Here is a 47318-nt window from a genome sequence, read left to right on the forward strand (position 1 = left end):
TGTACTCGTCCGTCACCTCCGTTACACCGTCTCCGTTGAGTTGCGGGCGAGCCAGTCTTGGAGGAACTGCTCGGGGGTCAGGTAGCCGAGAGCCTGGTGAGGGCGGACCCGGTTGTAGGTGTCCTCCCAGCGGCGCAGCTCTACGGCCAGGGCGGTGACATTAGGCTCAGCCAGGGTGCATTCGTAAAACTCCTCGGTGTGGGTGCGCTGGGCGCGCTCGACGCAGCCGTTCAGCTTGGGGCTGCGGGGCGGCAGATTGAAGAGCCGGACGCCGAGCTCAGCGCAGGTGTCCTCGAACTCGGCCATGAACTCCGAACCGTTGTCGACCTGGATCGCCTTGACCGCGAAAGGCATCCGCTCGAGGACAGCCTGCAGGGCTTGGCGGGCGTTGCCGGCGGTGGCGCTGGAGTGGAGGTCCAAGACGTCCCAGCGGCTGACCACGTCACGGGCGGTGAACTGCTTATAGACCTTCCCCGGCAGCGGCCGCACATCGAGGCTGTCCAGCTGCACGAGGTCGCCGGGAGCCCTGATCTGGTAGTCCTTGGGCTTGCGCATGGCGTGCCGACGAGGTGAGCTCCGCTTGCGGGCCGAGATCCGGCCCAGGGGTTCTGGAAGCAGGCCTCGGCGGCGGTAGTCGCTCAGGATGCGACCGACCATGGAGACCGACAGCTGCAGGCCCTGACGGCGGAGCAGGATGCGTAGCTTGTCCTTGCCCCAGCGGGGATAGCGCTCACGGAGCTCAAGCACGACCTGGGCCTGGGCGGCGGTCCAAGTCGGCCGGCGCCGCCGCCGGGGCCGACAGCAGCGGTCCTCCAGCTGTTGGAGGTGGTGGGGGTCGTAGCGATTCCACCAGCGGATGCTCTTATGGATTGTCAAGCCACGACTGTCGGCAAGGCCCGATACACCTCACGGGCTACGTAGCGCTTCAGACACCGAATGATTTCGGCCTTGCTAAGAGCCTCGTTCGACCTCCTGGCGGCGTAGCGGCGTGTGCGGTCGTCGTATCTTAACCTCGTCATAACGACCGTCCAGAGCGCCCTATTGGCCTGTCGGTTGCCCCCACGGTTGAGGCGGTGACGTTGAGTCTTGCCGGATGACGCTGGGAGCGGCGAGACGCCACAGAGGGCAGCGAAGGCACTTTCGCTGGTTAACCGTTCGGGGTTGTCGCCAGCAGCCACGAGCAGCGTGGCGGCCACCTCAGCACCGACCCCTACCAACGACACAAGAGCCGGTGCCGCCTTCGGCACGACGCGGGCGAGACTGGCATCGAGCTCCGCTATCTCGCGCCCGAGCTGCTTCCATCGTCGCGCAAGTGCCCCGAGCGCCTGCTTGTACGCCGCCTCGGGCGAGATGAGAGGCCCCCGCCTGAAGCCAGCTGCCTTGGTCGCAAGCTTGAATATGGACAGCCCGCGAAGCCCTTCTCGCAGCTGATCGGGAGCGGTCACCACCAAAGCCTGAAGTTGGTTGCCAGCCTGAGTACGCGCCTTGACGGCGGAGTAGCGCGTCGCACGCAAAACTCGGATCATCTCGACCTGACCTGTGCCAGCCTTTGGCTTGCCAACAGCCGTTCCAGCTAAAGTTGCTCGAGCTGCCGCCTCCGCGTCGAGCACATCACTTTTGCCCTTCAAGCGCCGCTTCCGACGGTCGGGACGCGATACCTCAATCACCTCGATGCCGGAGCCAACCATGAAGCGGGCGAGGCCGGCTCCGTACGAGCCCGTGCCTTCAACCCCGACCCTGTCCAGCCGCCCATGGCCGCGAAGCCAATCGAGCATTTGCTGGTGGCCTGCCCCGTCGGTCGAGAACTCCGACGTGGCTAAGGTACGCCCCAACCCATCGACCGCAGCTGCCACATGGATGTCGAGGTGCGTATCGACTCCCCCAGTGACGATCGGTTGTTCCTGTGCAATCGTGGTATTTGCCATCTCGCCTCCGACAGTCATGAGGTGGTGGCCGCACCAGCCGGGACGGGCGGACAGTACTGCGAAGGGGCCTCCAACCAGGCTCTTATCAGGTCACGTCCAACCCGGCCTGGTCGCGGCCGGACAGTCCCTCAGGGGCAGCCGACAGGTCCGATGCAAGGCACCAAGGGCCGGTAGAAGGTCGGGTCAGACCACCCCCTCAGGACGGCTTTCAATACTCGCAGTAGAAGGTCGGCCGCGAGATTCCGAAGCGGCGGCAGGTGCGGCTGACGTTGCCACCCTGGCGGCGGTGCCAATCGATGAAGGCAAGCCGCGCTTTGGCGCGCCGGCTCAAAAAGAGCCCCGAGTCGGGCGAGTCCTGCTGGAGCAGCATGCCACTGCTGCCGGCGCGGATCACACGCATGGTGACGACTCTGGGCCTGGTGGGATTAGGGTTGTCCATGCAGAGCCTCTTGGTGGTGTGGGTGTGTGGAAGCTCCTGCACCTTAGCCGGAGGCTCTGTGCTTCTCTATGCTGCTTTTCTCGTCGTCTCATCCACCTCCGGTGTCACGAGGGTGTCCGGACGTGCTCATCGGATCGTGTTGCCTGTCGGGGCGTCAGCGCTGCCGGCGAGCGATAATCTTCAGGTGAGCGAGGGCGCAGTCGGCTTCTGCATCAACTGCGGAGCCACTCTTGACGGGGGTCATCGCTACTGCGCCCGTTGCGGCACCCAGCGCTGGGTGCCCGAGCCTGACTCAGCCAGCCAGGCGCCGACCGTTCCTGGCCGGGCGGACCTGCCTGCGCCAGCCCGTTCGGCGCTGGCCCCCGCCGAGCAGAGGCCGCCGCCGCCGGTTCCCGGGACACCGCCGCTGGTCGGCAGGGATGCCGTGGGGACGCGCCTGGGCCTGCTGCCCTGGATCTATGCGGCGGGAGCGATCTTCCTGTTGGTGCAGGCTAGCCAGTTCCTCGCCTACTGTCTCTCGCCCACTTGGCGCGGCCAGCAGCTGGCTCTCCTCGCCGCGCGTGGGGTGCCACCGGGGCAGCGGCTGGGCTGGTTCCTGGTAGAGGCGGTGGTCCCGCTCACGCTGCTTCTGGCGGGGGCTGTCCTGCACGCGCTGGGCTTCTACGGCCTGCGCCGGGGACGGCGCTGGGGCTGGCTGTCAGCGGTGATAGTCGCCGCCTTCTGGTGCCTGGGGGTGTTCGGGATCCCTGTGCTCTGGCTGCTCAGCCGGCCCAACGTGCGCAGGTCCTACGGCGTTGACTGAGATTGGGCCCCCGGCGGTTGGCGATCACACCCGCGCGGGCAGCGTCGGCCGACGCACGCTGGAGGTAATCGGCGAGTGACGACAACCGGTGACGACGGGGAGCTGCGACTTGGGGCTGGGGTCTATGCCAGCGACGGCAGCCACGTGGGCTCCCTGCACCGAGCGCTGGTGGATCAGAACGACTTTCGCCTCCGAGCGCTGGTGGTGAAGGAGAGCCGCTCCTTCAGCGGCCACCTGCTGTCACCGGGCTCAAGTCTGCTGGTCGACGACGTGCTGATCCCGGTGGAGGCTTTGGCCAGTAAGAGCGACGATCGGATCGAGCTCAACCTTGACGCGGCGGCGATTCGGCAACTGCCGCCCTATCTCCACTACCGCTACACCACTCCGAGCGGTTCGGAGGACCTGGAGCACGTCAGCGAGGCTCTGGCTGGCTGGCCCGGTGTCCCCTCAATGGCGCAGGAGGCTGACAAGCGCGCCGACGAGATCGAAATCGAGGCAGGTGAGAAGGTGATGGCGCGCACGCCTGGTCAGGTTCTGGGCGAGGTGGAGTCGGTCCTGTTCGAGCACGGCGCTCTGGTCGGCGTGGCCCTAAAACCTGCCGGTTGGTTCAAGGCGCCTGTGATCCTGCCGCGCCGGCTGTTGGAGCGGGGCGACGACCTCGCCCTGTTTGCCCGCCTGGAGAAGGATGACCTGGAGCAGCTGCAACCGTTCGAGCCTGAGCCGGAGGGCTGACGCCACGGACGGGCATAGCTCTATGCCGTCCGGCGTGCCCCCCGTTCTGTCAGCGGCTGCGCTGCCAGTAGAAATAGCCGCCGGCCACGAGAGCGAGCAGCACGACGAGCGCAATGATCTTGTTGGGCGTGATGGCAGCCGTGATCAGGTAGGTCGAAAGTTCCACTGGATTCTCCTCGATTTTGGGGCGTGCGCTGATGAAGCGAACGCAGAATCGGCAATTGGGGCCGCGGCGGCGCAGTCTACCGAAGCCAGGCCCTCCACGCGGACGGCCTGCACTTGGTCCTCAGTTGCGCGCGGCAGATCCTAGTTGCTAGCCGCAGACACAGGCGGCTCGGGGTGACGCAGCAGCCGGAGTGCCAGGCCTGCCGCGAGCAATTCCAGGCCTGCCGCAATCGCCAGCGTCCCTGGCACCGACCAGCCGAGAAGCGGTCCGGCCAGCGCTGACCCGAGCGGGAGGCCCATCACGCTGAGACTGATCGAGATCGCCAGGGACCGTCCGAACCAGGCCGGGTTCATCACGCGCTGGCGGAAGGAGAACAGGGCCACGCTCGCGCCGCCGTCGGCGACTCCCGCGATCACCATTCCGGCCGCGGCCAGGAGAAGCGTGGCGGGACCCAGCGCCGAACCCGCAACCACCACCAGACCGACAGCCGAAACCAGGCCGAGGCCGCCGATCAGCCTGGCTTCGCGGCCCGAGGTCCTGACCCGGCCGAAAAGCAGGCTGCCGACGAGCGCAGTCAGACCGAACAGCGACCAGAGCAGACCGACTTCAAGGCTGCCGCCGTGGGGCAGGCCGAGGACCAGTACGGGCAGAGCGATGGTCAGCATGCCCCAGCCCGCGTTTGAGATCGGCAGTATCACTGCCAATGCGCGCAGCGAGGGCTTGGCGAGCGTGTAGCGCAATCCGGCCAGCGTCTCGCGGAAGAGCGAGCCGGCACCACGAGTGGTGGGCGCATCGCGCAGTAGGGCGGTCAAGAAGAGCGCTGCCAGCCAGACAGCCGCCACGACCAGCAGCGTGCCCAGGCCGCCCACCGACGCGAAGAGCAGGCCGGCCACGACCGGGCCGAGCAGCTCGGTGACGTTCAGCGAGGCGCTGTCGAGCGCGTTCATGCGGTCCCAGAGCGGTTGTGGCGTCAGGAGCGGCATGAGCGACCTGGTGCCGGTCATGGTGAGCGGCAGTGTGATGGAGCCAAGGCCGACGATGAGCACAAGTACCTCGGGGGCGAGTCTCCCGCTCCGGTCAAGCGCCACGATGCTGATCAACATGCTCACGCCCACAGCCAGATCGAGGGCGATGAGTCCCTTGCGGCCGTGGCGGTCGAGAAGGGCGCCGGCGATCGGGCTGCAGATCAGGCCGGGCAGCCAGCTGGCCGCCGCGGTCAGCCCGGCCAGGGTGGGGGAATGAAAACGTTGGAGCACGAAGAGCACGAGGCCGAGGCTCCAGACGGAGCCGCCCACCCGGGCCAGCAGCGTGAGCAGGACCAGCGCCGGCAGCCCTGACACCCGCCAGAGCGCTCGGTAGCTGACGGTGGCAGCGGCCTCCCCGCTTGGCTCGGGCATCAGGATGAGGCTAACCAAGCCGCCTTGGACTAGGACTCGTGGCGGTAGCGCGCTTGCCAAGCTGTCAGGCCGAGCAGAACTCCGCCCAATAACCACCAGGGGTCGAAAAGCCAGAGATGCCAGCGCGCGGACTCCCCGCCCAATCCGGCCGGGATGGGCACCACTCCCGCCACCATCAGCGCGTGCTGGATCAGGCTCGCGAGTCCCTCGTAGCCTGCGATCAGCACAGATCCGAGCCAGGCGACCCCAAGAAGCAGCCGTCGCGCCAGCCAGCCACGCGGTCCAGCGATCAGGGCCAGCGCCAGCAGGCCGACCAGAACCTTGAGCGCACCAGTTCCCCACATGAGCGCCACGGCGGCCGGCTGCCGCTCCATGACAGGCTGCACGAGCGCGGGTGGAAACGCGCTGCTCCCAACTGAGCCGCCGGCGGCGAAGTAGAAGCTCTGCAGGGAGAAGATCCACGCCCAGGCGCAGGTGGCCCAGCCGAGCCAGACCAGGCGCCGCCGGCTCCGCGCGGGCGTTGGGCGGAGGTCTGCGGGCGGGCGCTGGCTCAGCGGCCGACGCGGAAGAACATCACATCGCCGTCCTGCACGCGGTAGTCCTTGCCTTCCAGGCGCAGCTTGCCCTGGCTGCGCAGAACGTCCATCGAGCCCGCCGCCACGAGGTCGTCGACCGAGGTGACCTCCGCCTTGATGAAGGCCTTCTCGAAGTCGGAGTGGATCACCCCGGCGGCGACCGGAGCGGCGGCCTCCCGGGCGCAGGGCCAGGCTCGCACCTCGGGCTCACCAGCCGTGAAGTAGGTGATCAGACCGCCCGCCGCCCAAACCGCGCGGGTCACCTCGGCCAGACCAGACTCCTTCAGCCCGTAGCTATCGCGCATCTCGACCTGCTCGTCCGGCGCCAGCTCGCTCAGCTCGTACTCGAGCGCGGCGGCCACCACCAGGGCTGCCGCGCCGCGCTCGCGGGCCACCTCCTTGACGCGCGCCGCCAAGCGTTCGTCCGCCAACCCCACCTCGTCCACGTTGGCCACCACGACTGACGGCTTGAGCGAGACCGCGTAGACCGGTTCCAGCGCCTCCGCCTCGTCGCCCGCCAGGTGCAGGCTGCCCAGCCCACGGCCTTCATCCAGATGCGCCTTCGCGCGTTCCAGCACCGCCAGCTCGCCGGCGACCTGCTTGCGGCCCGAGCGCGCCTCCCGGCCGACGACGTCCAGCCGCCGCTCGACAGTCGCCAGATCGGTCAGAGCGAGGTCCAACTCGATGCCCTCCAGATCGCCGGCGGGGTCAGGTTCGCCGCCGAAGCCTCGCACCACCTTGACCACCACGTCAGCCTCGCGCGCGGCGGCGATCCGCTGCGCGCGGCTTCCCGGCGGCGCGTCTATGAGCCTCACCTGCGCGGCCACTATGCGCTTGGGACCGACGGCAGCGGCCAGCCGCCCGAGTCTTGAGTCAGGGACGTCCAGCATGCCCACGCCATCGGCCCCGCGACCGGCCGTCAGAGCATTGAACAGGGTGGTCTTGCCGGCGCCCGGCGGCCCGACGAGAGCAACGCTAACTGGCACCGTGTCCTTATCAGACCGGGACCTGGTCCAATTCGTAGGCCGCGTGCAGAGCCCGCACCGCGCGCTCCGCGTCGGCGCGATCGATGAGGCAGGTGATGCGGATCTCGGAGGTGGAGATCATCTCGATGTTGATCCGCTCTTGGGCCAGCGTCCTGAACATGCGGGCTGCCACGCCTGGCGTGCCCAGCATCCCGGTCCCCACAATCGACACCTTGGCCAGCCCACCCGCCTGGTTCACTCCCTTGGCTCCGACCTCCTTCGACACCTGCTCCACCAAGTGCAATGCCTGGCGAAGATCGCGCTCAGCGACTGTGAAGGTGAGGTCGGTCCTGCCGTGCGAGGAGACGTTCTGAACTATGACGTCGACCGAGACCGCATGTTCACTGAGCGGCTCGAAGACGGCGGCCGCCACGCCCGGCTTGTCAGGCACGTCCAGCACAGTGATCTTGGCCACCTCGGTCTCGTGTGCCACTCCCCTGACACGCTTGCGATCCTCCATCGGTACCTGATCGACGATCATCGTACCTGGGGCTTTCCTGAAGCTCGATCGGACGTGGATGGGCACCCCGTACAGCTCGCCGATCTCCACCGCCCGCGGATGCATCACCCTGACGCCGACCGCCGCCAGCTCCAGGATCTCGTCGTAGGCGATGTGGCGCAGCAGGCGCGCCCGGGCGACCACGCGAGGATCGGCTGTCAGGATGCCGGCGACGTCGGTCAGAATCTCGCACATCTCGGCGCCGAGCGCCGCGGCCAGTGCCACGGCGGTCGTGTCGGAGCCGCCCCGTCCCAAAGTGGCGATGTCGGCATCTTCAGTGGCGCCCTGAAACCCGGCCACGACAGGCACCTGACCCCGCTCCAGCGCTTCCAGGATGCGCTTGGGCCGGATGTCCTTGATTCGCGCCCGCGAATGGTGGCGGCTGGTGGTGATGCCGGCCTGGGGTCCGGAGAGCGAGACCGCCGGCACGCCCAGCCCCTGCAGGCACATGGCCACCAGGGGCGCCGTGATCGTCTCCCCGTTGGCGACCAGCATGTCAAGCTCTCGCGCCGGCGGTTCGCAGTTGACCTCTCTCGCCAGTCGTATCAGACGGTCGGTGGTCTGCCCCATCGCGGAGACCACCGCAACCACCTGCTGGCCTGAGCTGACGGTCTTGGCGATCCGCTCACTGACCCGTTTGATCCGCTGGGCTGTACTGAGTGAGGTGCCGCCGTACTTCTGAACTATCAATCGTCGACCTCGTAGCCCGCCTTCGAGATCTTGGTAAGCATCGCGTAGCCGGTTTCCGGGCCGGCGTCGGCCATTGCGTCCATGACAGCGTCGGCGCTGTTCCGCTCGCAGAGCGCGAATACGCTCGGCCCCGCCCCCGCGATGGCTGCGCCGTGGGCGCCCGCCTCGCGCGCGGCCTGCATGACGTCGGCGGCCCAGGGGTAGAGCGGCAGCCGCTGCGGCTGGTGCAGCCTGTCGTCCAGGGCGACGCCGAGGCGCTCCCAGTCCCGCGTATAGAGCGTGTGCACCAACGAGGCCATGCGGCCCAGGTTGAAGACGGCGTCTGCTCGTTCGACCTGGGCCGGCAGCACTGCGCGCGCTGCCTCGGTCGAGACCGGGTTCGGGGCCACGAAGAGGGCGATCTCAAGTCCCGGCGGAGGTAGGGACTGGACCTCGTCCTCGATCACCGCCACCAGGCCGCCGAGAACGGCGGCGGCGACGTTGTCGTAGTGACCCTCCTCCCGGCCCGCGGCGCCGATGGGGTCGTCGGCACCCTGCAGGACAGCCGCCGCCACGCGGGCTGCGGCGCTGGAGCCGAGGCCCACGCCGACTGGAATCTCGCTGCTCACCCAGCCCCTAAAGCGCAGGACCGAGAGTGGGTTATCGGCTCCATTCAACAACTCTGCCCCCTCGCCCTCGAACTCCCAGTCCGGCTCGTCGGCCGGCTCGGCCTCCACCTCCAGCCAGAGGTCCAGGGCCAGCGCGAGGACGTCAAAGCCCGGTCCGAGGTTGGCAATCGACGCCGGTACCCGAATCCTCACAGCTTCAGCACCTTGGCCAGCGCCCTGGCGTCGCCGTCGATGGTGACCGGCGGTTCGACGTTGCCCAAAGCGGCGTCGGGATCCTTCAGGCCGTTCCCTGTGAGCACTATGACGCTGGTCGAGTCGCGCTCGATCCGCCCCTCTCGCACCAGTCTGACGAGCAATGCCAGCGGGGCACAGGAGGCCGGCTCGGCGAAGAGGCCCTCGGCGGCGGCCAGCTGGAGCTGGGCTTGCAGGATCTCAGTGTCGCTCACGGCGTCGATGAGCCCGCCCGACTCATCCCGCGCCAGTGTCGCGCTCTCCCAGCTGGCCGGGTTGCCGATCTTGATCGCGGAGGCGACGGTCTTGGGCTCGGCCACCGGTGCGCCCTTGACGATCGGGGCCGCGCCCTCGGCCTGGGCGCCGACCAGGCGCGGCAGGAGGGTGCTCCGGCCGGCCGCATGGTACTCCTTGAAGCCCTTCCAGTAGGCGGTGATGTTGCCTGCGTTGCCGACCGGCAGGAGCAGGTAATCGGGCGCATCGCCCAGTGCGTCGACGATCTCGAAAGCGGCTGTCTTCTGACCCTGGATGCGGTAGGGGTTGACTGAGTTGACAAGCGCCACTGGATAGTGCTCAGCCAGATCGCGGACAGTGCTGAGGGCGGCGTCGAAGTTGCCGGGGATCTGGACCACCTTGGCGCCGTAGACGAGCGCCTGGGAGAGCTTGTTGAGGCTGATCTGGCCGGCCGGAATGATCACGATGGCCCGCATCCCCTGGCTGGCGGCGTAGGCCGCAGCCGAAGCCGAGGTGTTGCCGGTGGAGGCGCAGACGAGCACCTGGGCGCCCTCCTCGATCGCCTTGGCGACAGCCACCACCATGCCGCGGTCCTTGAAGGAGCCTGTGGGGTTCAGGCCTTCGTACTTGAAGTAGAGCGCACCGAGCCCCAGGGCGGGGCCGATGTTTCGACTGCGCACGAGCGGCGTGGAGCCCTCCTGGAGGTCTACCTTGGGCGTGCGGTCGCCGACCGGCAGCCACTCCCGGTAGCGGTCGATAACCCCGATCCTCTTCCCGCTGGTCATTAGATGATGCGGATGAACGACCTGACAGCGATGTCCGGCTCCTCGGCGGCGATGCGCTCGCGCACTCGCCGAAGCGCCACATCCGAGGCAGTGTGGGTGGTGACCACGAACTCGGCGGTGTCGCCTTCACTCTCCTTCTGGATCGCCCCCGCGATGTTCACTCCCTCCTGCCCAAAGACTGTGAACATGGCGCCGAGCATGCCCGGTCGGTCAGCCAGGACGCAGCGGAAGTAGGCGCGCGTCTCGACCAGATCCATCGGCAGCATGACCAGTTCCGAGCGGAACTCGATGGCAGGTCGCCGCTGCACCTGCCGGTGACAGGACCGAGCCAGATCGACCAGGTCGCCGACCACGCTGGAGGCCGTCGGCCGGCCGCCGGCGCCCTCGCCCTGCAGCAGGACGGGGCCCACCAGGTCGCCCTCCACGTAGACGGCATTGGCGGCGCCCTCCAGGTTCCCCAGCAGGTGGCCCAGCGGCAGCAGCACGGGGTGCACTCGCGCCTCGACCCGACCCTGCTCGTCCTGCGCTGCGTAGGCCAGCAATTTCAGCTCGTAGCCCAGCTCCCTCGCGTAGGGGAAGTCGACAGGATCCACCCGGCCGATGCCCTCGCGATAGATCGCCTCCGGCCGCACGTGCGCGCCGAAGCCGATCGACGCCATGATGGCCAGCTTGTAGACGGCGTCATGAGCGTCCAGGTCTTCGGTCGGGTCCGCCTCGGCAAAGCCGGCCGCCTGGGCTTCCTTCACAGCGTCTGCCAGTGTCCGACCGCGCGCCATCTGGCCCAGCACGAAGTTGGTGGTCCCGTTGATGACAGCCATGATGCGGCCCAGGTAGTTCGCGGCGAGATCCACCCTGAACGTGCTGATGAGCGGGATGCCGCCGCCCACCGCGGCTTCGAAGTAGACATCGACGTTGCGCCGCCCGGCCAGCTCCAGCAGCTGGGGGCCGTGCTTGGCCATCACCAGCTTGTTGGCGGTGACCACGTGCTTGCCGTTGCAGATGGCCCGCTCCAGGTAGCTTCGGGCCGGCTCTTCGCCTCCGGCGACCTCCACCACCACGTCGATGGCAGGATCGTCGAGGACCTCGGCAGGGTTGGTGGTGAGCAGGCCTTCGGCGACTGTTATCGCGCGGGGCCGATTCAGATCCCTGACCAGCACTCGGGCGAGGCTCAACTCCAGGCCGGCGCGGCGGCTCAGCTCAGCTCGCCGCTCCAGCAGCCGCGCTGCCACTTGCGTGCCGACGGTGCCGAGACCGATCATGCCTACCCGGAGGCGGCCGGAGGGAGTCACTCGCCTATTCTCACCAACCGTGGCTCTCTTACTGCGTGAAGCTGACGTCGAAGCGCTGGCCGACCTGGACGCGATCATCTCCGCGGTGGCGGCAGCCACGCGAGATCTCGGCCGAGGCGAGGCGCAGAATCAGCCGCGGCGCCGGGTTTTTCCGCCTGGCGGCGTGCTCAACGTCATGTTTGCCAGCTGGCCTGGTGGCAGGGTCACGGGTCTGAAGGCCTACACCATCGGCGGCGGCCAGGTTCGCTTCCTGGTCACTCTCTTCGACCTGGACGGAGCGCCGATCGCCATGATCGAAGCCAACCGCCTGGGCGCTCTGCGCACCGGAGCGGCGACGGCCGTCGCAGCCCGAGCGCTCGCCGGCCGGGGGCCGAAGATCGTGGCAGTAATTGGCACTGGGTGGCAGGCCAAAACCCAGGTGGCGGCGCTCCGCGCCTGCCTGGAGGTGAGCGAGCTGCGCGTCTACGGCCGCGACGAAGGGCGGCGCGCGCGGTTCGCTCAGACCGTCGGCGGCCGAGCGGCAGGCTCGGCCGAGGAGTGCGTGCGAGGAGCCGATGTGGTGGTGACCATCACCACCAGCGCCGTCCCGGTCCTGCAGGCAGCCTGGGTCAAACCGGAAGCGCTCGTCGTGGGCGCCGGCTGCAACATTCCCAGTCGCAGTGAGCTGCCGGCTGACCTGGTCACCAACTGCCGCGCGGTGGTGGTGGACCAGCGCGAGACAGCCGAGCTGGAGAGCGGCGACCTGCTCAGCGCCGGCTACGACTTCGCCGGCTGCGTTGAGCTGGGTGCGGTGCTGGCCGGCACCGTCGAGCTGCCGGCAAGCGGCGGTCCGCTGCTCTTCGAGTCGCACGGGCTCGCGCTGTGGGATCTGGCGGCCGCGACGACTCTTCTGAAGAGCGCTCGCACCGCGGGCCGGGGTGAGGAGGTTGGCCTCTTCCGGTCGGCCGGAGAGCGGCGGTGAACGCTGTCTTCCTGATCGCCCAGCAAGTGCTGCGCCTCTCCTTCCTGTGCGCACTGATCCTGGGCTTGGTCTTCTGGACGGTAAAGACCGAATCGGTGGTGGGCCTGCACATGCTGTTCGGCATCCTGCTGGTCGCGTCCCTCTGGACAATGGGAGCGGTGACACTCGCCTCCGGCGGGAGCCTGCCGCTCAGCTTAGGCGCCATCGGCCTGGGCTTTCTCGTGCTGCTGCTCGGGCTGACCCAGACGTCGCTCTTGCCCGGCTCCGGCCACTTCCTGATTGAGGTTCTCCACCTGCTGCTGGGACTGGCCGCAGTTGGCTTCGGAGAGATGCTGGGCGCCCGCCGGCGCCGCGCTCGGAGCGAGCGGCCGGCCCGCTAGGTTTTCCAGGCCGCATTCACCGCACGGTCAAAGCTCCTTTCATGCCCAGGCTCTCATGGCCGGGCTCCTGGCAGTAGTCCACGTAGCTTCCGGGGGGCAGGTCGAGCTTGAGGGTGGTCTGGTCGCCCGGCTTGAGGTTGGGCGTCTTGACCAGCACATGGCCTGAGGCATCGCGCAGCCAAAGGTTGTGCGGACTCTTACCAGCGTTTACGACCAGGATCGAGTCGCCCTGTTTGACGCTCACTGACATGGGATCCAGAGAGAAGTCGGCCAGGCGCACTGTGGCGGCGGCGGGTGGTCCCGAGGGCGAGATGCTGGGCGCCGAACTGGTGCTGCCTGCCTGGCTGTTGCCGCTGCCGCCGCAGGCGGCCAGCGCAATGGCGGCAAGCAGGCCGGCTATGCCAATACGAGTCATGGAAAAGGACCTCCTGTAATTGGTAAAGGGGGCGCCACGGCGGCGCCCCCTTGGCGGAACAAACCGTCAGACTGGTTGCTCTACTCGAATTTCTGGGGCAGCTTCTTGACGATCGCGGTGGCCAGCGGGTCTGCGATCATCTCCATGTGCTGCGCGGCGGCGCGGTCCTTCGTGGCCGAGCCCTTGTAGTCCTTCGCGCCCTGGGCGTCGACGATGTCTTTAGTGGTGAGAACATGCGTCTTGGTCAGGTCGGCGACAGCCGCATTGGGCAGGCCGGTGGCGCCAGCGATGAAGTCGCTGAACTGCGGAATGTAGACGGTGGTCAGATTCTGGACCGCCTTGTCCTTCGCGGCCTGGTCGCTCTTGGCGACACCGGTCGTGTAGTCGACGAAGAACCCGTTGTGCGCGCTCCAGATGCCGTTGAACTTGGCCTGGGCGTCAGCCCCGTAAAGGCTGCCGATGGCGGCACCGAGGTCGGTGCCGTTGTCGTTCAGGGCCTTGCCGGCGGCCGCAAACTCGTCCTGACGGCCGCCGAGCGCGGCGGACGTGGCTGAGCTGGCCAGATAAAGGTGCTCCTGCAGCAGAAGGTTGAGCGACACCCGGAGACCCACTCCCTTGTTGGTCGCGTCACCCGGGAATTTATCAGACTGCTTCTTGGCGATCGCCTCGGATAGCGGATCGCCGATCATCTGCATATGGGCGTATGCCTTGCGAACGTCGGTGGAGACCGCCGGCCAGTTCTTCGCGGCCTGATCGTCGACGATCTGCTTGGTCGTCAGCACGTGGGTCTTGGTCAGTTCCGCCACGGTGTCCTTGGGGAGGCCGGTGGCCCCGGCGATGAACTCGCTGAACTGTGGGATGTAGACGGTCGTCAGGTTGTCGACGGCCTTCTGCTGCATGGCAGCATCGTTCTTAGCCTTGCCGACTGTGTAATCGACGAAGAACCCGTTGTGGGCGCTCCAGATCTGGTTGAACTTCATCTCCGCATCCGGGCCGTAGGCCGCGCCAACCATGGCGCCGATGTCGGTGCCGTTCTGGTTGAGCAGGGCGCCGTAGGCTTGGTATTCGTCGGTCCGCCCGCCGAGCGCCGCGCCGGTCGCCTTGGACGCGAGAATGAGGTGCTCTCCGAGCAGAATGTTGAGCTTTGTCCGGAGATCCGCCGCCTTACTGGAAGTTGCCGCAGCAGCTGCCGAAGAGGTGGCGGACGGCGAACTCGTACTCGATGTGGATGAGCCGCCGCTGGAGCATGCCGCTGCAAAGAACGCAGCGGTGACTCCGACGGCGACGAGACGGATAAGGGCCTTCAAGGGAAATCCTCCAGATTGGTGAGTGGTGCCGGTGGGAGCGGCGAATTACGGGGGTAGCTACGTTCCCTCTACGGCTTCCTGCCCACCTGGATCACGACGGCGCCCGGAGCCGGCTGGACGTGACTGAGTGGCTCGTCAGTTCAGAAAACCGAACCCGCCCCACCCCGTTTCCGGCTGCCGGGTGGTCCGCGACCGCTCTATCGGCGCCTGAGCAACTGCGCCGTGGGCCAAGACTGGTCGAGGATCACCTAGCGCAACTCCTCGCTCACGCCTTCCTGAGCCAAGCCGCCCATCAGCGGCGACGCGATGTCTGCCTTGTCAGCTCGGAGCACATTCTCGACAGCCTCGAGAATCAGCTCAGCAAGAGCCGGTCCTTCAGCCCAAGCGTGCGCTCTGACCCCTGGCGCGCCCAGGGTACGGTCGCATGCTGTCAGTGCTCGTCATCGTTGTTCTCCAGGAGCCCAAGGTCGCGTAGGCTCTCGGCCGTTTCCACGATCGTCGTCTCCGCCGGGCGTGGGCGCCAGCCGAGCTCGGTCTTCGCCCGGTCGTTGTGGATGATCAGGCGGGGGGGATCCTCTCCGGGCGCTTCTTCGGTGGGCACTCGTTCGCCCAGCGGGCCGAGCCGCTCGCGCAGGAGCTGGGCCGTCTCCAGGAAGCTGATCGTCGGCCCGTCAGCCAGGACCAAGAAGCGCTTCCCGGCGGCCTCGGGGGCGGCCATCGCGCGGATGTGCACATCGGCGACGTCGCGCACGTCCGCGACGCCGAAGCGCTGGCGCCGCACGACGGGCATGTGTCCGTCGAGCATCGCCTTGATCAGCTGCAACGACGAACGCGCCTGTGTCGTCAGCGTCGGGCCGAGGATGAAGGTGGGGTTGACCGTGACCAGCTCGGTGTCGCCTCCCTCGCGTTCGATGAAATCCCACGCGGTCCGCTCGGCGATCACCTTCGACAGGGGATATGCCGCCAGACCCGGCGTGTCCGGGTCGGTCCAGTCCGCCTCGGTGTACTCGAAACCGGGCTTGGGTGTGTAACCGACCGCCACGAACGACGAGGTCAGCACAACCCGCCTCGCCCCTGCGTCCCGCGCGGCCCGCAGGGCGTGGATGGTGCCCTCGCGGGCGGGAACGATCACCTCGTTTGGATCGTCGGTCTGGATCATTGGCGAGGCGACGTGATGAACCTCCTCGCAGCCAGCCGCCGCCGCAGCCCACCCGTCGTCGGCAGTTAGTTCAGCGGCGACGACCTCCAGGCCGCTGTCGTCCGCGTTACCGCGACGCATCGCGGTACGCACATCGCCCTCGCTCTCCAGAGAGCGAACCGTCGCCCGCACCTCACGACCGTCGCGCAGCAGCGCAGCGATCAGCTGGGTGCCCACATAGCCGGACCCACCGGTAACCAATACCTTGCTCATCGCAGCACCATCTCTTCAAGTCGGGGAAACATGGCCTGGACCCGCCGGCCCGCGTCGGCCTCCGCGCCCACATCACCGCGGTCGCGGGCGTCCCACAACGCCGCCTTCGCGCGCAGATAGTCAAGGTGAGTGCGCAGCGTCTCGATCTCAGCCTCGATCCGCTCCACGTGACGCAACAGCAGATCGCGCTGTTCACCCGCCGCCTCATGTCCACGCCCGCGGTTGGCCTGATAGGTGCGCATGTCCTCGATCCCGACGCCTATGGCGCGCAGACAGGCCAGCGCCTGCAACGTATCGAGATCTTCCTCGGGGTAGCGGCGGTGCCGGCTACTCGGGTCGCGCTCGATCGGGCCGATCAGCCCGACCTCCTCGTAGTAGCGCAGCGTCGGTTCGCTCAGCCCGCTGCGCCGGGACATATCCCGGATTGTGAGAGCTGTCATGTAGGCAGCTTCACACACCTCAAGCGCTTGAAGTCAAGGGCGGCAGGAAAACTTTTCGCGACCCGAGCGGGACCCAAGGCGAGCGACGCTCGCGTCGCGGGGGAAACAGGACCGCCGGAGGCAAGGACGACGTCCCGGCTCGTCGCCACGAGCAGGACTGCAGGCTCCGCGGAGGCGAGCGCCGCACCGTTGCTGCTGGGATCCGAGCTGCGACGGATGCTCGCATCCTGTCGAGGACTGTTGTCAAACGGGAGGCGAGGGCGGTCTCGTTTGGCGCTAGAGCCCGGAGACCAGGTGCGAGCGAAGTTCGGCGCCATCCGGCACGGCGGGGCCGAACATCACTACCAGCATCGCCAGGGCGAAGAGCAGAGCCAGGATCGCTGTCGAGACGCCTGACGCTTTGGCGATGGGCTGGCGCCAGGGGGCATGGGCGCGGTGAACGAGATGCCTGAAGTCGGGGCCGTGCGCGGGGTGCCAGGCTCCGATGGCCCCGCTCAGCGCTTGGCGCAGCTCGTCGTGCTCGTCAGCCATGTCTGCTCAGAGAACTTACTACCAGCGGGATCTGTTCGGGAGAAGTCATCTTCACCCGCATCAGCGCCATCGCCTTGGCAGTGCGGGACGCCACAGTTCCGCTCGGGATGCCAAGGATCCTCGCGGTTTCCTCGCGCGAGTAGTCGTGAAAGTACTGCAGCACGACTGCGGCGCGCAGCTGAGGGCTGAGTTCGGCCAGCGCCACCTCGCAGGCATCGCGGGCTTCGCTTCGCAAGTAGTCGCGGTCATCCGCTGGTTGGAAGAGCCGGGCCGGCAGCAGCCGCGCCAGCCGCCGCCGGCGCAGGTGCGACAGCGCCGTGTTGACGGCTATGCGGTGCAGCCACGCCCCGACCGGGGCCGTCGGGCGGTAGCGGGCACGAGCCCGGTAGGCCTTGGCAAAGCTGTCCTGCGTCACATCTTCGGCCTCGGAGGCGTCCAGCACTATCGCTCTGACAGTTCGATAGACGGCTGAATACTCGCGCTGATAGAGCAGTGGGAACTGGCTGACCGGATCAAGCTCGTTTGGCGACGCCGTTGACTCGGCCATGCAGTGTGAGTGTGCCCCTTGCCGACCTGGTCAAACGTGACCTCAGCCGCCGGCTGACGCTCGGAGGAGGACGCAGACCCACGTCCTGAACGGTCGCCACTTCTCGGCGAGCGCCTCGACTTGGGGCCGCGGCGGCGGGTCGGGAAGTTCGTAGAGCCTGGCGATGGCACCGAGCAGGCGCCTTTCGGCGCTGGGTAGAAAGTCAGGTTCACCAGCTCCCCGCAGCACGATCAGCTCAGCGCCGAATTGGCCTATACCGTTGAGCTGTTTCACCTCGGCAATTGCCTGCTCGGCAGGCAGGGAGCGCAGGCGGTCAGCGTCGAGTTTGCCGTCCAGCGCCGCCCGAGCGATGCCGAGCAGGTACTCCGGCTTGCGCCCGAACAGCCCCCGGAAAGTCGCCAGCCGCTGGCCGTTCGCCAGCAGCTTCTCGGGGCTGGGAAATATGCGCTGCTGCTCACCGTGCATCTCCACGCTGTCACCCAGTTCAGCCGCCAGCCGCTCCTTCATCCCGGCAGCCTGGACCATGGAGATGCGGGTCGAGATGACCGCCCAGCAGGCCGCCTCGTAGGGGTCGACCCAGAGCACAGGTCGCAGTCCGCGGTGTTCCCCCTGCAGGCGGCCGACCACCTTGTCGCGACTGCCGATCTCGTCGTAGCCGCTGCCGTCCAGATCGAGCGAGAGGATCCTGGCCACCTGACGGCGGGCCTGCTCACCGTCACCACCGTGAACCTCACCCTCGACGCGGCCCGCGGACTTGCGCAGGCAGACACCCATCGGACCATCAGGGCCATTAAAGGTAAGATGAAGGTGATCGGCCTCGTGGGGACCCTGGTAGGTGGCCGGCTTAAAGCCCCAGAGGAAGCGGGCGCTCGCCGCCAGGGAGTAGCTGCCCTGCGGTTCGATGACAAACGCCGGCCGGCCCGAGGTCATCGCCGGAGCTCGCCCAGGGACGTCTCGGCTCGGTTCACTCAGACCATCCTAGTGGACCGTAACAGCCGAATATGGAGCATCCGACGCCCCAGACGGGCGGGCTCGCTTCGCTCACCGATGCCGGCGCTCCATTCCCCGCAAGCGGGGCCCCCTAAGCAAGGGGGCCCGGCGCGCGTCGTCACCCGTCTTGAGATGGGCTCCTCCTTGCGCCACCCGATCCTTGGCACCGCCCGCCTGAAACGCCGGTCTCCGAGCCTGCGGCCTGCTCCACATCCGACAGTTACGGACCACTAGTTGGTACTTGTCAGGGCGCATACTCTGGCCCGATGGCCAGCGAAGTGATCGTTCGGGGCAGCGGTCTGACCGCTGCGGACGTGGTCGCGGTGGCCCGCCAGGCCGCGCCTGTCACGATCGCCGGCTCGGCGCTGGAGGCGATGCAGCGGAGCCGCGCAATCGTCGACCGACTGAGCGGTGAGCAGCTGCCGGTTTACGGCGTGTCCACAGGTTTCGGCGCCCTGGCGCAGACCAGGGTGACAGCAGAGCGCCAGTCCGAGCTGCAGCACGCGGTGATCCGCTCCCACGCCGCCGGGATGGGGCCACCGATCGAGCCAGAGGTCGTGCGAGGCATGATGCTGCTCCGGCTCCGCACGCTGGCCATGGGCTACTCGGGCGTGCGGCCGCAGGTGGCTGAGGGTCTTGCGCAGCTGTTGAACGCCGGCATCACACCGGTTGTGCCCGAGTTCGGCTCCCTCGGCGCCAGCGGCGATCTCGCGCCGCTGGCCCACTGCGCGCTCTGCCTGATCGGCGAGGGGGAGGCGTTCGACCGCTCGGGTCGCCGGGTCTCGGCCGGGGAAGCCCTCGACGCAGCCCAATTGGAGCCACTCCGCCTCGCGAGCAAGGAGGGCCTGGCGCTCATCAACGGCACCGACGGAATGCTGGCCATGCTCGTCATCGCGGCCGCCGACGCGGCCAACCTGTTCGGCGCCGCCGACATCACAGCCGCCATGAGCGTGGAGGCGCTGCTGGGCACCGATCGTGCGTTTGCCGCCGATCTGATCGAGCTGCGCCCCCAGCCCGGGCAGTCCCGCAGTGCCGCCAACTTGGTCCGACTGCTGGCCGGCTCACCGATCCTCGCGTCTCACCGCCACAGCGATCATGCCGTGCAGGACTCCTACTCACTGCGCTGCACGCCCCAGGTGAACGGTGCCGCCCGTGACACTCTGGACCACGTCAACGTGATAGCGGGCCGAGAGCTCTCGGCGGCGATCGACAACCCGACGGTGCTGCCCGAGGGTCGCGTCGAATCGAACGGCAACTTCCACGGCGCTCCGATCGGCTTTGCCTGCGATTTCCTGGCCATCGCGGCCGCCGAGGTGGGCTCGATCGCCGAGCGCCGCGTCGACCGGCTTTTGGACCCGAACCGCTCGCACGGGCTGCCAGCCTTTCTGGCCCCGGAGCCGGGCGTCAACTCCGGGCTGATGATCGCGCAGTACACCGCCGCAGCGCTGGTCGTGCGCAACCGCATGCTCGCGGTTCCTGCGAGCACCGACTCCCTCCCCACCTCCGGCATGCAGGAGGATCACGTCTCCATGGGCTGGAGCGCCGCGCGCAAGCTGCGCGAGCTGCTCCAGAACCTGAGCCGCATCCTGGCGGTCGAACTGCTCTGCTCGGCCCGCGCCCTGGATCTGCGACGGCCGCTCGAGCCCGGCCCCGCCACTTCAGCTGTGGTGCGGCTGCTACGGCAGCACGCACCCGGCCCGGGCCCTGACCGGCCGCCCGCCCCGGAGCTGGCCGCAGCCTGCGAGCTGATCGGTTCGGGAGCCGTCGTGGAAGCCGCGGCGCAGGTGATCGGCCGGCTGCAGTGACGCTGATCGTCCGCAACATCGGACGGCTGGTCACCTGCTCGCCAGCGATGGGGGAGGGCCCGCTCGGGGTAATCGCGGGCGGTGCACTCATCGCGGAGGGCGAGCGGATCACGTGGGTCGGACGGGAGCAAGAACTGGTGGCTCCGGCCGGCGCAGATGAGCTCGACGCGCGGGGCCGAGCCGTGCTGCCGGGACTGATCGACTGCCACACGCACCTGCTCTTCGCGGGCGACCGGTCGGAGGAGTTCGGCCGCCGCCTGCGCGGCGACAGCTACGAGCCGGGCGGCATCCATAGCACAGTGCGCGCCACCCGGGAGGCGGCTGGGACTGAGCTCTTGCGACTGGCCGAAGAACGGTTGAGCCGCTTTCACGAGTTCGGCGTGACGACTGTCGAGGTGAAGACCGGCTACGGCCTCGACGCCCCTTCCGAGGCACGGCTGTTGGACCTCATTCTGCGCCTGCCCGGCACAGTCCCGACGCTCCTGGCGGCACACATAGTGCCGGCCGAATTCGAGTCGGATCCCGAAGGCTACGTCGACCTGGTCTGCCGCGAGATCATCCCGCAGGCGAGGGGTCGGGCCGCCTTCTGTGATGCCTGGTGCGAGGTAGGCGGCGGTTTCACGGTCGACCAGTGTCGGCGCGTGCTGGAGGCAGGCCGGCAGGCCGGGCTGCGACTCAAGCTCCACGCCGAGCAGCTGAGTCACCTCGGGGGAGCTGCGCTGGCGGCGGAGATGGGAGCCACCACCGCCGATCACCTGGAGCACGTCACTGCCGAGGATGCGCTCGCCCTGGCCCGCTCCGGCACCGTCGCGGTTCTCATGCCGGGCGCGTCGATGATGACCCGGACGCCCTATGCGCCGGCTCGGCTGCTGGCGGAGCATGGGGTGCCCATCGCCCTCTCGACCGACTGCAACCCCGGCACCTCCTACTCGGAGAACCTCCAGCTGGCGGTGGCACTGGGCTGCGTAGTGCTCGGGCTGACGCCTGAGGAGGCCCTGCTCGGGGTCACCGCCAACGCCGCCCGGGCGGTGGGCCTGCAGGCCCAAAAAGGACGGCTCGAGCCCGGGTGGGACTGCGATCTGGTGGTGCTGGAGGGTCGGAGCGAGGTGGACCTGGCCTACCACTACGGCGTCAATCTGGCCCGCCAGGTGGTGAGCGGCGGCCGGCTGCTCGGGAGCTCCTCGAGCTAATCGACGGCGACCAACTCCCGGCCCTTGGTCTCGGGCAGGAACAGCAGCGCCACCAGGCAGAGCGCGTAAGCCCCGGCGCCGAAGGCGATCGCTCCCCCCAACCCCGCTGAGGCGGAGAGGAAGCCGATGGCTGTGGGAAAGAGTGCGCCCAACGCGCGGCCGAAGTTGTAGCAGAAGCCCTGCCCTGCGCCGCGGGAACGGGTGGGGTACAGCTCCGCCAGATAGGAGCCGAAGCCACTGAAGATGCCGCTGGCGGCAAAACCGAGCACGAAGGTCACCAACGGCAGCACTATGCGCAGGGTGTCCGCCGGCAGCTGCGTGAGCAGCAGGATCATGGCGGCGCTGACCACCGCATAGATCGCAAAGGTGCCCCGCCGGCCGATCCAGTCGTTCACATAGCCACTGACTATGTAGCCGCAGAAGGCACCCGCGATGGTGATGAAGAGATAGGCGCCGGTACCTGTCACGCTCAGGTGTCGCGAGGTCTGCAGGTAGGTCGGCAGCCAGGTCGTGAAGCTGTAGTAGCCACCCTGCGCGCCGGTCGCAAGCAGCGAGGCGAAGAGCGTGGTCTTCAGCAGGCCGGAGCTGAAGATCTCGGCCAGCGGCTGCCGGCGGGCGCGCTCCGCCCCGGCTTCCAGCTTCTCACGCGCGGCCCGCGTCTCCTGAAACACGGCAGGCTCCTTCACAGTGCGCCGGACGTAGAGAATGAGCAGCGCGGGCAGGATGCCCAGCCAGAAGAGCCAGCGCCAGGCCTGTTTGTCGTGATCCAGGCTGAAGACGATCAGGAAGGCCAGGTTGGCAAGGCCCCAGCCGATCGCCCAGGCGCTCTGGATCCAGCCCAACGCCCGACCGCGCTGAACCGGGTCGGCCAGCTCGGCCACCAGGATGGCGCCGGCCGCCCACTCGCCACCAAAGCCCAAGCCCTGCAGAGCGCGGAAGAACAGCAGCTGCTCGTACGACTGAGCGAAACCGGAGAGCAGCGTGAAGACGCTGTAGAAGGCGATGGTCACCATGAGCGTGCGGACGCGGCCGATGCGATCGGCCAGCAGCCCCGCCCCCATCCCCCCGAAGGCCGACACGACCAGCGTCACGGTGGCGATGAGCCCTGTCTGGCCGCGGGTCAGCCCGAACGTGGCCGCGATGGCTGTCACGGCAAAGCTGAAGATCATGTAGTCGTAGGCGTCGAGCGACCATCCGGCAAAGGACGACCAGAAAGCGCCTCTGGCGCTGCCGCGCATCGCCGAGTACCACTCAAATGAGATCAAGCGACCAGGCGTCTGGGTTGGGCGCCGCGCTATATCAGCCAATCTGTTCGTCCATCCCTTGAAAGTTAACGGTACGCCCGGCCACTGCCATCGCAGCCCGTCGGCGGCAAACCGCGAGCCGGCAGGCTGACTGTCGCTCAGAGTTAGCCCGGCGCGGCCTCTGGGGCCTGACGCGCCACCACCGCCTCGCCGGCACGCCGGACCATGTCCTCCGCCTTTGCCAAGCCGGCTCCGAACAGGGCACACCGGGTGGCCTCCCCTGCCAGCGGCATCAGTCCCGCCCCCAGTCCCAGGCCCAGAAAGCCGAAGCCGAGGCTCCACAGCAGGCCCATTGAAGCGGCCAGGGGCAGGACTGAGAAGATGAGCCCCCGGACCACCGGCGGGCCGGGAAGCACCCGGACCGCCAGGAGCGTATACAGCAGCGACCAGATGGCGCCGCCGACCACGAAGAGGACTAACAGCATCGCCAGGGCTGCTGACCCACTGCCGGCAAGCCGAGCGGTCAGCTCCACGAACCGAACCAGCGCCTCCTGAGGTTCGAGCAGGCCCAATGCCGTCATCGCATAGAGCAGGAGGTTGACGCCGACGCCCATCCCGAACATCGCCAGCAGGCCGGCGATCAGCGCACGCTCGAACGGGCCGGAATACCGCCCCCGAGCAAGGGGAAGGGTGCCCTGGCGCACCCTCTGGCGGCGGAGCAGCAAGATGGTGCCTGTCACGGCGAGAAGAAGCCCGAGTGTCGCCAGTGCGCGAACTGAGAGGCCCACTTGTACCAGCCGTCCTACGACTGCGGGGCCAGCCCAGAACCCTGCCAGGACCAGGACGGCGATGTTGATGGCCGAGCCGGCAGCGACGGCGGGGAGGAAGCGTCGATAGGGCATCCCGAGGGCACCGGCGGCGAGGGGCGTGACCATTGACAGGCCCGGCACGAGTCGGCCCACGATCACGGCTCGCGTGCCGCGCTCCCGGAATTGCTGCTCGCTGCGTTCAATGCGGTCCGCTTTGAGTCGGACGTAGCGACCGTACGTATGGAGGAACGGTCGGCCGCCCTTCAGGCCGAACCAGTACTTTACTGAGGTTCCCAGGACACTGGCCACCTCCAGCAGAAGTGTGGTGATGCCGAGGACCAGCAATGGATGCGAACCTTCCTGGTAGCCGATCAGCAGCAACACGGCGCTGATCGGCAGCGGCAGCGGGATGCCTGCCTCCTGCACGAAAACTCCGAGGATGGCGGGCAGGCTAATGTCGCCCGCCGAGCCCCCGACGCCATGGAGCACGTTTCCAAGATCCACCATCGCCTCGCACTGACGGGTCAGTCGTCCGGCCGATGTCAGCTTCAGGCGAGTATAGGTGGGAGGCTCGAAACGGCTGCAGGGCGGACAACCACCGGCCGTCAGCAGCCCCACCTGGAGCGCCAACCTCTCGGTCGAGGACGCCGACACAGCCTCCCAGGGTTGCGCTCCGCCGCTAGGTGGCGGAGTCCGGCTGCCGCTCGGACCGGCCTCTGTTCAGGCTCGCCGACCTGGCTAGCTGATGCGCTCGCCCTTCACGATGAGCCGGTTGCTGTAGCTCTGACTGGAGCGGCTGAAGTTGCCGCTGCAGGTGATCAGCGTCACAGTGTCCTTTGGCGTCCTGCCGATGATCTGCGCCACCGGTGCTGTGGCGTTTGCATAGTCGTGGGTCTCGGTCACCCTGTACGTCACGGTGGCCCCGATGGGGTCTTTGACCTGTACCTCGTCACCGGGTTTCAGGTTCTTCAGGTTCTGGAAGACCGCCGGTCCGGTGGTCCAATCGAGGTGACCTGCGAACACGGCGTTGCTGCCGCCCCCGGGTAATGAGGTGAAGGTGTACCAGGCGACGTCGGCGGGGCTGTCAGGCACCTCCATCTGGTTGTGCTTGTCGATGCCCTTGTTCTCGATCTTGGCGTCAACCGCGATCTTGGGGATGACGAGGCGGGCGGGTTGGACCCCGTTCGCCGGCACCGCCGAGGCGGTGGTGCTCGAGGTGGCGATGGGGGTGGGGACCGCACTCGGCGAGGTGGTGGCGGAGGGCTTCGGCAGCGAAGCCACGGGACCGGGCTTGCCCGGCGCGCGATGCAGGTAGACCCAGGAGCCGGCGCCAGCCCCGGCCAGCAGCACCAAGGCCGCCAGCAGCGCCACGATCGCGCGCCCACCCACGCGCCAGGGCCCTATAGCAAACAATTACCAATCACCTGGCGGCAAAGATACCGTGCCATTTCAACCATCGCGCAACCCGAACGGCCGCCCTTCCTGACTAGGCCACAGGTCAAGCGTGAGTGCCACAGTCATCCCATGTCCGAGGCCCTGGCCATCGAGTGCGGGTCTCGCGCTCAGGCCGCGACTTCGACCCGCTGCGAGGCCCCAAGAGTTGTTGACAATTGCCTAGGGTTGTTGCTCGGGCTGCTGAGACCGTGCTGGGGTGGTGTTCCACCCGGCTTTCTGAAGCGGAGGTCTCCCCGGGCTCTTACGCCGTGCCGCCTCCGCCGGTGCTGGGCAGTGTCGGCAGCGTTGCCGGCGCCGCCACCGTCAGGGAGTTGGGCAGGATGCTTCCGATCGGATCGTTCTGGCCCAGACTGTTCTGATAAAAGCCACCGGCATTGACGGCGTGGGCCCCGGAAGGCGCGTTCGGACCGACCGTGCACTGAACCGCGAAGGTGTGGCTGTCGCCGGGGTTCAGCGTGAAGCCGGTCGGGCTGACCGTCAGGCTGCTCTGGCCGCCCAGGCCGGTCACATACTGGTCGCCCGACTGGTTCTGAGCTACGACCGGCGCGAAGGCGCCCCCGTCCTTGCTCACCTGACAGCTGAGATCGCCGGCGCTCAGTCCGGCGAACGAGACGGCGATATTGGTGTTGTCAACGCGTGGACCGTAGGTCGACGGCGAGGAGATGGTGTAGGTCACGGTCGTCGAGGTGCCGCCCGGTGCGACAGTGCCGTAGACGGAGTTCTCGCTGATCGCGGGCTGCTGGGGCATCGCGAAGTTGGTGTCCTCACCGTCGCCCCCGAAGTTGTAGAGGACGTGGTCCACGTAGGAGTGGAGATTGGCGTTGCCACTGCCCTGGTTGACCTGGACTGCGAAGAGCTTGCCGGTCGGGCAGGCGTTCTCGAATTTAGGTAGGAGATCGCTCCAAGCCCGGAAGTCGGACGGGCCACCGTAACCGTTCGGGTACGGGCTGGTAGACACGCCGCCATTCGTATTAGGCGGGATGTAGCGGGTCGCCCACCAGATGGCGTTCCCGCTCTTGTAGGCGTCCCAGGTCTGCCACTGGTTGGGCGTGATTGGCTGCGTCTCGACGCCCCTCTGGATGCTGTAGAAGGGCTCGTACACGAAAGTGATGAAGCCGCTGGGCGGTCCTGTCGTCGTGTTGCAGAAACCGAACAGCTGGTAGCTGGGCTCCTGGATCGGGAGGCCGGTCAGTCCACGGAAGGTGTCATAGCGCATTCCCAGGGCAGTGGTGGCTTTGACCGGGACCGGCAAGAGGTGATAGATCGTCGGGGCGTCAAGTGGAAGGTGGAGGCGGCGCAGCAGCCGGCCTGCGGCCTGGTCCTAGCCCTTCGAGTTGCTGCGGGACGACGCGGACGTGCACGCCGGCAGCACCGGCATGAAGCCTGCGGTCCCACACCGCCAAGACCCGGTCGTCGTCCCCTATGGCCGGGCGCTGGCCAAGTGAATGGCATCTGCTCCCCTGAGGGCGTGGCGGCTGGCCAGCACGCCCGCGCGCCGTTCGAGGGCACGGGTCAGCTCGACGGGACCCGTGGCGGCCCAGTACTGTTCCAGGCCTCTTCGGCCGCCTCGACGCCGGCTTTGTCAAGGTCGTCGTTGCGGCGGGCGGCCGCCAATGCGGCAAGATAAGCGAACCCATGAATACGCCCCGTCGGGCTAGCCGTGAACACATTGGCAGAGGGCTCCCATTATTGTGGCAGGGAGCTCATGAATGGGTCACTGCTTGATGGCCTTTGAGAATCGAGGCGTCGTCGGTGGCATTACACTACGCCCGGTCCAAAACGCCGTCCCGCCAATCCTTTACACCCTTCTCGCACTGGGCACTTTCCGCGCCGCCTGGGCGCATCCCTTCTCGACAGCGATCGGTGGCGAGACCGGCGACACCTTCCAAAATATCTGGTGGCTGGCGTGGCTGGCACATGCTGTGCAGCACGGCGTCAATCCCCTCACGACCAACTATATGGACTACCCGACTGGCTTAAATCTGATGTGGAACACTTCGTATCCGTTGGTGGGGCTCGCCATGTCGCCGGTGACCCTGGCTCTCGGACCAGTCTTCGCATTCAACGCGACGATGACACTTGCAGTCATTCTGTCGGCGTGGAGCGCATGGCTGCTCATCACGAGGCTCACTGGACATTTCGTCGGTGCTCTGATCGGCGGTCTGGTCTATGGCTTTTCGCCTTTCATGATCACCCAATCACTGGCGCACACACAGATGACTCTGGTTTTCATGCCGCCGCTGATCTTTCTTGTGCTGCACGAGATTGTGGTCCGAGGCAGGCGCCGCCTCCTGCTCGGCATGCTTTTGGGCCTTCTCCTCGCCGCGCAGCTCCTCATCGGCGAGGAGGTGCTCGCCATCACGGCTCTGGGCGCCGTTCTCTTCGTTGTGACCGGCGCGGCGATCGAACCAGATCGAATGCGCGAAAGGATCAGTGAGTTACTGCCAGGCGGTTTGGTCGCCGGCCTCACCTTCGCGGTAGCGGCCGCATATCCCATCTACGTTCAGTTCTTCGGCTCGCAGCGAGTGCAGCACGCAACGCATCCGCCCAACATCTATGTCAGTGACGCGGTTAGCTTCCTGATTCCGACACAGGCCCAACAATTCGCTCCCCAGCAAGCCTTGGCTGTAACGCAACGCTTTTCGGGAAACCCGTTTGAGTGGAACTCATACCTGGGGCTTGCGCTCCTGATGCTCCTGGGCCTAATCGCCTACCGCCAGCGCCGGAATCCGTACATACGGGTGGCGGCCTCGGCGGCAGCGGTGATTGCGATCTGGTCCTTGGGCGTGACAGTGCACATTGCCGGACGCGACACGCACCTCCCCTCGTTCGCGCTCAGCCTGGTCTTCCTGCCCGGCTGGCGTTTTCTCCCGGTCCGGGTCCTGGTCGTGACTACGTTCGTGGGCTGGGCGGCGCTCTGGCAGCTGCCGTTGCTGGACAACCTGCTCCCGGCACGCCTGATGCTGATCGCCTACCTTCTCATCGGCGTGATGTTGGCGATATTCGTGGCCGCTCAGGCCGGCCGTCGCCGGAGCGCTGCGCTAATCACAGGTGCGTTACTGGCGGTTGTGCTCATTCCGCTGACGCCGGTGCTCGACTTCCCGGCTGCGCCGGCCGCCGGCCCGGGGTTCTTTCAGTCGCCGATTCTCTCGCGCATCCCAGAGGGATCCGTCGCTCTCGTGGTCCGCATCGCCACCCAATCGCACCCTCAGCCTCTTCTGTGGCAAGCGAACGCAGGCATGCGGTATCGCATGAACGGTGGCTACGCCATCGTCCCGGCGCCGCCGCCCAACGGCGTGACCTTCGTCCCGCCGCATTCGGCAGTAGGTGAGGCCATCGCCGAGGCGATCGCCGGCAGGGATCCCCTGGCCTCGCAGGTACAGCGCCAGGCAGTCAGCGCAGAGCTGTCGGCATGGCACGTGCGCACGGTGATCCTGGGACCCATGGCGAGCCAGGATCGGGTGCGTCAGATGCTAGCGTCGCTCATTGGCGGACAGCCCGAGCTCGACGGCGGGGTATGGGTCTGGTGGGACGTCGCTTGAGGGTCCTTCGGGCCTCGGCCCCCAGCGAAGGACTGGAGCCGGCTGGCCCGGGACGAGGTGGCGCTAGACGATGCCCTTCGCCGCCCATCTCTGATGGTGGGCGGCCCGGGACTCGAACCCGGATGGGTTTCCCCACACGCCCCTCAAACGTGCGCGTCTACCAGTTCCGCCAGCCGCCCTTTCCGCTCCTCTCAGCGCCTGCCCGCTAAGGGACTCGAACCCCTAACCTCATGATCCGAAGTCATGTGCTCTATCCATTGAGCTAAGCGGGCGCAGCCGCTGATTATAGGTGCGCCGTCGAGCGCGCTCGGCCAGCCAAGACCTCGCTTTCGCTACTGCCCGGTCGCCTGGGCCAAACGGCGTTTCCGGCGGAAGTCCCAACCCCACGCGGCGTACTCCAGGAGCGCCTGCGCCTCGTACCGTTCGCGGGCGGCGTGCGTCTTGCCCGCCTCCAGCGCGCGCTCCAGCGCCAGCGCCGTGCGGCCCGGGAACACCGTGTGGGCCTTGCCGACCGCTGCCAGGATGTGCGCATCCGAGCCGCCCACCTGAGGTCGGCCCGAGTCGAAAGCCAGGCGGTGCGCCATCTGGTTGTAGAGATAGAAGCCCGGCGTCGAGTTCTCCACCTCGATGGCGTCGAACTCCAGCTCCGCGGCCAACCAGCCGACCCCGTGGGCAGTGCCCACCCGGCCCGGTTTCGCCGGGTCCCAGAAGGGATGCACGGCGATGGCCAGCCCGCCCTGGTTGTGAATGGCCCTCACTGTCGCTTGGGCCGAGAGGCCGGGCCGCACCCGTCTCTCCAGGAAGAGGCCGACTATGTGGCCATCGCGGCTGGAAACCTCCTCACCGATGATCACGTTCGGCGTCCGCCGCCGGCCGGCGTATGCCCGCGCCTCCAGCGCCCCCTCAATGGTGTCGTGATCAGTGATGGCTATGACGTCCAGGCCCAGCTCGGCCGCCCGCTCGACCACCTCTCGAGGCGTCGGCCAGCCGTCCGACAGCCGGGTGTGGAGATGAAGATCAGCGCGTCCCGCCTCGGCCATCGGGGAGTCAACCTACCTGGCCGAGGGTGCGCAGGTCGCGCTCAAGCCCCGCGGCACCCGTCTTCGGGGATCACCGGGGCTGGACCGCGGGGCGGAGGCGGTCTACCATCCCTTGCAATGGGGTCGGTCTGGCCCCGCCAAGCGAACTCATTACAAGGAGTCCCCAATGCAGGGCCTGATGCAGGACTACCCGCTGACCACCCAGCACATCCTCTGGCGCATGGAGCGGCTCTACGGCCCCAAGGAGATAGTCACCAAGACCGACGCAGGTCTGCGCCGGGTGACCTACCGCGAGCTGACCGGCCGCATTCACCGCCTTGCCCATGCCCTGACCAAGCTCGGGGTGAAGAAAGGCGACCGTGTCGCCACCCTCTGCTGGAACAACGACCGCCACCTGGAGCTGTATTACGCGATCCCCTGCCTCGGCGCCGTGCTGCACACCCTCAACCTGCGCCTCTTTCCCGCCCAGCTGGAGTTCACCGTCAAGGACGCGGAAGACACCCTGATCTTTGCCGACAGCAGTCTCATCTCCGTGCTCAATCAGGTGGCGGGCAAGATTCCGTCAGTTCGGCAGATGGTCGTCATCAAGGACGAGGGTCAGGAGCTGCCCGAGCACCAGTTGGGCGAGCTGCTCGACTACGAGACGCTGCTCCAGCAGGGGCCCGACCAGTTCGACTGGCCCCGGCTCGACGAGCGAGCTGCAGCGGCCATGTGCTACACCTCGGGCACGACGGGCAATCCGAAGGGCGTCGTCTACAGCCACCGCTCTCAGTTCCTTCACGCGATGGCCGGTCTGCAGGCTGACACGCTGGCTCTCTCCGAGCAGGACGCGCTGCTCCCGGTAGTGCCCATGTTCCACGCCAACTCCTGGGGGCTGCCCTACGCGGTCGGCCTGGCCGGCGCCAAGATGATCTTTCCGGATCGCTTCGCCGGGGACCCCCAGGCGCTGATCGACCTGGCCGACTCGGAGGGGGCCACCCTCCTGGCCGGCGTACCCACCATCTGGATCAACTTCCTGACTCAGCTGCGCAAGGATGGTCGGCGGCTGGACAAGGTGCGGCTGGTGCTCTGCGGCGGGTCAGCGGTCCCCCGCGGACTGATGGAGGGGATGGATGCGGCAGGCCTCCGGATGATCCATGCCTGGGGTATGACCGAGACCTCGCCGATCGGCAGCATGGGCGTGGCCAGGAGCTGGCTGCCGCGCGAGCAGGAGCTCGAGATTCGCCTCCGGCAGGGCGTGCCAGTGCCCGGCGTGGAGATCAGGATCGCCGACCTCGCCACCGGCCTGGAGCTGCCCTGGGACGGGCAGGCGTTCGGCGAGATTCAGTGCCGCGGCCCCTGGATCGCCAGCGGTTATCACAACAACGCCGATCCGACGCGGCTCACTGAGGACGGCTGGTTCCGGACCGGCGACGTCGCCACGATCGATCAGGACGGCTACATCAGCATCGTCGACCGAACCAAGGACGTGATCAAGTCGGGCGGCGAATGGATCAGCTCAGTCGAGTTGGAGGGGGCCATCATGGCCCATCCCAAAGTCCTGGAAGCCTGCGTCATAGGCATCGATCACCCGAAATGGCAGGAGCGCCCGGTGGCTTACGTGGTGGCCCGACCGGAGGCCAAGGGTGAACTCACTGAGGCCGAGATCAGGGAGTTCCTGGCCGGCAAGGTGGCAAATTGGTGGCTGCCGGACGAGATCCGCTTCATCGATGAGGTGCCCAAGACCTCCACCTTCAAGTTCGACAAGAAGGCTCTCCGCGCCGACGCCGAGCCTCTCCACGAGTCGCAGGCCGCCGGGGCCCCGCCCGCCTGAGCCGGCTGCAGCTCAGCCCCCGCGGGCTGGCGGCGTTCAGGCTCCTGCGGCTGGGGCTCAGCCGGCGGCTGGCCGAGCCATCACTGGCGGCCGCCGCCGAGAACGCGTGCGGGCTGCAGGCCCAGGTGCTTGGCTGGGCGGAGATGCAGGGCTGGTCGCGCCTGGAGCAGCCTGCCGGTACCTCTCTTGACCAGGCGCTCTGGCAGGACCGGAGCCTGATTCGGGCCTGGTGCATGCGCGGCACCCTCCACGTACTAACTCCCGAACAGCATCAGCTCTACATCTCCATGTTCGAGCCGGAGACCGTTTACCGTGAGCTCTGGCTCAAGTGGATGGGCCTGACTTTGGCCGAAGCCCGCGAACTGGAGTGCAGGCTGGCCCAAGCACTGGATGGGGGTGAGCCGCTGAGCCGGCGGGAGCTGGCCGAGCGACTGGGAATGCCTATCGACTCCTGGGGCTCGCTGCTCGGCCCGGCCGCGCGGCTGGGACTCCTGGTACACGGCCCGCCGCGGGGGCAGGAGGTCACCTTCGTGCGACCCGACCGCTGGCTCGGACGGCCCTACATCAGGCTGGATTCGGCCGAGGCGCGCAAGTGCTGGCTGCGCCGCTACCTGAGATCGTATGGGCCGGCCACCCGCCGGGACTACGGCCGGTGGGCAGGCTCTCGCAGCGCCGCTCAGGTCCAGGAGTCTTTCCAGCTCCTGCGCCACGAGCTGATGGAGGTGGAAGTCGAGGGCGCCAAGCTGGTTGGCCTGGCCGTTGATGAGGAGGTGCTGCGCCGAGCTGATGAGCTCGATATTCCCGGCCGGCTCCTCGCCGGCTTCGAGCCCTTGCTGCTCGCGCACGCTGAGCGCGATCACCTGCTTCTCCGACAGCACCGCCCAGCGGTGTACCGGACGGCAGGCTGGATCTCCCCCACAGTGCTGCTGGGCGGACGGATCGCCGGCGTCTGGAGCCACCGGCTCCTGCGCGACCACATCAACCTGACGGTGACGCCGCTGCGCCGGCTGGGGGCTCTGGAGCGGCGGGCGGTTAAGGCGGAGGCGGAGCGGGTGGCCGCCTGCTTCGGCCGGCCGCTGGGGCTGGCCTATACTTAGCGCCCTCGACGCGGCGGTGGCGGAACGGCAGACGCGCTAGTTTCAGGAGCTAGTGGGGGTTTCCCCGTGGAGGTTCAAATCCTCTCCGCCGCACCACTCCGTCTGCCGAAATCGGGCGTCTCCTGGCTTCGACCGAGCAGCCGCAAGCAGCGCCGCACCTCCGAATCGGCCCGCACAGGTGACTGTGGAATGCCAAGCAGGCTCGCAGCGGAGGCCCGTCCGCAAGCGAATGTCAGGCGTTGCTCAGCTTCTCAACGGCGGCTCCGGCTGCCGAGGCGTCACAATCAACGGCGATGACCGCAGCTTTGATGCCGACCTCGTCCGCCGCAACCGATGCCAGTGACTACGCAGTTCTGAAGCGCAGGATTCAAGAGGCGGGGCTGCTGGACAAGCAGCCGGCCTTCTACCTCCGCTCGATCGCCTTCAAGCTCATCGGCTTGTCTCTTTGCATTGCGCTTTTCGTGCTCTATCACCCCCTCTGGCTGGTCGCCCTGAACTCCCTGGTGGTCGCCTTCATCTTCGGCCAGCTCGGCTTCCAGCTTCATGATTCCGGCCACCGCCAGATGTTTGAACGCAGCCGGCTGAATGTGCTGGTGGGGCTGCTCACCGCCAATCTGGGGCTGGGCATGAGCTACGGCTGGTGGGTGGACAAGCACAACCGCCACCACGCCAACCCCAACAGTGAAGATCTCGATCCTGACATCGGACCGGGCGTCATCGCCTATTCGGAAGAGCAGGCCTGGAACTCAAAGGGCGTAGGGCGCTTCATTGCCAAGTACCAGGCCTTTTTCTTCTTTCCCCTGCTTTTCCTGCTCGGCTTCAGCATGCACTACAGGAGCGTGCAGTTCCTGGTCAAACGGCGCTCGAAGTACAGGGTTCTGGAGCTGGTCCTCCTGGCGTCTTTCTGGCTCCTCTACGTTGGCTTCTTCGTACTGGTGCTGGGACCGCTTCCCGCGCTGCTGGCGATACTGATCCAGCAGTGCTGCGGCGGCTGCTACATGGCTCTGGTCTTCGCACCCAACCACAAGGGCATGCCGCAGATCGAGGCGGGCACGAACGTCAGCTTCCTGGTCCGGCAGGTCATCACCTCACGCAATGTGAAGCCACATCCGCTGACTGATGTCTGGTACGGCGCGCTCAACTACCAGATCGAGCATCATCTCTTCCCCACGCTGCCGCGCAATCAGATGGCCAAGGCGCACGACATAGTCCGCGAATTCTGCGAGGAGCACGGCATCCCGTACTACGAGACTTCACTTGTGCAGTCATATCGAGAGATCCTGGGCTTCCTGCATGAAGTCGGCGCTCCCCTGCGAAACGGGCAGCGCACTCCACTGGCCGTCAAGCTCTAGCGCTCAGCCTGGGAGGAACCGGCCTCCCCGCCTCTCGCGCCGGACATGGCACTCGCCGCTCCACCTGCCGTCGGAAAGCCGGTAAGCAAACCGCGTCGAGGCGGGTCCGCACCAGGCGCGGCCGACCGCTCGTGCCGCCTGGCGCAGCCGGCCGTTAGCCGCAAAAGGCAGCCGCCTCCCGCTCCTATGTAAGCCTTTACATTGGCGGCTGCGGGTGCTATAAGAAGCACTGGGGCGCATAGGTGAGGGCACATCGGAACCGGCCGACCATCTACACGGTTGCCAGGCACGCGGGCGTGTCGATCGCCACGGTGTCTCGGGCCTTGAGCGGTGGGTCGCGAGTGCGAGAGGAGACGGAGCGCCGAGTGGTGGAGTCCTCCCTCAAGGTCGGCTACCGCCCGAACGGTGCCGCTCGCGCGCTTCAGCGCCTCCGGCACGGCAGCATCGGGGTGGTCTTTCCCAACCTCTCGCGGCCCTACTACGCCGGCGTGCTCATGGGCGTGGAGGAGGCGGCGAACCGGCTCGGCCTGAGCGTGCTGATCGCCGGCACGCAAGGAAGGCCTGGCCCTGAGCAGCTCGTCCTGGATCTGACCAGCAAGGTCGATGGGCTGGTGGTGTTCGGGCGCACAGTGCCTGACGAGATGATCGCCGAGCTCCGCCGACAGGGCACCCCTACGGTGCTGCTGGCACGACCGCGGGTGGATGGTGAGGACACCGTGCGCTCGGAGAACCGGGAGGCCGCTCGGGCGCTGGCTGCCCACCTGCTCGAGCACGGCCACAAGAGCATCGGTTTCATCGGCGACACGCACTCCTCCCCGGATTGCGCCGAGCGCTGGTCGGGCTTCCTCGCCGCCCACCAAGAGGCTGGGCTGGCCGGCCCCGCGTGGCCGGAGCTCTCCGCGCTCTTGGAAGCCGAGGGCTACCAGGTTGCCCTGCGTCTGCTTGGGGCAGACAATCGCCCAACAGCCCTGTTCTGCGCCAACGACGACATAGCGACAGGGGCCTATGCCGCGGCGCGGGAGCTCAAGCTCCGCCTTCCCGGCGACGTGGCGATCACCGGCTGGGACGACGTGCCGACGGCTCGCTACTTTTCGCCGCCGTTGACGACTGTCAGGCAGCCACTGGCCGAGTTGGGGGCCCGGGCGGCCGAGCTGCTCCAGGCCCGGGTTGAGGGTGATGAGAGTGAACCTGTGAACGCTCTCCTGCCCACCGAGATCGTGTTCCGAGCGAGCTGCGGATGCAGAAGCCGCCGCCGCCCGAGAGGAGGTGCTTCGTCATGAGATCCAGTGCACGGGCCATCAACTGTCTGGCTGTACTCGCCCTCGTCCTCACGGCGTGCGGGACCTCGAGTACGTCGAACACGAGCTCCGGGCCGGTCACGCTGACCATGTGGGCCATGGGCGACGAGGGCGACAAGCTGCCCACCAGCGATGCGATGCAGGCCTTCAAGAAGGCGAACCCCAACATCACAGTCAACGTCACAGCCATCCCCTGGGGCGTCGCCCACGACAAGCTGGTGACAGCTGTCGCAGGCCGCCAGACGCCCGATCTGAGCCTGATGGGGACCACCTGGATGGGCGAGTTCGGCAAGATCGGCGTGCTGGACCAGGTCCCCAGCTCCGTGAGCAAGAGCGACTTTTACTCCGGTGCCTGGGACGCCGTCGTGGTCAACGGCAAGGCGGTGGGCGTGCCCTGGTACGTCGACACCCGAACCCTCTTCTACCGCACCGACCTGGCCCAGAAGGCTGGTATCAACTCCGCCCCCCAGACCTGGAACGACCTGATGAAGCTGGCGCAGGCGTACAAGGCCTCAGGCAGTCAGTACGGCATCTACCTGCAGAGCAACGACGATCAGGAGTGGCTGCCGTTCCTCTACTCCGCCGGCGGTGATGTCATGCAGAACGGCAAGTTCACTCTGGATAGCCAGGCCTCTGTCAAGTCACTGACAGAGTGGGTCAAGTACTTCCAGCAAGGGCTCACCCCGAAGAGTGAGGCGCAGGGCTTCGACGTCACCCAGACCTTCACCTCGGGCGCCACACCCATGTTCATCTCCGGCCCCTGGCAGATCAGCACGCTTCTGAAGAGTGATCCGCAGATCACCGGCAAGTGGGCCGTCGCGCGTGTGCCCAAGGACCAATCCTCGACCTCCTGGGCCGGTGGCGGCGACCTGGCGGTCTTCAAGAACAGCCAGCACCGCGACGCTGCCTGGAAGCTGGTCCAGTTCTTGGCCCAGAGAGAGCAGCAGATCAGCTGGTTCAAGACGATCAACGACCTGCCGGCTGTCAAGGCCGCCTGGCAGGACCCGGCGCTCTCAGGTGACCAGAACCTCAAGGTCTACGGCGACCAGCTCACCACCACCAAGGCGCCCCCGGCCATAGCCGAGTGGACCGAGATCGACAAGAGCATCAACGACTGGCTGGAAAAGGCCAGCGCGGGCCAGGTGACACCTGCCCAAGCAGCTGCGGGCATGCAGCAGGCGGCGACCTCCCTCCACAAGCCGTGAGCCAGCTTCCGATCACCGCCGCGCCACCACCGATGGTGGCGCGGCCCGCTCGCCGCGGCGGAGACGTGCGCGCCGCGCTCACCGGCTACGCGTTCTCGGCTCCCTACCTGATCCTCTTCCTAGTTTTCCTGGCGCTGCCGATCCTGGCTTCGCTGGTCCTGAGCTTCACCGACTTCAGCCTGGGCGACCTGACGGCACCGCTGGGCGCCCCGTTCATAGGCCTGCAGAACTACGCCAAGCTCTTCAGCGACGATAACTTCAGACAAGCCGCCTTGAACACCGCGTACTTCACGGTGGTCGGGCTGATCGCCACGACCGTTCTGGGTCTGGTGGCAGCGCTTGGACTGAACCGCGCCCTGGGACGGCTGCGCTCAGTTTTCCGAGTCGGTTACTACCTGCCAACCGTGACCAGCATCGTCGCCATAGCTGTTATCTGGCGCTTCCTCCTCGACCCAAACTTCGGCCTGATCAATGGAGCGCTGAAGCAGATCGGGATCAGTGGTCCCAACTGGCTCGGCAACCCCACTCTGGCGATGCCCTGCATCATCGCGATGGCAGTCTGGCGGAACCTCGGCAACGTGATGGTCCTTTTCCTGGCCGGACTGCAGGGGATCCCCGAAGACGTTTACGAGGCGGCCCGGATCGATGGCGCCACTCCCTGGCGGGAGTTGTTGCGCATCACTCTGCCGATGCTGCGACCGACTCTGCTTTTCGTCGCGGTGATCACCAGCATCGGCTATCTCCAGCTCTTCGAGGAGCCGTTCATCATGACCCAGGGCGGCCCTCTGAACAAGACGCTCTCGGTCTCGATGTACATGTACCGAGAGGGATTCAGCTACTTCCACCTGGGCTACGCGAGTTCGATCGGGTACGTCCTCTTCGTGGTCATCGCGGCGGTCACCGCCCTGCAGTTCAGGCTGCTCAGGAACGACTGATGGCAACCACCACCACCACCGCTGCTAAGACCGCCATCGCGGCCGGACGAACAGGCGGGCGGGAAAGCGCGGCGCTCCGCCGGAGTCTCATCTACATCGGTTACACCATCGGGCTGGTGCTGGTGGCGGGACCGTTCGTCTGGATGGTCGCCGGCGCGTTCAAGACAGCGCCCGAGCTGCACAGGATAGTCCCCACCTTCCTGCCCGCCGAACCGACGCTGGACAACTTCAACACCCTTTTCCAGAAGCTCAACTTTCCGCTCTATTTCCTCAACTCGGCGGTCGTGGCCTTCTTCGTGGTCGGTGCCAACCTGCTGTTCTGCTCGATGCTGGGCTATGCGCTGACCAAGCTCCACTTCCCCGGCCGGGACAAGATCTTCCTCCTGGTGATGGCCACGCTGATGGTCCCCAGCACAGTGACTCTGGTGCCGCTCTTCGTGCTGATGAGCGCGATCGGGCTGGTGAACACCTACGCAGGCCTGATCCTGCCGTTCGCTGCCGGTCCCTTCGGCGTCTTCCTCATGCGGCAGTTCATCGGCAGCATCCCCGATGATCTCATCGAGGCGGCCCGGATCGATGGCGCCAGCGAGCTTCGCATCTTCCGCTCGGTCGTCATGCCGCTCTGTGGCACGCCGCTGGCGACGCTTGGGATCTTCACCTTTCTGGCCTCCTGGAACAACTTCCTCTGGCCGCTGGTGGTCAGCACCAGTGAGCGGATGTACACGCTCCCGGTGGGAGTGGCCACGTTCTCCATCGGCCAGCACAGCTCCGACTACGGCACGTTGATGGCGGGCTCGGTGCTCCTGGTGGCACCTGTGCTGATCGTCTTCCTCCTGCTGCAGCGGTATTTCACGCAGGGCATCGCGATGACAGGGATCAAGGGCTAAGGAGGGCAATGACTGTGCAAGATCGGGATGTGAGCCCAACCAGGTTGGTGCACCGGGGCTGGCGCGGCGCCCGCCTCGGGCTGATCGTCGGCCTAGTGGCATTGCTGACAGCTTCGATCCAGCCCACCGGCGTCTACGCCGATCAGAGCGGTGGCGGTGGGGACAACAACGGCGGGCAAGGCGCTCTCAACGCACAGCAGCGCGCAGTCCTCTACAACATCGCCCGTGACACCTGGAAGTTCTACAGCGCGGACGTCGACCCGAACACGCACCTACCGCTTGACAACATTGGTCCCAACGGGAAGCGCGGCACCTACACCTCCGCCGCGAACATCGGCGTCTACCTCTGGGCGGTGGTGGCCGCCCACGATCTCGGGCTCATCAGCAGGGAGGGCGCGCGGGCGGAAATCGCGTTCACCCTGATTGAGGTAGCCAAGCTGGCCAGAGACCATGGCTTTCTGCATCAGTGGTACGACACCACCAGCGGCCATGTCATCCGCAATCCTGGCGATATCGATTGCGCCACCGAGACCACGCCGATATTCGATAACTGTTACTTCATCTCCAACGTCGACAACGGCTGGTACGCGTCGGGACTGATAGTGGTCCGGAGCGCCATGCCGGAGCTGCGGGGCCTCGTCAACACCCTCCTGAAGCCGATGGACTTTGGACTCTTCTACGACAGCCGGCCGCAGATTGCATGCAACGCGAACCCAGCCATAATTGGGAACCAACCGACTGGGCAGATGTTCGGCGGCTACTATATCGGGCTGCCAGTCGACCAGGGCGACAACTGGAAGCAGTACTACCACAACGGTGCGCTCTACAGTGACCCGCGCATCTCTGCCTACGTCGGGATGGGGCTGCATCAGATGCCGGGCGATGTGTGGTGGCGCAGCTGGCGTACGCTCCCGCCCAAGCAATGCCCGACCGACCCTGATTTTTCCTGGCAGGGACAGTGGCCGGTGGGCGGCTACTGGCAGGTCTACAAAGACCCGCAGTCAGGCAAGCGATTCAACGTCTGGGAAGGCCACTACACCTACCCCGGCAGCAACCTCACGTTCATCCCGACTTTCGCCGGGGGCATGTTCGAAGCGCTGATGGCGAACCTCGTTGTGCCAGAGACGACCTGGGGGACGAAGAGCTTCGGCCTGGCCGACCGCCGCGCTGCGCAGGTACAGGTGAGGTACACGACGCAGGTGCTGCATTACCCGGTCTGGGGCATGTCTCCCTCCAGTACCGCAGACGACACCGGCGGCTATGGGGGCTATGGGGTGGAGGGTTTGCGGTTTCCCTATTTCGGGGTGGGGGCGGACGCCAACCACCCGAACCTGGGCCTGTCGCAGTGCCACGGCTGCGCCACTGAGGATGTTGTCAGCCCCCATGCGTCCTTCATAGCCCTGGATGTCTTACCGAGGCAAGCGTATGCCAATATCCAGGCACTGAAACAGCTTTACCCTGACCTCTACAGAGCCGACGGTGGCTTCTACGACGCAGTCAATCCGACCACCAAACAGGTGGGTCACCGAGATCTCGTGCTCGACCAGTCGATGATTATGGCGGCCCTTGACAACGCACTGAATCAGCGAAAACTGCAGCGTCACTTCGCCGCCGATCCCGCCAGTGCCGCGGCGCACAAGTATCTGTCGCTCGAGAAGCTTTCGATCGCCGATACTGACGGCAATGGCGATCAGGGCGGTGGCGACAGCACGGGGAACAACAACGGCTAAAGCAGACACCTGACCGGGCGATGACCATGGGCGCGCAGCGGGCGGTTTTGCACCCAGCTCGTGGCTTGCGCCGCCACGCCAGATGCGATTCACGCATCTGGTCGGTCTCGTCAGGCGGGGACGCCGAGCCGTGCCAGTAGTTAGACCTTCACCGGAGGACCTGGAGGCGCAGCTCAGGCGGCGCCGGCCCGCGGTCACCGACTCGTCAATCGTTCAGCCGCCGGCCGACCTCAGGACGGAAGCCGGCCGCGGACAGGTGACCCTTCGCTGGTCACCCATGCCGGGGGCGGCCGGCTACCTGGTCCTGCGGGCGTGGCAGAGGGAGGGACCCTTTGCGATTCTCGACCACGGCGGCGGTGACGTCCTCGCCGTGCCTGGCTGCGTCTACTCCGACACCACCGCAGGCGCGGGGGAGCAGCCCTGGTACTCGGTGGCCGCACTTGCAGTCCCGGACGGGCTACCAGGCCCCGGCGCGGAGCCGGTCCAGGCAGGGTCACCATCTGGCGCGACCGCGAAAGTCGAGGTGGCCGTCGACGCAGCGGTGCCGGTTGGGCAGCTGCAACGGCCCTGGCGAGTGGTCGGCTCAGAGCACCTGAGCCTGCTGCTACGAGGCGTCAATGAGCAGGGCTTCGACGTCGGCGCCGAGCTTGCCCGGGCCCTTGCGATATCTCGCCAGGAGCTTGGCGCTGAGCGAGTGCGCGCGCACGGCATCTTCCTGGACGAGCTCGCCGTCTACCAGAACGGGGCCATAGATTTCGGCCAGGTGGATCGCGTCTATGACAGGGTGGTCGAACTCGGCCTGCGCCCTTTGGTGGAGTTGAGCTTCATGCCCCGTGACCTGGCGGCGAATCCTTCCGCGACAATCTTCCACTATGGCGGTGTCACATCGCCGCCGCGCCAGTGGGCGGAGTGGCGGCGGTTGGTGGCGGCGCTTGCCTCGCACCTGGTCGAGCGCTACGGCCTGGATGAGGTCGCCGAATGGGGATTCGAGGTCTGGAACGAGCCCAACCTGGAGGCCTTCTGGGCGGGTGACCAGGCTGACTACTTCCGCCTCTACGAGGAGTCGGCCAGGGCGCTGAAGTCGGTGAACGCCCGGCTCAAGGTGGGCGGCCCGGCCACTGCGGCCGCCGGCTGGATCCAGGACTTCGCGGAGTTTGCAGTCCGACACCAGCTGCCTGTCGACTTCCTCAGCACCCACACCTACGGCAACCTGCCGCTGGACGTCAGCGCCACTGCCGCCCGCGCCGGTCTCCCGGGCGTGCCGGCCTGGTGGACAGAGTGGGGCGTGTCGCCACGCCATCTGGCGGAGGTCAACGACCTACCCTTCGGAGCGCCGTTCGTTCTCAGCGGAATGGTTTCGGCTCTGGAACGCATAGGACTTCTCGCCTACTGGGTGCTGTCCGACCACTTCGAGGAGCTGGGGCCGCCGGAGCGACTGCTCCACGGCGGCTTCGGGCTGCTGACGGTGGGCAATCTGCGCAAGCCTCGATTCTGGGCGCTCAGGATGCTGGAGCTGCTCGGCCCTGAGAGGGTGGCGGTGGAGCTCTCGGGCGACGGCGCCGGCTCACTGGTACAGGCTCTGGCCACCCGGAGCCCGCGCGGCGGGCTGGAGCTGCTGGTGTGGAACGGCACGCTCGACCAGTCGAAGCGCCATGGGGCCGAGGAGCTAAGACGCCAGGTGACAGTGCGGCTCGACGGTTTGAGGTCAGGAACTTACCTGCGCACCCACCACCGGGTCGATGCAGACTGCTCCAATGTGGTCGCAACCTGGAACCGGCTGGGTGCGCCTGACTGGCCGGATGAGGCAGGTTGGCGCGCGCTTCGCGCTGGCGATCGGCTGGAGGAACTAGAGGCTGCGGCACCGATCGAGGTGGGGTCGGGCCAGCTCAACCTGGAGCTGGATCTGCCAATGCCGGCGGCGTCGCTGATTCGACTGAGGCCGGCCTGAGGGCGGCTGAGAGCTCGGGCCGGGATGGGCTCCGGGCTCTCGGCTTGGGGCCACTTCCGAAACTAGGCAGGGCGCGCCTAACGTAGCGCCGGTCGCCACCGTTGGTGCAGTCGGTCTTCGCCGCGACGGCGGATGAGCTCCAGGCGGGGACGCGGCTCGGAGCGCGCACCGGGCGGCCGCCGGCTGCCGCGCTCGAACTGCACCGGCCAGGCAACCGCAAAGTCCTGCTCGGCAGCGGCGTGCAGCGTCCAGGCAGGGTCGTACAGGTGAGCCCTGGCCAATGCGCAGAGGTCGGCCCGGCCGGCCAGGATGATGCTGTTGACATCGTCGTAGCTGGAGATGGCGCCGACAGCCATGGTGGCGACACCTGTCTGATTGCGGATCCGGTCAGCGAGCGGCGTCTGGTAGCTGCGGCCGAACACCGGCCGCTCGTCGGGTGTCGTCTGGCCGGTGGATACGTCCACCAGGTCCGCGCCCAGCTCAGCGAAGGCCCGGGCCACCTCGACCGAGTCCTCCGGCGACAAGCCGCCCTCCGCCCAGTCAGTGGCGGAGACGCGGACGGACATGGGCTTGGGCTCAGGCCAGACGGCTCGCATGGCGGTGAAGACCTCCAGCGGGTAGCGGAGCCGGTTCTCCAGCGAGCCACCGTACTCGTCCTGACGCCGGTTGGTCAAGGGCGAGATGAAGCTGGCCAGCAAGTAGCCGTGCGCGCAGTGCAGCTCCAGCAGGTCGAAGCCCGCCCGGGCCGCCATCTTCGCCGCGCGCACGAACTGGTCACTCACGATGTCCATGTCAACCCGCGCCATCTCGCGCGGCACCTGGCTCTGCGGCAGGTATTGCAGCGGTGAGGGCGCCAGCAGCGGCCAGTTGCCGCTCGCCAGCGGCTGGTCGAGGCCTTCCCACATCAGCTTGGTCGAGCCCTTCCGGCCCGAGTGGCCGAGCTGGATGCCCACCTTGCTCTCACTGTTCGCGTGCACGAAATCGGTGAGCCGACGGAAGGCCGCTTCGTGCTGGGGCGCGTAGAGACCGGCGCAGCCGGGCGTGATGCGGCCCTCGGGCGAGACGCAGACCATCTCAGTCATCACCAACGCGGCCCCGCCCAGCGCCTTGCTGCCCAGGTGGACCAGGTGGAAGTCGCCGATCAGCCCCTCGCAGGATGAGTACATGTCCATGGGCGAGACGACCACCCGGTTCTTCAGCTCCAGACCGCGGAGATGCAGCGGCGTGAACATCGGCGGCGGCGCCGACGAAGCACCGGCGGCCGTGCCCGCAAACTCGCTGGCGACGCGATGCACGAACTCTGGATCCCGCACCTGCAGGTTGGCGTAGGTGACCCGGCGGCTCCGCGTGAGCAGGTTGAAGGCGAACTGCAGAGGGGTCTGCCGCAAGTACTGCTCCAGCTCCTCGAACCAGCGCCGGCTGGCTTCGGCGGCGCGTTGGGTCGACTCCACCACCGGCCGCCGCTCTGCTTCGTAAGCCGCCAGCGCCGCCGCCACGTCTGGCTGCTCGAACAGGCAGGCCGCCAGCGCCAACGAGTCCTCCATGGCGAGCTTGGTGCCGGAGCCCACCGAGAAGTGCGCCGTGTGGGCGGCGTCACCCATCAGCACTGTGTTGCCATGCCGCCAGCAGCGGTTGCGCACTGTGACGAAGTTGATCCATCTGCTGTTGTTGGCGATGAGCGGCAGGCCCTGCAGCTGCTCTCTGAAGAGCTCCTGGCAGAACTCAATGCTCGCCTTGTCGCTCACTCCGGGCGGAAGCTGGGCGGCGCGATCCAGGCCCGCCCGCCGCCAGACAGCTTCCGAGGTCTCGACTATGAACGTGCTCCGATCGCTGCTGTAGGGATAGGCGTGGACCTGAAAGGCCCCGTACTCGCTTTCAACAATGAAGAACTTGAAGCAGTCGAAGACAAGGTGCGTCCCCAGCCAGATGTAGCGAGAGCGGCCCTGCTCCAGGCTGGGCCCGAAGCTCGCCGCCTGTGCCGCGCGGGTGGCGCTGTTGACGCCGTCAGCAGCCAGCACCAGATCGAAACCTGCCAGGTCCTCCAGTGGCGGGGCAGGAGTCCTGTACTCGACGGCCACGCCCAGCTCCGCCGCCCTCCGCTGAAGGATCTGCAGCAGCTTGACGCGGCTCATCGCCGCAAAGCCGTGACCGCCCGAGGTGACCACCTCGCCGCGGTGGTGGACGTCGATGTCGGCCCAGCGTGCGAAGCTGTCAGCCATCTCCGCGTGGATCCGGGAGTCGGCGTGTTCGATGCCGCCCAGGGTCTCGTCAGAGAACACCACGCCGAAGCCGAACGTGTCGTCGGGAGCGTTGCGCTCCCAGACCGTGACCTCGTGCAGCGGATCCAGCTGCTTGGCCAGCGCGGCGAAGTAGAGGCCGGCCGGACCCGCGCCGATGACCCCGATCTTGAGTGGCGGCGACCTCACGCCGAGCTGCCCGGCTGGCGCAGCCTAAAGCGCTGCAGCTTGCCGGTGGTGGTGCGGGGCAGCGCTGAAACCAGCTCGATCTGGCGAGGGTATTTGTAAGGCGCGATCCGGGACTTGACGAAGTCCTGGAGTTCCTTGATTGTGCTTTCGCGTTCCTCGGCAGTCGACCCCAGCACCACGAACGCTTTGACGATCATGCCGCGCTGCTCGTCAGGCACCCCCACCACCGCCGCCTCCAGCACCGCCGGGTGCTGGAGCAGCGCCTCCTCCACCTCCGGTCCGGCGATGTTGTAGCCGGCGGAGATGATCATGTCGTCGGCGCGCGAGCGGTAGCTGAAGTAGCCGTCAGGGTCGCGCACGTAGATGTCGCCGGTCAGGTTCCAGCCGTTCTTGACGTAAACGGTCTGGCGGTCGCCGCGAAGGTAGCGGCAGCCCGTCGGGCCCTTCACCGCCAGCCTTCCCATCTCGCCATCAGGCACCGGCCGGCCGTCTTCGTCCTGCACTTGAGCCTGATAGCCAGGTATGGCCCGCCCGGTGAAACCCGGTCGCATCCGTTCCGGCGTCTCGCCGATGAAGATGTGCAGCATCTCCGTCGAGCCCAGGCCATCGATGATCCTGATGCCAGTACCCCGCTGCCAGGCGTTCCAGGTAGCTGCCGGCAGCGTCTCACCGGCAGAGACGCAGGCCCGCAGAGAGGAGAGATCGGCCTCGGCCAGGCGGCCGAGCAGGAAGCGGAAGGCTGTCGGAGCGGTGAAGAGTGTGGTGACGCCGTGCCGCTGGATGCCTTCCAGCAGCTGTTCAGGCCCTGCCTGTTCCAGCAGCAGCGTCGAGGCGCCGGCATGCAGCGGGAAGAGCAGGAGTCCGCCGAGACCGAAGGTGAAGGCCAGCGGTGGGCTTCCAGTGAAGAGGTCGTTCGGGGCCGGTTTCAGCACGTGCCGGGAGAACGTGTCGCAAACGGCCAGCACGTCTCGATGAAAGTGCATGGTCGCCTTCGGTCGGCCTGTCGTCCCGGAAGTGAAGGCCAGCATGCAGACGTCGTCAGCCGAAGTGGCGAACGTCTCGAACTGCGCCGGCTGGCGCTCCATCCGCTCCAGCAGGTCGCCACTCTGGCCGCCGCCGAAGGCCAGGATGGGCACCCCCGGGAGCTGGGCGGCTTGCAGATCTTCCAGACGGCGATGGTCTGAGATGGCCAGCTGGAGATCGGCCATCTCGCCGACCGGCTGAAGTTCACCGGAACGGAGAAGCGGCATGGTCGCCACCGCCACGCAGCCGGCCTTCAGCACGCCGAACCAGCAGGCGGCAAGCCAGGGGCTGTTGAAGCCGCGCAGCAACACCCGGTTGCCCGGCACCAGGCCGAAGTCGTTGACAAGCACGCCGGCGATCTGGTTGGCCCGGCGCTGGAGTTCCGCGTAGGACCATGTCTCTTCCAGGCTGAGCAGGCAGCGCCGCTCCCCCCGCCCCTCCCGGACGTGCCTGTCCAGCAGCGCGTCAACGCAGTTGAGCCGCTGCGGATATTGCAGCTCGGGCAGTCCGAAGACGAACTCGGGCCAGAGCTGGGCCGGCGGCAGGTTCTGCCGGGTGAACTGATCGACGTGGGTCGAAGGCGCGAGTTCTGCTGCGCTCATGGGGACGGTCGTCAGGCTAGCAGGGGATCCTGGCCGCGAGCAACCACAGGACGGATCGTACTCGGGGGCGGTGGCTACGATCAGAGCTACCATGCTCAGCCCCGAGCCAGCTCTCGTCAGGTGAGCAAAGCCGACCGACGCCGACCGCAGCGCCAGGCCGCCCCCGGCCGAACCGGCTCGCGGCCCGGCGGCCGACCGGCGGAGCCTGAGCGCCTCGCGCCGCGCCGTGTCCCGTCGACCCCTCGCGGGGCCAAGCGGAGCATCTGGTCGAGCCCACTGCCCATCGTGCTCGCGCTGCTCGCACTCGGCCTGCTCGTCACTGGCTTTGTCGTCTACGCCCGGAACCAAGCCGGCGGCCAGCCTCAAGCCCAGGAGTCAGGCGACGGCAGCAGCGTGGTCGCCAAGCTGAGCGGCGTCAGCCCGGCGCTCCTGGATCGCGTGGGCGCCGGCGGCACCAAGAGCGTTTCGAAGGCCATCACCGGTCCCCCGCTCACGGGGATCGGGGGCAAGCCGCAGATCCTCTACCTCGGCGCCGAGTACTGCCCCTACTGCGCAGCTGAGCGCTGGAGTTTGGCGGTGGCGCTGAGTCGCTTCGGCCAGCTGCAGGGCATCAGGCTCACCCGTTCCGGCTCAGACGACGCCTTCCCCGACACGGCCACCTTGAGCTTTACCCAGGTCAGGTATGTGAGCTCGTACATCGAGTTCGTCGCTGTCGAGACTGCCGACCGGCAGAGGCAGCCGCTGCAGAGCCCGAGCCCCGCGCAGCAGCACTTGCTGGACACATACAGCGGTGGCTCCATCCCCTTTCTGGACTTCGCCGGTCAACGCACGCAGATCGGATCCGGCTTCCTGCCTGACGTGCTGGCGAACCGCAGCCAGGACCAGATCGCCAACTCGATCACCGCCGGCGACGGCCCGCTCGCGCAGGCGGTGCTGGGCCACGCCAATGTGTTGACGGCCGCCATCTGCCGCACGACAGCTGGACAGCCAGCGGGAGTCTGTGGCAGCGCCGGCGTGAAGGCCGGAGACCTGCAGCTTCGATGAGGGACCGGGGCGCCCTCGCCGTTCTGCTGAGCGGCCTGGGTGGCCTGGCGATCTCCGCCTACCTGACCTACTCCCACTACGATCAGGTGCCGCTGGCCTGCGCTCAGGGTCAGGTCCTGGACTGCGCGGCTGTCACCCACAGCAGCTACTCCACACTGCCTGGCAGTGAGGTGCCCATCTCAGTGCCGGGACTGCTCTTCTTCGCGGTCGTCGCCCTCTGGGGCGTGCTGGTGCTGAGTCGAGTGTTCGAGAGAAGTGCCTGGGCCGAGAGGGCGCTCCTGTTCTGGTCAGTGGCTGGGCTGGTGTTCGCCCTCTATCTGGTCTTCGTCGAGATAGTCCGCCTGCGGCGAATCTGCGAGTGGTGCTCAGCAGTGCACGTGCTGACGCTGGTCATCTTCCTGCTGGCTCTGAACCGCGTGGGGCGGCCCACGGTGCCCGAGAAAGGAAGGGGAGGCTAACACAGGGTGTCCTTAGCGGGAGAGCGGGGGGTCGAT

At 67.1% G+C, this 47318-nt stretch carries 42 protein-coding genes, 3 tRNA genes and 1 pseudogene; 19 read left to right on the plus strand and 27 right to left on the minus strand.

What is annotated here, in order from left to right; genetic code table 11:
• Positions 1-21: 21 nt before the first annotated feature.
• The 3 genes from ACR2MZ_RS03660 to ACR2MZ_RS03670 all read right to left on the minus strand — a co-directional run bounded on the left by ACR2MZ_RS03660 (position 22) and on the right by ACR2MZ_RS03670 (position 2406).
• Positions 22-876, minus strand: coding sequence for an integrase core domain-containing protein (locus ACR2MZ_RS03660; protein WP_434003714.1), 855 nt, complete (start codon positions 874-876; stop codon positions 22-24).
• Entirely contained in the window at positions 873-1925 is a 1053-nt protein-coding gene (locus ACR2MZ_RS03665) for an IS110 family RNA-guided transposase (protein WP_434003751.1), read from the minus strand. Before ACR2MZ_RS03665 ends, ACR2MZ_RS03660 begins: the two co-directional genes overlap by 4 nt.
• Positions 1926-2133: 208 nt before the next feature.
• Complete coding sequence (locus ACR2MZ_RS03670) at positions 2134-2406, minus strand: hypothetical protein (RefSeq protein ID WP_434003715.1); 273 nt, start codon at positions 2404-2406, stop codon at positions 2134-2136.
• Positions 2407-2548: 142 nt separating this feature from the next.
• On the opposite strand from ACR2MZ_RS03670, the gene ACR2MZ_RS03675 reads away from it, so the two are divergent.
• Both ACR2MZ_RS03675 and ACR2MZ_RS03680 read left to right on the plus strand, forming a co-directional pair.
• On the plus strand, positions 2549-3166 hold the full coding sequence (locus ACR2MZ_RS03675) for a zinc ribbon domain-containing protein (protein ID WP_434003716.1): 618 nt from the start codon (positions 2549-2551) through the stop codon (positions 3164-3166).
• 75 nt (positions 3167-3241) lie between these two features.
• Complete coding sequence (locus ACR2MZ_RS03680; protein WP_434003717.1) at positions 3242-3898, plus strand: PRC-barrel domain-containing protein; 657 nt, start codon at positions 3242-3244, stop codon at positions 3896-3898.
• 306 nt (positions 3899-4204) lie between these two features.
• Here ACR2MZ_RS03680 and ACR2MZ_RS03685 read toward each other — a convergent pair whose 3' ends face one another.
• The 7 genes from ACR2MZ_RS03685 to ACR2MZ_RS03715 are packed head-to-tail and all read right to left on the minus strand — an operon-like array spanning position 4205 to position 11397.
• Positions 4205-5461 carry an MFS transporter gene (locus ACR2MZ_RS03685; protein ID WP_434003718.1) on the minus strand — a complete coding sequence of 419 codons (1257 nt, stop codon included), beginning with the start codon at positions 5459-5461 and terminating at the stop codon, positions 4205-4207.
• 29 nt (positions 5462-5490) lie between these two features.
• A complete protein-coding gene (locus ACR2MZ_RS03690; protein WP_434003752.1) occupies positions 5491-6015 on the minus strand; it encodes a DUF3995 domain-containing protein in 525 nt (174 codons plus the stop codon).
• Positions 6012-7022, minus strand: coding sequence for a DUF933 domain-containing protein (locus tag ACR2MZ_RS03695; protein ID WP_434003719.1), 1011 nt, complete (start codon positions 7020-7022; stop codon positions 6012-6014). The genes ACR2MZ_RS03690 and ACR2MZ_RS03695 overlap by 4 nt, the downstream gene beginning before the upstream one ends.
• Before the next feature lie 10 nt (positions 7023-7032).
• A complete protein-coding gene (locus ACR2MZ_RS03700; protein ID WP_434003720.1) occupies positions 7033-8250 on the minus strand; it encodes an aspartate kinase in 1218 nt (405 codons plus the stop codon).
• Positions 8247-9050, minus strand: a complete 804-nt coding sequence (locus ACR2MZ_RS03705) for a homoserine kinase (RefSeq protein WP_434003721.1) — start codon at positions 9048-9050, stop codon at positions 8247-8249. The genes ACR2MZ_RS03700 and ACR2MZ_RS03705 overlap by 4 nt, the downstream gene beginning before the upstream one ends.
• Positions 9047-10108, minus strand: coding sequence for a threonine synthase (gene thrC, locus ACR2MZ_RS03710; RefSeq protein WP_434003722.1), 1062 nt, complete (start codon positions 10106-10108; stop codon positions 9047-9049). The genes ACR2MZ_RS03705 and thrC overlap by 4 nt, the downstream gene beginning before the upstream one ends.
• The gene (locus ACR2MZ_RS03715) at positions 10108-11397 is read right to left on the minus strand and encodes a homoserine dehydrogenase (RefSeq protein ID WP_434003723.1); all 1290 of its coding nucleotides are present in this window, start codon (positions 11395-11397) and stop codon (positions 10108-10110) included. Before ACR2MZ_RS03715 ends, thrC begins: the two co-directional genes overlap by 1 nt.
• 19 nt (positions 11398-11416) lie before the next feature.
• Between ACR2MZ_RS03715 and ACR2MZ_RS03720 the strand changes: the two genes are divergently transcribed.
• Positions 11417-12358, plus strand: coding sequence for an ornithine cyclodeaminase family protein (locus ACR2MZ_RS03720; protein WP_434003724.1), 942 nt, complete (start codon positions 11417-11419; stop codon positions 12356-12358).
• Positions 12355-12738 carry a hypothetical protein gene (locus ACR2MZ_RS03725; protein ID WP_434003725.1) on the plus strand — a complete coding sequence of 128 codons (384 nt, stop codon included), beginning with the start codon at positions 12355-12357 and terminating at the stop codon, positions 12736-12738. Before ACR2MZ_RS03720 ends, ACR2MZ_RS03725 begins: the two co-directional genes overlap by 4 nt.
• Positions 12739-12754: 16 nt before the next feature.
• Here ACR2MZ_RS03725 and ACR2MZ_RS03730 read toward each other — a convergent pair whose 3' ends face one another.
• The 7 genes from ACR2MZ_RS03730 to ACR2MZ_RS03760 all read right to left on the minus strand — a co-directional run bounded on the left by ACR2MZ_RS03730 (position 12755) and on the right by ACR2MZ_RS03760 (position 18319).
• A complete protein-coding gene (locus ACR2MZ_RS03730) occupies positions 12755-13153 on the minus strand; it encodes a plastocyanin/azurin family copper-binding protein (protein WP_434003726.1) in 399 nt (132 codons plus the stop codon).
• Between the two features lie 80 nt (positions 13154-13233).
• Complete coding sequence (locus ACR2MZ_RS03735) at positions 13234-14460, minus strand: hypothetical protein (RefSeq protein ID WP_434003727.1); 1227 nt, start codon at positions 14458-14460, stop codon at positions 13234-13236.
• A gap of 430 nt (positions 14461-14890) precedes the next feature.
• Positions 14891-15871 (minus strand): NAD-dependent epimerase/dehydratase family protein, encoded by a 981-nt coding sequence (locus ACR2MZ_RS03740; protein ID WP_434003728.1) that lies wholly within the window; start codon positions 15869-15871, stop codon positions 14891-14893.
• Positions 15868-16311 carry a MerR family transcriptional regulator gene (locus ACR2MZ_RS03745; protein WP_434003729.1) on the minus strand — a complete coding sequence of 148 codons (444 nt, stop codon included), beginning with the start codon at positions 16309-16311 and terminating at the stop codon, positions 15868-15870. The genes ACR2MZ_RS03740 and ACR2MZ_RS03745 overlap by 4 nt, the downstream gene beginning before the upstream one ends.
• A 276-nt stretch (positions 16312-16587) precedes the next feature.
• Complete coding sequence (locus tag ACR2MZ_RS03750) at positions 16588-16842, minus strand: hypothetical protein (RefSeq protein ID WP_434003730.1); 255 nt, start codon at positions 16840-16842, stop codon at positions 16588-16590.
• Positions 16835-17389 (minus strand): RNA polymerase sigma factor, encoded by a 555-nt coding sequence (locus tag ACR2MZ_RS03755; RefSeq protein ID WP_434003731.1) that lies wholly within the window; start codon positions 17387-17389, stop codon positions 16835-16837. The genes ACR2MZ_RS03750 and ACR2MZ_RS03755 overlap by 8 nt, the downstream gene beginning before the upstream one ends.
• A 42-nt stretch (positions 17390-17431) precedes the next feature.
• Positions 17432-18319 (minus strand): DNA-3-methyladenine glycosylase family protein, encoded by an 888-nt coding sequence (locus ACR2MZ_RS03760; RefSeq protein WP_434003732.1) that lies wholly within the window; start codon positions 18317-18319, stop codon positions 17432-17434.
• 326 nt (positions 18320-18645) lie between these two features.
• On the opposite strand from ACR2MZ_RS03760, the gene hutH reads away from it, so the two are divergent.
• Entirely contained in the window at positions 18646-20184 is a 1539-nt protein-coding gene (gene hutH, locus ACR2MZ_RS03765) for a histidine ammonia-lyase (protein WP_434003733.1), read from the plus strand.
• Positions 20181-21374, plus strand: a complete 1194-nt coding sequence (gene hutI / locus ACR2MZ_RS03770; protein WP_434003734.1) for an imidazolonepropionase — start codon at positions 20181-20183, stop codon at positions 21372-21374. The genes hutH and hutI overlap by 4 nt, the downstream gene beginning before the upstream one ends.
• Here hutI and ACR2MZ_RS03775 read toward each other — a convergent pair.
• From ACR2MZ_RS03775 to ACR2MZ_RS03795, 5 genes and pseudogenes are all read right to left on the minus strand, one after another.
• A complete protein-coding gene (locus tag ACR2MZ_RS03775) occupies positions 21371-22612 on the minus strand; it encodes an MFS transporter (RefSeq protein ID WP_434003753.1) in 1242 nt (413 codons plus the stop codon). The two genes, hutI and ACR2MZ_RS03775, sit on opposite strands and share 4 nt — an antisense overlap.
• Positions 22613-22782: 170 nt before the next feature.
• Positions 22783-23934, minus strand: coding sequence for a DedA family protein (locus ACR2MZ_RS03780; protein ID WP_434003735.1), 1152 nt, complete (start codon positions 23932-23934; stop codon positions 22783-22785).
• 231 nt (positions 23935-24165) lie between these two features.
• Positions 24166-24816: a class F sortase gene (locus ACR2MZ_RS03785; protein ID WP_434003736.1), complete on the minus strand. Its 651-nt coding sequence runs from the start codon at positions 24814-24816 to the stop codon at positions 24166-24168.
• Positions 24817-25123: 307 nt separating this feature from the next.
• Positions 25124-26134 (minus strand): M14 family metallopeptidase, encoded by a 1011-nt coding sequence (locus ACR2MZ_RS03790; RefSeq protein WP_434003737.1) that lies wholly within the window; start codon positions 26132-26134, stop codon positions 25124-25126.
• A gap of 22 nt (positions 26135-26156) precedes the next feature.
• Positions 26157-26502: pseudogene (locus tag ACR2MZ_RS03795) on the minus strand (type II toxin-antitoxin system VapC family toxin); the annotation flags it as partial.
• A gap of 89 nt (positions 26503-26591) precedes the next feature.
• Here ACR2MZ_RS03795 and ACR2MZ_RS03800 point away from each other — a divergent pair.
• On the plus strand, positions 26592-28424 hold the full coding sequence (locus tag ACR2MZ_RS03800; protein ID WP_434003738.1) for a DUF6311 domain-containing protein: 1833 nt from the start codon (positions 26592-26594) through the stop codon (positions 28422-28424).
• Positions 28425-28518: 94 nt separating this feature from the next.
• Here the strand turns inward: ACR2MZ_RS03800 and ACR2MZ_RS03805 are convergent.
• The 3 genes from ACR2MZ_RS03805 to ACR2MZ_RS03815 all read right to left on the minus strand — a co-directional run bounded on the left by ACR2MZ_RS03805 (position 28519) and on the right by ACR2MZ_RS03815 (position 29464).
• Positions 28519-28603, minus strand: a tRNA-Leu gene (locus tag ACR2MZ_RS03805).
• A gap of 20 nt (positions 28604-28623) precedes the next feature.
• Positions 28624-28696 (minus strand) — tRNA-Arg (locus ACR2MZ_RS03810).
• A gap of 60 nt (positions 28697-28756) precedes the next feature.
• Complete coding sequence (locus tag ACR2MZ_RS03815; protein ID WP_434003739.1) at positions 28757-29464, minus strand: PHP-associated domain-containing protein; 708 nt, start codon at positions 29462-29464, stop codon at positions 28757-28759.
• Positions 29465-29630: 166 nt separating this feature from the next.
• Between ACR2MZ_RS03815 and ACR2MZ_RS03820 the strand changes: the two genes are divergently transcribed.
• From ACR2MZ_RS03820 to ACR2MZ_RS03865, 10 genes are all read left to right on the plus strand, one after another.
• Positions 29631-31277, plus strand: a complete 1647-nt coding sequence (locus ACR2MZ_RS03820; protein WP_434003740.1) for a long-chain fatty acid--CoA ligase — start codon at positions 29631-29633, stop codon at positions 31275-31277.
• Positions 31278-31390: 113 nt separating this feature from the next.
• Complete coding sequence (locus tag ACR2MZ_RS03825; RefSeq protein ID WP_434003754.1) at positions 31391-32374, plus strand: winged helix DNA-binding domain-containing protein; 984 nt, start codon at positions 31391-31393, stop codon at positions 32372-32374.
• Positions 32375-32384: 10 nt separating this feature from the next.
• Positions 32385-32470, plus strand: a tRNA-Leu gene (locus ACR2MZ_RS03830).
• 197 nt (positions 32471-32667) lie between these two features.
• Positions 32668-33726: a fatty acid desaturase family protein gene (locus tag ACR2MZ_RS03835; protein ID WP_434003741.1), complete on the plus strand. Its 1059-nt coding sequence runs from the start codon at positions 32668-32670 to the stop codon at positions 33724-33726.
• A 242-nt stretch (positions 33727-33968) separates the two neighbouring features.
• On the plus strand, positions 33969-35006 hold the full coding sequence (locus tag ACR2MZ_RS03840) for a LacI family DNA-binding transcriptional regulator (protein WP_434003742.1): 1038 nt from the start codon (positions 33969-33971) through the stop codon (positions 35004-35006).
• A complete protein-coding gene (locus ACR2MZ_RS03845) occupies positions 35003-36229 on the plus strand; it encodes a sugar ABC transporter substrate-binding protein (RefSeq protein ID WP_434003743.1) in 1227 nt (408 codons plus the stop codon). The genes ACR2MZ_RS03840 and ACR2MZ_RS03845 overlap by 4 nt, the downstream gene beginning before the upstream one ends.
• A 32-nt stretch (positions 36230-36261) precedes the next feature.
• The gene (locus ACR2MZ_RS03850; protein WP_434003755.1) at positions 36262-37164 is read left to right on the plus strand and encodes a carbohydrate ABC transporter permease; all 903 of its coding nucleotides are present in this window, start codon (positions 36262-36264) and stop codon (positions 37162-37164) included.
• Positions 37164-38051 carry a carbohydrate ABC transporter permease gene (locus ACR2MZ_RS03855; protein WP_434003744.1) on the plus strand — a complete coding sequence of 296 codons (888 nt, stop codon included), beginning with the start codon at positions 37164-37166 and terminating at the stop codon, positions 38049-38051. The genes ACR2MZ_RS03850 and ACR2MZ_RS03855 overlap by 1 nt, the downstream gene beginning before the upstream one ends.
• 8 nt (positions 38052-38059) lie before the next feature.
• Positions 38060-39781: a glucoamylase family protein gene (locus ACR2MZ_RS03860; RefSeq protein WP_434003745.1), complete on the plus strand. Its 1722-nt coding sequence runs from the start codon at positions 38060-38062 to the stop codon at positions 39779-39781.
• A 130-nt stretch (positions 39782-39911) separates the two neighbouring features.
• A complete protein-coding gene (locus tag ACR2MZ_RS03865; RefSeq protein ID WP_434003746.1) occupies positions 39912-41729 on the plus strand; it encodes a GH39 family glycosyl hydrolase in 1818 nt (605 codons plus the stop codon).
• 77 nt (positions 41730-41806) lie between these two features.
• Here the strand turns inward: ACR2MZ_RS03865 and ACR2MZ_RS03870 are convergent, their stop codons facing one another.
• Together ACR2MZ_RS03870 and ACR2MZ_RS03875 are read right to left on the minus strand one after the other, a co-directional pair.
• Positions 41807-44155 (minus strand): bifunctional salicylyl-CoA 5-hydroxylase/oxidoreductase, encoded by a 2349-nt coding sequence (locus ACR2MZ_RS03870; protein ID WP_434003747.1) that lies wholly within the window; start codon positions 44153-44155, stop codon positions 41807-41809.
• Complete coding sequence (locus ACR2MZ_RS03875; RefSeq protein WP_434003748.1) at positions 44152-45780, minus strand: AMP-binding protein; 1629 nt, start codon at positions 45778-45780, stop codon at positions 44152-44154. The genes ACR2MZ_RS03870 and ACR2MZ_RS03875 overlap by 4 nt, the downstream gene beginning before the upstream one ends.
• A gap of 285 nt (positions 45781-46065) precedes the next feature.
• Here ACR2MZ_RS03875 and ACR2MZ_RS03880 point away from each other — a divergent pair, with 285 nt between their 5' ends.
• Together ACR2MZ_RS03880 and ACR2MZ_RS03885 are read left to right on the plus strand one after the other, a co-directional pair.
• On the plus strand, positions 46066-46824 hold the full coding sequence (locus tag ACR2MZ_RS03880; protein WP_434003749.1) for a DUF929 family protein: 759 nt from the start codon (positions 46066-46068) through the stop codon (positions 46822-46824).
• Complete coding sequence (locus tag ACR2MZ_RS03885) at positions 46821-47282, plus strand: vitamin K epoxide reductase family protein (protein ID WP_434003750.1); 462 nt, start codon at positions 46821-46823, stop codon at positions 47280-47282. Before ACR2MZ_RS03880 ends, ACR2MZ_RS03885 begins: the two co-directional genes overlap by 4 nt.
• Positions 47283-47318: the final 36 nt, after the last annotated feature.

It is taken from the genome of Candidatus Dormiibacter sp. (genome assembly GCF_050999135.1).
In the GTDB taxonomy this organism is placed as follows: Bacteria; Chloroflexota; Dormibacteria; order Dormibacterales; family Dormibacteraceae; genus Dormiibacter; species Dormiibacter spiritus.

What these genes read in the sequence shown, in the direction of transcription:
- ACR2MZ_RS03665 (WP_434003751.1), bottom strand. Translation starts at nt 1,925, where the DNA reads ATGGCAAATACCACGATTGCACAGGAACAACCGATCGTCACTGGGGGA.
- ACR2MZ_RS03685 (WP_434003718.1), bottom strand. Translation starts at nt 5,461, where the DNA reads ATGCCCGAGCCAAGCGGGGAGGCCGCTGCCACCGTCAGCTACCGAGCG.
- thrC (WP_434003722.1), bottom strand. Translation starts at nt 10,108, where the DNA reads ATGACCAGCGGGAAGAGGATCGGGGTTATCGACCGCTACCGGGAGTGG.
- ACR2MZ_RS03730 (WP_434003726.1), bottom strand. Translation starts at nt 13,153, where the DNA reads ATGACTCGTATTGGCATAGCCGGCCTGCTTGCCGCCATTGCGCTGGCC.
- ACR2MZ_RS03740 (WP_434003728.1), bottom strand. Translation starts at nt 15,871, where the DNA reads ATGAGCAAGGTATTGGTTACCGGTGGGTCCGGCTATGTGGGCACCCAG.
- ACR2MZ_RS03745 (WP_434003729.1), bottom strand. Translation starts at nt 16,311, where the DNA reads ATGACAGCTCTCACAATCCGGGATATGTCCCGGCGCAGCGGGCTGAGC.
- ACR2MZ_RS03750 (WP_434003730.1), bottom strand. Translation starts at nt 16,842, where the DNA reads ATGGCTGACGAGCACGACGAGCTGCGCCAAGCGCTGAGCGGGGCCATC.
- ACR2MZ_RS03755 (WP_434003731.1), bottom strand. Translation starts at nt 17,389, where the DNA reads ATGGCCGAGTCAACGGCGTCGCCAAACGAGCTTGATCCGGTCAGCCAG.
- ACR2MZ_RS03760 (WP_434003732.1), bottom strand. Translation starts at nt 18,319, where the DNA reads ATGACCTCGGGCCGGCCGGCGTTTGTCATCGAACCGCAGGGCAGCTAC.
- hutH (WP_434003733.1), top strand. Translation starts at nt 18,646, where the DNA reads ATGGCCAGCGAAGTGATCGTTCGGGGCAGCGGTCTGACCGCTGCGGAC.
- ACR2MZ_RS03775 (WP_434003753.1), bottom strand. Translation starts at nt 22,612, where the DNA reads ATGCGCGGCAGCGCCAGAGGCGCTTTCTGGTCGTCCTTTGCCGGATGG.
- ACR2MZ_RS03780 (WP_434003735.1), bottom strand. Translation starts at nt 23,934, where the DNA reads ATGGTGGATCTTGGAAACGTGCTCCATGGCGTCGGGGGCTCGGCGGGC.
- ACR2MZ_RS03800 (WP_434003738.1), top strand. Translation starts at nt 26,592, where the DNA reads ATGGGTCACTGCTTGATGGCCTTTGAGAATCGAGGCGTCGTCGGTGGC.
- ACR2MZ_RS03815 (WP_434003739.1), bottom strand. Translation starts at nt 29,464, where the DNA reads ATGGCCGAGGCGGGACGCGCTGATCTTCATCTCCACACCCGGCTGTCG.
- ACR2MZ_RS03820 (WP_434003740.1), top strand. Translation starts at nt 29,631, where the DNA reads ATGCAGGGCCTGATGCAGGACTACCCGCTGACCACCCAGCACATCCTC.
- ACR2MZ_RS03835 (WP_434003741.1), top strand. Translation starts at nt 32,668, where the DNA reads ATGACCGCAGCTTTGATGCCGACCTCGTCCGCCGCAACCGATGCCAGT.
- ACR2MZ_RS03845 (WP_434003743.1), top strand. Translation starts at nt 35,003, where the DNA reads ATGAGATCCAGTGCACGGGCCATCAACTGTCTGGCTGTACTCGCCCTC.
- ACR2MZ_RS03850 (WP_434003755.1), top strand. Translation starts at nt 36,262, where the DNA reads ATGGTGGCGCGGCCCGCTCGCCGCGGCGGAGACGTGCGCGCCGCGCTC.
- ACR2MZ_RS03855 (WP_434003744.1), top strand. Translation starts at nt 37,164, where the DNA reads ATGGCAACCACCACCACCACCGCTGCTAAGACCGCCATCGCGGCCGGA.
- ACR2MZ_RS03860 (WP_434003745.1), top strand. Translation starts at nt 38,060, where the DNA reads ATGACTGTGCAAGATCGGGATGTGAGCCCAACCAGGTTGGTGCACCGG.
- ACR2MZ_RS03875 (WP_434003748.1), bottom strand. Translation starts at nt 45,780, where the DNA reads ATGAGCGCAGCAGAACTCGCGCCTTCGACCCACGTCGATCAGTTCACC.
- ACR2MZ_RS03885 (WP_434003750.1), top strand. Translation starts at nt 46,821, where the DNA reads ATGAGGGACCGGGGCGCCCTCGCCGTTCTGCTGAGCGGCCTGGGTGGC.